The 56,846-nt window shown below is 59.8% G+C and carries 52 protein-coding genes, 1 tRNA gene and 1 pseudogene (1 of these 54 cut by a window edge); 24 read left to right on the forward strand and 30 right to left on the reverse strand.

Features of this window, described 5'->3' with window-relative positions; all coding sequences use genetic code 11:
- Positions 1–36: 36 nt before the first annotated feature.
- Together HDC30_RS00275 and HDC30_RS00280 are read right to left on the reverse strand one after the other, a co-directional pair.
- Positions 37–420 carry a helix-turn-helix domain-containing protein gene (locus HDC30_RS00275; RefSeq protein WP_027611764.1) on the reverse strand — a complete coding sequence of 128 codons (384 nt, stop codon included), beginning with the start codon at positions 418–420 and terminating at the stop codon, positions 37–39.
- A gap of 85 nt (positions 421–505) precedes the next feature.
- Positions 506–982 carry a GNAT family N-acetyltransferase gene (locus HDC30_RS00280; RefSeq protein WP_183779769.1) on the reverse strand — a complete coding sequence of 159 codons (477 nt, stop codon included), beginning with the start codon at positions 980–982 and terminating at the stop codon, positions 506–508.
- A gap of 413 nt (positions 983–1,395) precedes the next feature.
- On the opposite strand from HDC30_RS00280, the gene gabP reads away from it, so the two are divergent.
- Together gabP and HDC30_RS00290 are read left to right on the forward strand one after the other, a co-directional pair.
- The gene (gabP, locus tag HDC30_RS00285) at positions 1,396–2,796 is read left to right on the forward strand and encodes a GABA permease (RefSeq protein ID WP_183779773.1); all 1,401 of its coding nucleotides are present in this window, start codon (positions 1,396–1,398) and stop codon (positions 2,794–2,796) included.
- 87 nt (positions 2,797–2,883) lie between these two features.
- Complete coding sequence (locus HDC30_RS00290) at positions 2,884–3,975, forward strand: GlxA family transcriptional regulator (protein WP_183779776.1); 1,092 nt, start codon at positions 2,884–2,886, stop codon at positions 3,973–3,975.
- A gap of 60 nt (positions 3,976–4,035) precedes the next feature.
- Here HDC30_RS00290 and HDC30_RS00295 read toward each other — a convergent pair whose 3' ends face one another.
- The 8 genes from HDC30_RS00295 to HDC30_RS00330 form a co-directional block, all read right to left on the reverse strand.
- On the reverse strand, positions 4,036–5,895 hold the full coding sequence (locus tag HDC30_RS00295; RefSeq protein ID WP_183779779.1) for an ABC transporter ATP-binding protein: 1,860 nt from the start codon (positions 5,893–5,895) through the stop codon (positions 4,036–4,038).
- Positions 5,896–6,001: 106 nt separating this feature from the next.
- Complete coding sequence (locus HDC30_RS00300; protein ID WP_183779782.1) at positions 6,002–7,612, reverse strand: gamma-glutamyltransferase family protein; 1,611 nt, start codon at positions 7,610–7,612, stop codon at positions 6,002–6,004.
- Positions 7,613–7,782: 170 nt separating this feature from the next.
- Complete coding sequence (locus tag HDC30_RS00305; RefSeq protein ID WP_183779785.1) at positions 7,783–8,562, reverse strand: amino acid ABC transporter ATP-binding protein; 780 nt, start codon at positions 8,560–8,562, stop codon at positions 7,783–7,785.
- A 2-nt stretch (positions 8,563–8,564) separates the two neighbouring features.
- Positions 8,565–9,341, reverse strand: coding sequence for an amino acid ABC transporter permease (locus tag HDC30_RS00310; protein WP_007967116.1), 777 nt, complete (start codon positions 9,339–9,341; stop codon positions 8,565–8,567).
- 11 nt (positions 9,342–9,352) lie between these two features.
- A complete protein-coding gene (locus HDC30_RS00315; RefSeq protein ID WP_183779788.1) occupies positions 9,353–10,159 on the reverse strand; it encodes an ABC transporter substrate-binding protein in 807 nt (268 codons plus the stop codon).
- 79 nt (positions 10,160–10,238) lie between these two features.
- Positions 10,239–10,907 carry a GntR family transcriptional regulator gene (locus HDC30_RS00320; RefSeq protein ID WP_007967111.1) on the reverse strand — a complete coding sequence of 223 codons (669 nt, stop codon included), beginning with the start codon at positions 10,905–10,907 and terminating at the stop codon, positions 10,239–10,241.
- A 239-nt stretch (positions 10,908–11,146) separates the two neighbouring features.
- Complete coding sequence (locus HDC30_RS00325) at positions 11,147–11,455, reverse strand: plastocyanin/azurin family copper-binding protein (protein ID WP_183779791.1); 309 nt, start codon at positions 11,453–11,455, stop codon at positions 11,147–11,149.
- Between the two features lie 14 nt (positions 11,456–11,469).
- The gene (locus HDC30_RS00330; protein ID WP_183779794.1) at positions 11,470–12,438 is read right to left on the reverse strand and encodes a metallophosphoesterase; all 969 of its coding nucleotides are present in this window, start codon (positions 12,436–12,438) and stop codon (positions 11,470–11,472) included.
- Positions 12,439–12,591: 153 nt separating this feature from the next.
- On the opposite strand from HDC30_RS00330, the gene HDC30_RS00335 reads away from it, so the two are divergent.
- From HDC30_RS00335 to HDC30_RS00360, 6 genes are all read left to right on the forward strand, one after another.
- Positions 12,592–13,104, forward strand: coding sequence for a sigma-70 family RNA polymerase sigma factor (locus HDC30_RS00335; protein WP_123586377.1), 513 nt, complete (start codon positions 12,592–12,594; stop codon positions 13,102–13,104).
- The gene (locus tag HDC30_RS00340) at positions 13,097–13,840 is read left to right on the forward strand and encodes an anti-sigma factor (RefSeq protein ID WP_183779797.1); all 744 of its coding nucleotides are present in this window, start codon (positions 13,097–13,099) and stop codon (positions 13,838–13,840) included. The genes HDC30_RS00335 and HDC30_RS00340 overlap by 8 nt, the downstream gene beginning before the upstream one ends.
- A gap of 147 nt (positions 13,841–13,987) precedes the next feature.
- Entirely contained in the window at positions 13,988–14,821 is an 834-nt protein-coding gene (locus HDC30_RS00345; RefSeq protein ID WP_183779800.1) for an oxidoreductase, read from the forward strand.
- 24 nt (positions 14,822–14,845) lie between these two features.
- The gene (locus HDC30_RS00350) at positions 14,846–15,784 is read left to right on the forward strand and encodes an AraC family transcriptional regulator (RefSeq protein WP_150370642.1); all 939 of its coding nucleotides are present in this window, start codon (positions 14,846–14,848) and stop codon (positions 15,782–15,784) included.
- 168 nt (positions 15,785–15,952) lie between these two features.
- Positions 15,953–18,574, forward strand: a complete 2,622-nt coding sequence (locus HDC30_RS00355) for an EAL domain-containing protein (RefSeq protein WP_183779802.1) — start codon at positions 15,953–15,955, stop codon at positions 18,572–18,574.
- A gap of 348 nt (positions 18,575–18,922) precedes the next feature.
- Positions 18,923–20,233 (forward strand): glycosyltransferase family 39 protein, encoded by a 1,311-nt coding sequence (locus HDC30_RS00360; protein ID WP_183781276.1) that lies wholly within the window; start codon positions 18,923–18,925, stop codon positions 20,231–20,233.
- Between the two features lie 188 nt (positions 20,234–20,421).
- Here HDC30_RS00360 and HDC30_RS00365 read toward each other — a convergent pair whose 3' ends face one another.
- Positions 20,422–21,069, reverse strand: a complete 648-nt coding sequence (locus HDC30_RS00365; RefSeq protein WP_115984686.1) for a hydrolase — start codon at positions 21,067–21,069, stop codon at positions 20,422–20,424.
- A 179-nt stretch (positions 21,070–21,248) separates the two neighbouring features.
- On the opposite strand from HDC30_RS00365, the gene HDC30_RS00370 reads away from it, so the two are divergent.
- The 3 genes from HDC30_RS00370 (at position 21,249) to HDC30_RS00380 (ending at position 24,255) form a co-directional block, all read left to right on the forward strand.
- On the forward strand, positions 21,249–22,166 hold the full coding sequence (locus HDC30_RS00370) for a LysR family transcriptional regulator (protein WP_183779805.1): 918 nt from the start codon (positions 21,249–21,251) through the stop codon (positions 22,164–22,166).
- Between the two features lie 189 nt (positions 22,167–22,355).
- Positions 22,356–22,787 (forward strand): VOC family protein, encoded by a 432-nt coding sequence (locus tag HDC30_RS00375; protein WP_183779808.1) that lies wholly within the window; start codon positions 22,356–22,358, stop codon positions 22,785–22,787.
- Between the two features lie 484 nt (positions 22,788–23,271).
- A complete protein-coding gene (locus tag HDC30_RS00380; protein WP_183779812.1) occupies positions 23,272–24,255 on the forward strand; it encodes an LLM class oxidoreductase in 984 nt (327 codons plus the stop codon).
- Between the two features lie 89 nt (positions 24,256–24,344).
- Here the strand turns inward: HDC30_RS00380 and HDC30_RS00385 are convergent, their stop codons facing one another.
- From HDC30_RS00385 to HDC30_RS00400, 4 genes are all read right to left on the reverse strand, one after another.
- Positions 24,345–24,644: a putative quinol monooxygenase gene (locus tag HDC30_RS00385; protein ID WP_183779815.1), complete on the reverse strand. Its 300-nt coding sequence runs from the start codon at positions 24,642–24,644 to the stop codon at positions 24,345–24,347.
- Between the two features lie 226 nt (positions 24,645–24,870).
- The gene (locus tag HDC30_RS00390; protein WP_096795982.1) at positions 24,871–25,971 is read right to left on the reverse strand and encodes a low temperature requirement protein A; all 1,101 of its coding nucleotides are present in this window, start codon (positions 25,969–25,971) and stop codon (positions 24,871–24,873) included.
- Positions 25,972–26,069: 98 nt separating this feature from the next.
- Complete coding sequence (locus HDC30_RS00395) at positions 26,070–26,609, reverse strand: thioredoxin domain-containing protein (protein ID WP_070086726.1); 540 nt, start codon at positions 26,607–26,609, stop codon at positions 26,070–26,072.
- Positions 26,610–26,620: 11 nt separating this feature from the next.
- Entirely contained in the window at positions 26,621–27,163 is a 543-nt protein-coding gene (locus HDC30_RS00400) for a redoxin domain-containing protein (protein WP_097089837.1), read from the reverse strand.
- A gap of 509 nt (positions 27,164–27,672) precedes the next feature.
- Between HDC30_RS00400 and HDC30_RS29010 the strand changes: the two are divergent.
- The 3 genes and pseudogenes from HDC30_RS29010 to HDC30_RS00410 all read left to right on the forward strand — a co-directional run.
- Positions 27,673–27,786, forward strand: a pseudogene (locus tag HDC30_RS29010) (FAD-dependent oxidoreductase); the annotation flags it as partial.
- Positions 27,787–28,028: 242 nt separating this feature from the next.
- A complete protein-coding gene (hchA, locus tag HDC30_RS00405; RefSeq protein WP_097089838.1) occupies positions 28,029–28,907 on the forward strand; it encodes a glyoxalase III HchA in 879 nt (292 codons plus the stop codon).
- A 23-nt stretch (positions 28,908–28,930) separates the two neighbouring features.
- On the forward strand, positions 28,931–29,623 hold the full coding sequence (locus HDC30_RS00410; RefSeq protein WP_221303315.1) for a PA1136 family autoinducer-binding transcriptional regulator: 693 nt from the start codon (positions 28,931–28,933) through the stop codon (positions 29,621–29,623).
- A 351-nt stretch (positions 29,624–29,974) separates the two neighbouring features.
- Here the strand turns inward: HDC30_RS00410 and HDC30_RS00415 are convergent, their stop codons facing one another.
- The 6 genes from HDC30_RS00415 to HDC30_RS00440 all read right to left on the reverse strand — a co-directional run bounded on the left by HDC30_RS00415 (position 29,975) and on the right by HDC30_RS00440 (position 36,578).
- The gene (locus HDC30_RS00415; RefSeq protein ID WP_183779820.1) at positions 29,975–31,321 is read right to left on the reverse strand and encodes a glutamine synthetase family protein; all 1,347 of its coding nucleotides are present in this window, start codon (positions 31,319–31,321) and stop codon (positions 29,975–29,977) included.
- Between the two features lie 21 nt (positions 31,322–31,342).
- Positions 31,343–31,900: a helix-turn-helix domain-containing protein gene (locus HDC30_RS00420; RefSeq protein ID WP_183779823.1), complete on the reverse strand. Its 558-nt coding sequence runs from the start codon at positions 31,898–31,900 to the stop codon at positions 31,343–31,345.
- 13 nt (positions 31,901–31,913) lie between these two features.
- Entirely contained in the window at positions 31,914–33,203 is a 1,290-nt protein-coding gene (locus HDC30_RS00425; protein ID WP_183779826.1) for an FAD-binding oxidoreductase, read from the reverse strand.
- A gap of 92 nt (positions 33,204–33,295) precedes the next feature.
- Positions 33,296–34,480, reverse strand: coding sequence for a DUF2252 family protein (locus HDC30_RS00430; protein WP_183779829.1), 1,185 nt, complete (start codon positions 34,478–34,480; stop codon positions 33,296–33,298).
- A gap of 62 nt (positions 34,481–34,542) precedes the next feature.
- Positions 34,543–35,871: an ATP-binding protein gene (locus HDC30_RS00435; RefSeq protein WP_183779833.1), complete on the reverse strand. Its 1,329-nt coding sequence runs from the start codon at positions 35,869–35,871 to the stop codon at positions 34,543–34,545.
- Positions 35,868–36,578: a response regulator gene (locus tag HDC30_RS00440; protein WP_183779838.1), complete on the reverse strand. Its 711-nt coding sequence runs from the start codon at positions 36,576–36,578 to the stop codon at positions 35,868–35,870. The genes HDC30_RS00435 and HDC30_RS00440 overlap by 4 nt, the downstream gene beginning before the upstream one ends.
- A 164-nt stretch (positions 36,579–36,742) precedes the next feature.
- Here HDC30_RS00440 and HDC30_RS00445 point away from each other — a divergent pair, with 164 nt between their 5' ends.
- The 3 genes from HDC30_RS00445 (at position 36,743) to HDC30_RS00455 (ending at position 38,529) form a co-directional block, all read left to right on the forward strand.
- A complete protein-coding gene (locus HDC30_RS00445; protein ID WP_183779841.1) occupies positions 36,743–37,066 on the forward strand; it encodes a hypothetical protein in 324 nt (107 codons plus the stop codon).
- A 56-nt stretch (positions 37,067–37,122) separates the two neighbouring features.
- Positions 37,123–37,773, forward strand: coding sequence for a DUF3313 domain-containing protein (locus HDC30_RS00450; protein WP_409347866.1), 651 nt, complete (start codon positions 37,123–37,125; stop codon positions 37,771–37,773).
- 162 nt (positions 37,774–37,935) lie between these two features.
- A complete protein-coding gene (locus HDC30_RS00455; protein WP_183779847.1) occupies positions 37,936–38,529 on the forward strand; it encodes a hypothetical protein in 594 nt (197 codons plus the stop codon).
- 6 nt (positions 38,530–38,535) lie between these two features.
- Here HDC30_RS00455 and HDC30_RS00460 read toward each other — a convergent pair whose 3' ends face one another.
- Positions 38,536–39,144: a TetR/AcrR family transcriptional regulator gene (locus HDC30_RS00460; RefSeq protein WP_183779850.1), complete on the reverse strand. Its 609-nt coding sequence runs from the start codon at positions 39,142–39,144 to the stop codon at positions 38,536–38,538.
- A gap of 159 nt (positions 39,145–39,303) precedes the next feature.
- Between HDC30_RS00460 and HDC30_RS00465 the strand changes: the two genes are divergently transcribed.
- On the forward strand, positions 39,304–40,686 hold the full coding sequence (locus tag HDC30_RS00465; RefSeq protein ID WP_183779853.1) for an aspartate aminotransferase family protein: 1,383 nt from the start codon (positions 39,304–39,306) through the stop codon (positions 40,684–40,686).
- 199 nt (positions 40,687–40,885) lie between these two features.
- Positions 40,886–42,178: an OprD family porin gene (locus tag HDC30_RS00470; protein ID WP_183779856.1), complete on the forward strand. Its 1,293-nt coding sequence runs from the start codon at positions 40,886–40,888 to the stop codon at positions 42,176–42,178.
- 194 nt (positions 42,179–42,372) lie between these two features.
- On the opposite strand, the gene HDC30_RS00475 is transcribed toward HDC30_RS00470, so the two are convergent.
- The 7 genes from HDC30_RS00475 to fdnG form a co-directional block, all read right to left on the reverse strand.
- Positions 42,373–42,468: transfer RNA gene (locus tag HDC30_RS00475), tRNA-Sec, on the reverse strand.
- Positions 42,469–42,475: 7 nt separating this feature from the next.
- The gene (selB, locus tag HDC30_RS00480; protein WP_183781279.1) at positions 42,476–44,392 is read right to left on the reverse strand and encodes a selenocysteine-specific translation elongation factor; all 1,917 of its coding nucleotides are present in this window, start codon (positions 44,390–44,392) and stop codon (positions 42,476–42,478) included.
- Complete coding sequence (selA, locus tag HDC30_RS00485) at positions 44,389–45,801, reverse strand: L-seryl-tRNA(Sec) selenium transferase (RefSeq protein ID WP_183779859.1); 1,413 nt, start codon at positions 45,799–45,801, stop codon at positions 44,389–44,391. The genes selB and selA overlap by 4 nt, the downstream gene beginning before the upstream one ends.
- Positions 45,802–45,992: 191 nt before the next feature.
- Complete coding sequence (fdhE, locus tag HDC30_RS00490) at positions 45,993–46,919, reverse strand: formate dehydrogenase accessory protein FdhE (protein ID WP_183779862.1); 927 nt, start codon at positions 46,917–46,919, stop codon at positions 45,993–45,995.
- A gap of 3 nt (positions 46,920–46,922) precedes the next feature.
- Positions 46,923–47,588, reverse strand: coding sequence for a formate dehydrogenase subunit gamma (locus tag HDC30_RS00495; protein ID WP_183779865.1), 666 nt, complete (start codon positions 47,586–47,588; stop codon positions 46,923–46,925).
- Positions 47,585–48,520: a formate dehydrogenase subunit beta gene (gene fdxH, locus HDC30_RS00500; protein ID WP_103367049.1), complete on the reverse strand. Its 936-nt coding sequence runs from the start codon at positions 48,518–48,520 to the stop codon at positions 47,585–47,587. The genes HDC30_RS00495 and fdxH overlap by 4 nt, the downstream gene beginning before the upstream one ends.
- Positions 48,521–51,586, reverse strand: a complete 3,066-nt coding sequence (gene fdnG / locus HDC30_RS00505) for a formate dehydrogenase-N subunit alpha (RefSeq protein ID WP_183779868.1) — start codon at positions 51,584–51,586, stop codon at positions 48,521–48,523.
- Positions 51,587–51,909: 323 nt separating this feature from the next.
- Here fdnG and HDC30_RS00510 point away from each other — a divergent pair, with 323 nt between their 5' ends.
- The 5 genes from HDC30_RS00510 (at position 51,910) to HDC30_RS00530 (ending at position 56,682) form a co-directional block, all read left to right on the forward strand.
- Positions 51,910–53,064 carry a MalY/PatB family protein gene (locus HDC30_RS00510; RefSeq protein ID WP_183779870.1) on the forward strand — a complete coding sequence of 385 codons (1,155 nt, stop codon included), beginning with the start codon at positions 51,910–51,912 and terminating at the stop codon, positions 53,062–53,064.
- A gap of 197 nt (positions 53,065–53,261) precedes the next feature.
- On the forward strand, positions 53,262–54,119 hold the full coding sequence (locus HDC30_RS00515; RefSeq protein WP_183779872.1) for a glucose 1-dehydrogenase: 858 nt from the start codon (positions 53,262–53,264) through the stop codon (positions 54,117–54,119).
- 87 nt (positions 54,120–54,206) lie between these two features.
- The gene (locus tag HDC30_RS00520; RefSeq protein WP_183779874.1) at positions 54,207–54,818 is read left to right on the forward strand and encodes a Yip1 family protein; all 612 of its coding nucleotides are present in this window, start codon (positions 54,207–54,209) and stop codon (positions 54,816–54,818) included.
- Between the two features lie 36 nt (positions 54,819–54,854).
- Positions 54,855–56,198: a sodium:proton antiporter gene (locus tag HDC30_RS00525; protein WP_183779875.1), complete on the forward strand. Its 1,344-nt coding sequence runs from the start codon at positions 54,855–54,857 to the stop codon at positions 56,196–56,198.
- A 187-nt stretch (positions 56,199–56,385) separates the two neighbouring features.
- Positions 56,386–56,682, forward strand: coding sequence for a hypothetical protein (locus HDC30_RS00530; RefSeq protein ID WP_027612795.1), 297 nt, complete (start codon positions 56,386–56,388; stop codon positions 56,680–56,682).
- A 54-nt stretch (positions 56,683–56,736) separates the two neighbouring features.
- Here HDC30_RS00530 and HDC30_RS00535 read toward each other — a convergent pair whose 3' ends face one another.
- Positions 56,737–56,846 carry the end of a hypothetical protein gene (locus tag HDC30_RS00535; RefSeq protein ID WP_007967008.1) on the reverse strand. The gene runs 427 nt beyond the window's last position, so only the last 110 of its 537 coding nucleotides appear in the window; the start codon falls outside the window, past its right edge; the stop codon is at positions 56,737–56,739.

Raw genomic sequence — 56,846 nt, forward strand, 5'->3', positions numbered from 1 at the left:
ACAACGCGTTCACGTAATCCAGTGAAGCAACCTTCCCTACGTACTTGTCGGTCCGATTGCAGCGGCGTCGAACTTCTGCCGGGCAGCATCAACCTCCGGCAACTTGGCGAGCGTCCATTCATGCAGTGCTCGAAAAGGTTGTTGCAGCGTGCGGCCCAGCGGCGTGATTTGGTACTGCACCGCGACTGGCGAAAGCGAAATTACCTCGCGCGATACCAGGCCGTTGCGCTCCAGCCGGCGCAGACATTGCGTGAGCGCTTTTTGGGTGACGCCTTGCAGGCGACGACGGATCGCGTTGAAGCGTTGCGGACCGTCATCAAGCACGGCTAATACCATCATCGACCATTTATCAGCGATCTGCTCGAATAAAGCCCGGCTAGGGCAGTCGGACGAGAAGCACAGCGGTTCGAGTTCAAGCATGGCGGTTTCCTTCTGTATACCCAGGCGCTCTAAGGCGCGAGATTGACGCCAAGTTTACTGGATATACCGAGCCTAAGAACGCTTTCTACCGTTGTTTCGCCGGAACACTCTGACGCACATAATAATTGTCGAATTCACTGCTTTCCGTGAATTGGAAGCCATGGCGGGTATAAAAGCGATTCGAAGCACTTTCTTTGAGAGCGCCAACTTTAACAGGGAGCGCAGCCGCATCCGCCTCTTTGAAAATCTGAGTGAGAACAGCAGCCCCTACACCTGATCCTTGCACGCTCGGTCTCACATACAAGTGGTCGAGCAAGAGTTCATTGTGGTGATGCTTGACCACTACAAAACCAACCCTCTCTCCAGATACCTCGATATAGCGTGTGTTGCGAGCGTCAAAACCGCCAAGAAACCGCTCACGCGCACGCACCGGATCAAATCGCCCGACACGCTCCAGACTTTCGCGCATGGCCTCAATTCGAATGGCTACAAGATTTTCCAGGTCGCTTGGTTGAGCCGGAACCAAAATGACTGGGGAATTTTGATTGGGTGCGACGGGCATAGGTTGTGCTCTATTTACCATCCTGGAAGGCCAGTATAGAGAGCCTGACTTGTGGGGCCCAGTTTGGCTTCACCGTCGAATTCAGGCCTCCCTCTCAAAAACGAACATGACCTGGTCAATCTGGATTTTGATTGCCAGAGCCTTGCGTGACCGACAGGTCTCCAATACGACCTCACGGTATTCACATGTCGATATCAGACACGATCATGGCGCAATCAGGCTATTGAATCGGCAGCAAGGCCGGCTAAGGTGCCGTGGCTTCCTATCAAAACAATCCCGGTCAGATCATGGGGTTGATAAGAACTGCGGCGGTTGGACGGGCTTCTTTCGGGAGTTTCAGCAGGCAACGATGGTGACCGATCGTGTGCCCGTTCAATTGCTTAAATGTCGATCAGCAGAGAATAAAAATACCGATGATCAGCCCGAACTCCATGGATTCGAGTAGCCAATTGGCGCAGGGCTTCAAGCCTCGTCACGTCACAATGTTGTCCATCGCCGGGATTATCGGCGCCGGTTTGTTCGTCGGTTCAGGACACGCCATTGCCGCAGCAGGGCCGGCCGTGCTTCTCGCCTATCTGTTTTCAGGTCTGCTTGTCGTGCTGGTCATGCGCATGCTCGGCGAGATGGCGGTGGCCAATCCGGACACCGGTTCGTTCTCCACCTACGCCGACCAGGCCATCGGCCGCTGGGCCGGTTTTACCATCGGTTGGCTGTACTGGTGGTTCTGGGTGTTGGTGATTCCCATCGAAGCACTGGCGGCCGGGCATGTGCTGCACCAATGGTTTCCGCAGGTCGATGCCTGGCTGTTCGCGTTGGGATCGATCATCGCGCTGGTGGTGACCAACCTGTTCAGCGTGTCCAAGTATGGTGAGTTCGAATTCTGGTTCGCCATGGCCAAGGTCGTGGCGATCATCGGCTTCATCGGGGTCGGTTTTGCCGTGTTGATGGGCTGGGTGCCCGACCGCGAAGTCAGCGGGTTGAGCGGCCTGATGGCCGAGCACGGCGGGTTTGCGCCCAACGGCTTGTCCGCAGTGGTCGGCGCTTTCATCACGATCATGTTCAGCTTCATCGGCACGGAAGCGGTGACCATCGCGGCCGCCGAATCGAATAACCCGGCGCAGAACATTGCCAAGGCCACCCGCTCGGTGATCTGGCGCATCGGCGTGTTCTACCTGCTGTCGATCTTCGTGGTCATCTCCGTAGTGCCCTGGAATGATCCGTTGCTGGCCTCGGTGGGCTCGTATCAGCGCGCCCTGGAAATCATGAACATTCCAAATGCCAAGTTCATGGTCGACGTTGTCGTGCTGATCGCCGTGGCCAGTTGCATGAACTCCTCGATCTACATTGCCTCGCGCATGCTGTACTCGCTGGGCCGTCGCGGCGATGCACCGAAAGCGCTGAAGGCGACTTCCGCGGCCGGTGTGCCACGCGCCGCCGTGATCGCCAGCACCGTGCTGGGTGCGTCGATCACCGTGTGGAGCTACTTCATGCCCGCCGGGCTGTTCGAGTTCCTGCTGGCCAGTTCCGGGGCGATTGCCCTTCTGGTGTACCTCGCCATTGCGGTGTCGCAGCTGCGCATGCGGCGGATATTGCAACAGCGCAAGGTCGAGCTGACCTTCCGCATGTGGCTGTTTCCATGGCTGACGTGGCTGGTGATCGGCTTCATCTGCGCGGCGCTGGCGGTCATGATGATCACCCCGCAGCACCGCACCGAAGTCACCACCACCATTGGCCTGGCGCTGGCAATCTCCTTTATCGGCCTGATGACGTCGCGTCACCCTGCCTCGGCGGCACGCGCAACGTCGGTGGGCTAGGCGTTCACGCCGAAGCCGATATTCCCTTGGCGAAGACCAAGGGAATGACCGACGCCTGCATCTCAGACCGATTCCTGTGAGGACACGATGTCATCGACCCCCTCCGTGGCCGACGGTACGACCCAATCCGTCGGGTTTCTGCTGTTGGATAAATTCACCCTCATGTCGCTGGCATCCGCCGTCGAACCACTGCGCATGGCCAATCAATTGTCGGGGCGAACGCTGTATCGCTGGCATACCTTCAGCCCCGGTGGAGCGCCGGTCTGGGCCAGCGACGGGGTGCCAATCACGCCGGACGCCTCGTGGAGTAACCCCGGCGTGGCGGACACGGTGATTGTTTGCGGCGGGGTCGGCATCCAGAGCGTGATCACCCGCGAGCACACATCCTGGCTGCAAGCCCTGGCGCGCCAATCCAGACGCTTGGGCGGTGTGTGCACCGGTAGCTGGGCACTCGCCAAAGCCGGATTGCTCGATGGTTACGAGTGCAGCGTGCATTGGGAATTTCTGGCGGCCATGCAGGAAGCTTTTCCACGCGTCAACGTCAGCACCAGCCTCTTCACCCTCGACCGCAACCGCTTTACCAGTTCCGGAGGAACAGCGCCGCTGGACATGATGCTGCACCTGATCGCCCGCGATCATGGTCGTGAATTGTCCACCGCCATCTCGGAGATGTTTGTTTACGAGCGCATCCGCAACGAGCAGGACCATCAACGCGTACCGCTCAAGCATGTGGTCGGTACGCATCAGCCCAAGCTGCAAGAAGTCGTTGCGTTGATGGAGGCCAATCTTGAGGAGCCGATCGAGCTGGACAACCTCGCCGAATACGTCGATCTGTCACGCCGACAGCTGGAGCGGTTGTTTCAGAAATACCTGCAATGCACGCCGTCACGCTACTACTTGAGGTTGCGGCTGATTCGCGCGCGACAACTGCTCAAGCAAACCTCGCTGTCGATCGTAGAACTGGCGTATGTCTGCGGATTTGCCTCTACACCGCATTTCTCAAAATGCTATCGCGAGCACTTTGGGGTGCCGCCGAGCGACGAGCGCTCTGGTTCTGCAATGAGTCGTAAACGGATAACGCCGCCGTCATCGATTAACACACTGACAACGTTCGATCAGGCGAGAAACGAATCGACGTTTGCCAGTGTTCGAATGATGGCGCGTGCCGATCTGGCTTGAGCAAACCGAGGCAAATCGGCCGGGAACACCCAAGACGCCCCGGCCATGTGCCCTGCCCGTTTACGCCTGATCCAAGGCCTCCACCACGCCTTTGTCTTCTCCAAGAAACCCGCCGCTCTGATGCGCCCACAGCCGCGCATACACGCCGTTCTTCTCCAGCAACTCCGAATGGGTGCCCTGCTCGATGATGCGCCCGTCATCCATGACAATCAGCCGGTCCATCGCCGCAATCGTCGACAGTCGATGCGCGATCGCGATCACGGTCTTGCCCTGCATCATGTCATCAAGGCTTTCCTGAATCGCCACTTCGACTTCCGAGTCCAGTGCACTGGTGGCTTCGTCGAGCAGCAGGATCGGCGCGTTCTTCAGCATCACTCGGGCAATCGCCACCCGTTGGCGCTGGCCGCCGGACAGCTTGATCCCGCGTTCACCTACCAGAGTGTCGTAGCCGGTATGGCCCTGACGGTCGCTGAGTTGGCTGATGAACTCGTCAGCCTGCGCATTGGCAGCGGCGCAGCGGATCTGTGCGTCTGTAGCATCGGGCCGGCCGTAGGCGATGTTGTCGCGAATCGAACGGTGCAGCAGCGAGGTGTCCTGGGTGACCATGCCGATCGCACTGCGCAGGCTGTCCTGAGTCACGTGCGCAATGTTCTGGCCGTCGATACGAATCTCGCCGCTGTCGACGTCATAGAAACGCAGCAGCAGGTTGATCAGCGTCGATTTGCCGGCACCGGAGCGGCCCACCAGGCCGATCTTTTCCCCGGGGCGGATGCTCAGGCTCAGGCCATCGAGCACCTGACGCTCGCCACCGTAGTTGAACTTGACCTTGTCGAACGTCACCGCGCCGCCAGAAGTGACCAGCACGCCGGCATCTGGCGCGTCCTGAACCTTGGTACCTTGGGTCAGCGTCGCCATGCCGTCCTGGACGGTGCCGATGCTTTCGAACAGCGAGGTCATTTGCCACATGATCCAGTTCGACATGCCATTGATCCGCAACGCCATGGCGGTAATCGCCGCCACCGCACCGGCGCCAACGTCGCCCTGGTGCCACAGCCACAGGGCGTAGCCCCCGGCAGACATGATCAACGCCACCACCAAGGCCTGATTGACGATCTCGAACAGACTGACCAGACGCATCTGGCGAAAACCGGTCTGCTTGAAATCTTCCATCGCCGCCCGCGCAAAGTGCGCTTCGCGGTTGGAGTGGGAGAACAGCTTCACGGTGGTGATGTTGGTGTACGCGTCGGCGATACGCCCGGTCATCATCGACCGCGCGTTGGCCTGTTCCTGGCCGACCTTGCCCAGGCGCGGCACGAAGTACCACATGGCCAGACCGAACAGCACGACCCAAGCAAGAAACGGCAACATCAGCTTCAGCGCAAAACCGCCAGCCAGGGCAATGATCGCGATGAAGTACACGCCAATCCCCGGCAAGATCTCGATCATGGTGAACAGCACGTCGCGTACAGCGAGCGCGGTCTGCATGACCTTGGTCGTGACCCGGCCGGAGAACTCGTCGGAGAAAAACGAAAGGCTCTGCCGCAGCATCAGCCGATGGAAATCCCAGCGCAGGCGCAGCGGCAGGTTAATCGCCAGAATCTGGTGCTGGACCATGGTGCGCAACGCCACCAGCCCGACACTCAAGACCATGACGATACCCATACCCCACAACACGCGGCTCTCCTGCACCGCCGCTTCGCCGCCGGCCTGCCAGGTCGAGAGCAGATCGACGACCTGGCCGAGGAAGGAAAACAGCCACGCTTCATAGATCGACACAGCAGCGCTGAGCAACGCCAATGCCAGAATGTAGCCGCGAGCGCCGCGAGTGCAGGCCCAGAGAAATTTAGCCAGACCGTTGGGTGGCGGTGGCACCTCGTCAGGCGGGAAAGGGTCGAGTCTTCGTTCAAACACACGAAGCATGATGTTCTCCTGAACGTTCAAGTCAGGGAGATTCTGCCACCGATTGGATCCCGGGAGGTCTTTGTGAAAAAGTGTGTGCTCCCGACCTGACGAGTGCCTGCCGTCTCTACCAGACTGCGATATGCGAATCCGCCCGGGGCTCAGTCCCGCCACACAGCACACCCGTCACTGGATCACGCAGAATAATCTGTCCTCTGCCGTAATCCGTCAGGTCACTGGCGATCTGCACCTCATGCCCGCGACGCGCCAACGCATTGGCCAGATCCCTTGAAGCGCCCTGCTCGATGCCCACCTTCATCCCGCCAAGCCACTGCCAGCGCGGCGCGTCCAATGCCGACTGCGGGTTCAAGCCGAAATCCACCAGGTTCATCACCATCTGCACATGGCCCTGCGGCTGCATGTAGCCGCCCATCACACCGAACGGGCCCAACGCCTGACCGTCCTTGGTGAGGAAGCCGGGAATGATCGTGTGAAAGGTCTTTTTCCCCGGCGCCAACGCGTTGGCATGCTCGGGATCCAGGCTGAATTCCTGGCCGCGGTTCTGCAGGGCGATACCGCTGTCCGGCAGCACCACGCCTGAGCCGAAACCGTGGTAATTGCTCTGGATGAACGAAACCATATTGCCCTGCCCATCCGCCGTGGCCAGATACACCGTGCCGCTGGCGTGAGGATCACCCGGCTTCGGCGGCTGCGCCTGTTCGCCGATCTGTGCACGGCGACGGGCGCTGTACTCGTCGCTCAACAAATCGGTCACGGCCACGCGCATGTGCAGCGGATCGGTGATGTAGTGCAGGCCGTCGCTGTAGGCCAGCTTCATCGCCTCCAGTTGCCGGTGCCAGGTCTGCTGGCTGTCACGGTGATCGAAGTCGAAGCCTTCAAGAATCTTCAGCGCCATCAACGCCACCAGCCCCTGCCCGCTCGGCGGGATTTCCCAGACATCCACGCCACGGTAATTGACGTGAATCGGTTCCACCCATTGCGCGCGGTAATGCTCCAGATCCGTGGCGCGCAGATAGCCGCCCGTTGCCCGCGAATGCGCATCCAGGCGTTGCGCCAGTGCGCCGCGATACAAACTCTCGCAACGAGTGCTGGCCAACTCCTCAAGGGTTCGCGCCTGCGCCGGGTTACGGAACAGCTCCCCGGCCTTGGGCGCGCGACCGTCAATCAGGAACGTATCGAACCAGGCCTGCAGCACTTCATCGCGATGCGGACTGAACTCATCCAGTGCGATCTGCCATTGATGGGCAACCACCGGCGACAGCGGAAAACCGTCTCTGGCCAGACCGATCGCCGGTTGCAGTAAATCGGCGAACGGCAACACGCCAAAGCGATGCGACAGCTCGGCCCAGGCCGATGGGCAACCGGGCACCGTCACTGGCGTCCAGCCATATAGCGGCATCTGTTCATGGCCGGTCGCCTTGACCGCTTCGATACTTAGCGACGCCGGGGCATGGCCGTTGGCATTGAGGCCATGCAACTGATCCTTGAACCAGACCAGCGCAAACGCATCACCGCCCAGGCCGCAGCCCGTAGGTTCGACCACAGTCAGCGCCGCCGCCGTGGCGATGGCGGCGTCAATCGCGTTGCCGCCCTTTTGCAGCATCTCGATGCCGGCCTGCGCGGCCAAAGGCTGAGACGCCGCGACCATGCCACGACGGGCGAAGACGCTTTGGCGTTGCGATGGATAAGGATATTCGTGAGCAGAGAATTTCAACATGGCAAAGGCTCTTCAAATCAGCAATTCATTGGCCGGACTTGATCCGGTTCCATTCGCGGGTGATCAGGCGCTGGATGTTTTCCGACGGTCTTCTCGAAGATCTGCAACGTGTCGGGGCTGCGGCGCCGCGAACAAGCTCGATAAACGCATCGTCAATATCCTTGTGAAATTCACAGCACGCGGCTGAGAAAGGCCTGGGTACGGGGATGGGTGGGCCGGCTGAAAATCTGTTCCGGCGGGCCTTGTTCGATCAGTTCGCCCTGATCGAGCACCACCACTCGGTCAGCCACTTCGCGGGCAAAGCCCATTTCATGGGTGACCACGACCATGGTCATGCCCTCCTCGGCCAGCTCCTTCATCACCTGCAGAACCTCGCCGACGGTTTCCGGGTCGAGGGCGCTGGTGGGTTCGTCGAACAGCATCGCCTGCGGTTTCATCGCCAGTGCTCGGGCGATCGCCACCCGTTGCTGCTGACCACCGGAAAGCATCGACGGGTAATGCCCGGCCTTGTCCGCCAGCCCGACTCGTTTGAGCAACGCGTGCGCCTGCTCCAGCGCAGCCTGGCGTGGCACACCCAACACCTGAATCGGTGCTTCGATGATGTTTTCCAGCGCGGTCATGTGCGGGAACAGGTTGAAGCGCTGAAACACCATGCCGATGTCGCGGCGTTGGCGAGCGATGTTGCGTTCCGAGTCGCGCACCAGACTGCCGTCGGCCCGGGTGCGATAGCCCATGGGCCGGCCGCTGACCCGGATCTCTCCGCCCTGAATGTCTTCGAGCAGATTGATGCAGCGGATAAACGTGGTTTTGCCCGAGCCCGAGGCGCCGATCAGCACCACCACTTCGCCGCGTCGCACTTGCAGGGAAATGCCCTTGAGAATCTGCAGGTCACCGAAGGCCTTGTGAATGTTCAGCGCCTCGATGATCAGCTCGTCACTTTGCTGCGCCATGATTAACGCCCCCTCAGCAATTTCAGAGTGCTGCGACCGAACATCCGGCTGGAGGCCGGCGGTGGCGCAGAAGGTCGGTCGGACTGGCCGAAGCGGTTCTCCAGCCAGCGCTGAAAGAAGCCCCACAGCGTGGTAAGCAACAGGAAATAGATCGCCACCACCAGGTACAGCTCGAACACCCGAAAGGTCGCCGAGGTGACCATTTGCGTACTGAGCAACAACTCTTGCACGCCGATCACGCTGACCAGCGTGGTGTTTTTCAGCATCACGTTGAACTCGTTGCCCAGCGGCGGCACGATCACCCGAAACGCCTGCGGCAGGACGATACGGCGCATCAATTTGGCGAAAGTCATGCCCAGCGAGCGTCCTGCCTCGTACTGGCCCTTGTCCACGGCGCCGATCCCGGCACGGATGATCTCGGCCATGTACGCGCCTTCGTTGAGGCCCAAAGCAATGATCGCCGCCTGAATGTTGCCGGGCACCACCAGCCCGAACAGCTCAATGTCTTCGAAGCGAAAAATCCCGCCCGCCGCCAGCGCGGTGTAAAGGAAAACGATCTGCACCAGCAACGGTGTGCCGCGCATCAGCCACACATAAAAACGCACCGGCAGATGCAGCAGAGGGTTCTTCGACAAGCGCAACAATGCGGCGGCCAGCCCCAGCACACAGCCCAGCAGCATCGCCAGCACACTGATCAGGCACGTCAGCCACAGGCCGGTGAGGTATACGCCGCTTGGCTGCAACAGGTACTGCCAGAACACATCCCAATTGAAGTTCATCAACGCTTACCTCAATCGAGTGTGTCGCTGGAGACGTGCCACTTGTTCAAGAGCTGGTTGTAGCTGCCGTCGCTGCGCATGTCGGTGATGATCTGCTGCACCGCAGCGCTCAGTTGTGGATCGTCCTTGCGAATGCCCAGCCCGGTCAGGATCCGGCTGAAGGCCGGCACGCCTTCCTCGAACAGGTCCGGCGCCATCGCCGCGTAATAGCCGGCGGTTTCTACGGTGGTGCCGTAAGCGTCGACCTGATTGATGCGCATGGCCTGGAAGGCATCGGTATCGGTGTTGTAGACCACCAGTTTCATCGGCGGCTTGCCGGCCTTGCTCAGGCTTTCATTTTCGGTATCGAGCAAGGTCTTGATAGTCGAACCGTTGAGCACCGCGATTTTGTGCCCGCTCAGATCCGCCAAGGTCTTGAGCGCCTTCGGATTGCCCTTGGGCACGACGACCGCCTGGCTGGAATACATGTAGTTGACGATGTCGATCACCTCGCGGCGCTCGGGCTTGTCGAACAACTGGTCGACGATCATGTCGCACTGTTTGGCGAGCAAGGCCGGGAGCAATCCGGAGAATGGAATCACCCGCCAATCGACCTTCTTGTCGCCTAGACGTTTGGCGATTTCCAGGCCGAGGTCGACGGTCAGCCCTTTGGGTTTTTGCGCTTCATCAAAAGACACCAGCGGCGGTGAATCCATTCCCGAGCAATAGGTCAGTTTGTCGACCTTGACCAGACGCTCCGGCACCGTGGGTGCGGCAAGCGCCCACTGCGTACAGAGTCCGAGGGATATTGCAGCCAGTAACAGGCGAGACGTATGCATGACCAGACACTCCAGTTCGGTTAGTAACGGGGCAGTACTCAAAGTCAAAACATCGGCGGACTCGTGTTCCGCTCTGTGGTTATTTTTCCGATTGCAAAAATTTGATCAGTTCGGGGACCGTGCCTTCGATGTGCTCGCGCACCACGGCTTCGGCCTTGCTGGCATCGCCGGCGCGAATCGCATCGAGGATCATCTGGTGTTCCTGGCGCGCACTCAGGGGCTTTTCGATGTGCTGCAGCCAAAGGCGCATGGGGGCTTCGATCAATGAGTAGAGGGCGCCGATCTGCTTGAGCAGCCGTGGGCGGTCGCTGAGGCTGCACAGGTACTCATGGAACTTGCGATGGCGGCTGACCCACGCCGCACTCTCCTCGCGGTAGTCGTCCATTTCATCGAGCAGCCGCTCCAGCGCGGTCAACTGACGCTCGCTGATCTTGGGCACGGCGATGCGAATCGCCAACCCCTCCAGCGCACTGCGCATCTCGAACACTTCGTGCATTTGCTCGACATCCAGACCGCTGACCACCGCGCCACGATTAGGCCGCAGCGTCACCAGACCCTGCGCATCGAGGCGGCGAAAGGCTTCGCGCACCGGCATGCGGCTCATGCCGATTTCACTGGCGATGTCCTCGGCGATCAACCGGTCGCCCTTGCGATAACGACCACCGCAAATGCCTTCCAACAGAAAGTTGTAGGCCTCTTCCTCGGCGGTCATCGGTTGACGCTGGTCGTAGGCGGGAGCGAATTGCATGGCAGCACCTTTTGTCTTTTTGTATCCAATTATCCACGGATACAAAAAAAGCACGATGCATGCCAGATTTCTCCGCACCGTGCCAAGCGCTTGATTTGAATGATTTAAGAAAACAACAGCGATCAGATCCTGCAGCTCGAAACTTGAGTAGTGCTACCCGATGGCCCATGGCGAGCCCCGCAAAGGTGCAGATTGGTAGCTGAGTAACACTCGCCTCAACCGCACCCTTGCGGTATGCATCACTGCGTCACCACCACCTTGCCGATCATCTGCGGATGCAACACACAAAAATATTCAAACGCCCCCGGCGTATCGAACACCCAGGAAAAGCTGTCATTGGTGTCCAGCGCCCCCGAGCGAAACACCTTGTGGGTTTCTGCCACCGTGTGCGGAATCTGATCGTCATTGACCCACGTCACCTTGGTGCCGACGGCCACGGTCAGGTCTTTGGGGGCGAACATGAATTCCTTGATATCGATCTTCACCTCGGCGGCCCACAGCGGCATCGCCAGCAACAGGCCCATCAGCGCCAACAGTCGCGTTTTCATCGGTTCGCCCTCCGTCACACCAGTGTCGAATCAATCAGTGCCAGCGGATGATCGCCCTGAGTCGCGCGCACGTCGGTGATCCCCAGGTAATTGCGCAATTGATCGGCCGCCACCGTCATCGGCCCCGGCGACGGTGCCGCGCCCGGTGCCGGCTGCGGATAGGCCGTGCCACGGGCGGTGTGAAAGGTGATATTGCCTTCGACTTTCTGGATCACCTGATGAATGTGCCCGTTCAGTACAGTCACCGAACCGTACTTGCGCAGCATCGCAATGGCCTGATCACCGTCCTCGGTACCCCAGCCCCACGGCTGATAAATCGTCCACAGCGGAATATGCGTGAACACCACGATCGGCGTACTGGTGGAAACCGCACGCAAGTCATCCGCCAGCCAGGCCAGTTGCTCGGCGCCGAGGGTGGCTTCGTGGCCGGCCTGGAAATTGAACACATTGATCAGCGCAATGAAGTGCACGCCATGGTCATCGAAGCTGTACCAGCCGTTGCCTTTGGTGCCCTTGCCGTAGCGCTCCAGATAAAGCTTGCCGCCGCCCTCGTCGAGGGTGTCGTGCTCACCGGGTATGTAATGCACGGCGGATGGCAGGCCCTTGAGCAACTGCGCGGCGGTGTCGAACTCCTCGGGCTTGGACAGGTGAGTGATGTCGCCGGTGTGCAGGATCAGCGACGGCCGTTTGGGCAGCGCGATGACCTTGTCGATCGCCACCTGCAGGGTCTTGACCGGCTCCGGGTTGGCCTCCTTGTTGAAGCCGATGTGCGAGTCGCTGATCTGCACGAAGTGAAAGGTGCTGGCCAGCGCCTTAGGGTCGCTGACGTTGCCCGCTTCGTCCAGCGCAAAGGCTTTGGGAATGCCGCCGCTCAAGGCCCAGAGGACCCCGGCCCCGGCCCACGCCGAGCATTTGAGCAGGGTTCGCCGGTCCGGGTTGAGCGGGCCATCGGTGCGCTGTGGATGTTTTGCTTGAATGTCCATCGGTGTGTCCTCGCGGGCGAACTACAGTGAGGTAGCTGACACGAGGTAAACCTGACGGCGCGAGGCTTTATTCCACGGCAAAAAATAAATCTTTTTGCGCGAATAAAACCTGCCGCAGCACGGTTATAGGGGGGTGACGGTGCGGAACCGACCATGAAGCGATTTGAGGAACTGATTGCGCCCCATCTGGACGCGGCCTACAACCTTGCGCGCTGGCTCACCGGCAACGACAGCGCTGCGCGCGATGTGGTGCAGGAAAGCGCCCTGCGCGCCTTCCGGTTTTTGCAGCGTTTCGCCGATGGCAATGCCAAGGCGTGGTTTCTGACCATCGTACGCAACGAAAGCTACACCTGGCTCAAAGCCTCGGCCGGACGCCATTGGGTCGCCATCGATGACGATATGGCTGCTGACGACGGCCCCCTGAGCCATGGCCAGACCCCGGAATTGCTGGCCATTCACACGGAAAATGCCGCGCTGTTGCAACAAGCGCTGTGCGCCCTGCCGCCGGTGTTTCGCGAGGTGATCGTGCTCAAGGAACTCGAAGACCTGCCCTACAAGGACATCGCCCTGGTGGTCGATATTCCCATCGGCACCGTGATGTCCAGGCTGGCCCGGGCACGGGCCCTGCTCAAGCTCGAACTGCTGAAGTTGCACGATCATGAATGAACTCGACTGCAAGGTTTGCCAGACCCGACTGCACGGCTATCTGGATCAGGAGCTGGATCCGGCGACGACTGCGCAGGTGGCCGCGCACCTGATCGCCTGCACCGAGTGCGCGCGGCTGCACGAGCAAGCGAAGTTGCTCAAGGTCAGCGTGCAGCGCCATGCCCCCTATTACCGCGCCCCCGCCTCACTGGCGGCCAGCATGCTCGCCGCCGAAAAACCTGCGCCGGGGTTGATCCAGCGCTGGCAAAAATGGCTGGCCCCGGGGTTTTCCGCCGCAGCGCTGGCTCTGGCGATGGTGCTGTATGTCGCCACTCCGGTCAGCGAGCAACCCTTGATCGACGAGGCCGTGTCCAGCCACGTGCGCTCGTTGATGGGCGAACACCTGAACGACGTGGTGTCCTCCGACCGCCACACCGTCAAGCCCTGGTTCACCGGCAAACTCGACTTCTCCCCCCCGGTGTTCGACTACTCGGCGCAGGGCTTTCCGCTGCTCGGCGGGCGCCTGGATTATCTGCAGCACCAGACCACCGCGGCCCTGAGCTATGGGCATGCCAAGCACATCATCAACGTGTTCATCCTGCCCACGAGCGAGGCTGATAAAGCCGTGCAAAGCCAAAGCTTGCGCGGCTTCAATGTGGTGTCGTGGCAGGCCGGCCATATGCGTTTCGTGCTGGTGTCGGACGTAGAGAAAGCTGAGCTGGAAGCGCTGGGGCAGTTGCTCCGGAATGGCTCCTGATCCGGAAGGCGTGCCGCATCAGCCTCACGTTTCAGAGCGCTTCACAGGCCTGCCAATAGGAACAGGCAATCCTCGCAGACAAACCGGCATACCCCTCTCGCCCCGAGCTGCCTACCATGGCCTCTCACTTATCCGTCGGAGATTGCCATGCACAGCAGCAAAACCCTGTTTATCACCGGTGTCAGCAGCGGCTTTGGCAGCGCGCTCGCGCAGGAAGCGCTCAACGCCGGTCACCGGGTGATCGGTACCGTGCGCAATGGCGCCGACCTGAAGTCATTCGAAGCCCTGTCAGAAGATCGGGCACACGGGGTGTTGCTCGACGTCACCGATTTCGAACGCATCGACGAGGTGATCGCCGACGTCGACGCCACACTGGGTCCGGTCGATGTGCTGGTGAACAACGCCGGTTACGGACATGAGGGCATTTTCGAGGAGTCACCGCTGGCGCAGATGCGGCGTCAGTTCGACGTCAACGTGTTTGGCGCGGCAGCGATGATCAAGGCGTTCGTGCCGTACTTCCGGCAACGGCGCGCCGGACACATTCTGAATATCACCTCGATGGGCGGCACCATCACCATGCCCGGCATTGCCTATTACTGCTCGAGCAAGTTTGCCCTCGAAGGGCTCTCCGATACGCTGAGCAAGGAACTACGGCCGTTCAACATTTTTGTCACGGCGGTGGCACCAGGCTCGTTTCGTACCGATTGGGCCGGGCGTTCGATGCAGCGCACGGCGCGCAGCATTGCCGACTATGACGCCAGCTTCGACCCCGTGCGCAAGGCCCGTGAAGAGAAAAGCGGCAAGCAGTTGGGCGATCCGCGCAAGGCGGCGCAGGCCATGCTGCAACTGATCGCCAGCGCCGCACCACCCGCACACTTGCTATTGGGCAGCGATGCGCTGAATCTGGTGCGCGATAAACTGCAACGCAGCCTCAGCGACATCGAGCAATGGGAAACCCTGACCCGCTCCACCGATGGCTGAGTCCCGGCACAGAGATCAATGCCCATGAGTCCATCCGATCCGTATACCGCGCGCATGGTGCAGTTGCTTGAACAGCTCGCGCCGCTGGAGGGTTACAACCTCAGTGCGCTGGAGGACGTGCGTTTTCTGCGCTCGAATCGGCCGCTGAGCAACACCCCGGTGCTGTATGAGCCGGGCATCGTGATTCTCTGTCAGGGGCGCAAGCGCGGCTATCTGGGCGATGACGTCTACGTCTATGACGCACAGCATTATCTGGTGGTGTCGGTGCCGGTGCCGTTCACCATGGAAACCGAGGCCAGTGCGGCTGAGCCGATGCTGGCGGTGTATATGCGCCTCGACCTGCAATTGGCCAGCGAGTTGATGCTGCAGGTCGACGAGGTGTTCGGCCCCAGCGACGCTTCGCCAAAGGGCATGTACGCCTCGCCGATGGATGATCCATTGCGCGCCTCGACCCTGCGTTTGCTCGAAGCGATGAGCGATCCGGGCGACGCGCAGATCCTCGGACCGGCACTGGTTCGGGAGATCTACTACCGGATCCTGACCGGTGCCCAGGGCGGTTCGATGCGTGCGGCGCTCCAGCAGCAAGGGCATTTCGGCAAGGTCAGCCGGGCGATCCGGCGGATTCACAGCAGCTATGAGCAACGCCTGGATGTCGAGTCCCTCGCCGAGGAAGCCGGGATGAGCGTACCGAGCTTCCATGTGCATTTTCGCAACGTCACCGACTCATCGCCGATGCAATACCTCAAAGCCACGCGCCTGCATCAGGCGCGTTTGCTGATGCTGCGTGGCGCCATACCGGCCGCGACGGCGGCGTTCAACGTCGGTTATGAAAGCGCCTCGCAGTTCAGCCGCGAGTTCAAGCGTTTCTTCGGGCGCACGCCGCTGGCCGAAATTGCGTGGATGAAAGCCACGTATGCCCTGCCCCAGTCCGCCACGCCCTCCCCGTATGTTTCTTCGCACTGAGCACTGATCGTTCCCGGCCATCGCATGCCCGTCGCAGTCTCAAGGCAAAATCCCCGCGCATTCACTACGCTTGAGAAATCCGCCTCGGTGCAAGCCCGGCAAACACATTGAACATTGCACGCGGGCCGCTGTTCCAGATGATTCAGACAGAGAATCAAGGACGAACATATGGATGTCTTCGCTCCCGCTGCGCCTGTTCCGCCTCAGCAAAGCGCAATCACCCGCCGCCTGGCGTTCGCGGTAGGCACGCTGTTTATCGTCGGGGTGATTGCCGCTATCGGCACCCTGCTCGGCATTGCCGCTCGCCTGGATCGCGAGGATGTCGAGCAGAACCGTTTCTACATGGCCCGCGCCCTGGAAAACCGCATCAGCACCTCAAAGAGCTACATCACCAGTTACGCTGACTGGACCACCGCCTATGAGCACCTGCACACCCAGGTCGATACCGACTGGGCGTATACCCAACAGAACATCGGCAAGACCCTGTTCACCACTGACGGTTATGACGGCGTGTTCGTGCTGGATCGGCAGCGCACCAAATACGCCGTGGTGCAGGGACAGCAGGAAGACGCGGACATCGCGCACTGGCTCGCGGCGCCTGCCGCGTCGTTGATTGATCAGGTGCAAAACCAGTCCGAGCTGACTGTGCCTGTCAGCACCTACTCGCTGTTCGACGGCTGGCCGGCGCTGGTCACGGCGGCGGCCATTCTGCCCAACGATGAGCGCTCGGTGGGCGATCCGCAACAGACGTCGGTGCTGGTATTCGTCGACAAGCTGACACCGGCCAAACTGCAAGCGCTTGGCGTGGCCTATGGCCTGAACAACCTGACTCTGATGCCGGATGAACAGCTCAGCGGGGAGCAACCACGCGTGCCGCTGGACAGTACCGGTTTCAGCTTGACGGCAGATCTGAAGCGCCCCGGGCAGCAATTGTTGTGGTCATTGCTGCCAACGCTTGGCGGCGTGCTGGCCGTGCTGATGCTGTTGACCGCCTATTTCCTGCGTCACGCCGTGCGATCGTCGACCTACGTCGATCAGAGTTTCAGCACGTTGAAGACCTCGAATCAGGCGCTGGAGGCGGCCAACCACGCGCTGGAAGCCAGTGAAGAACGCTTTCGCGCCGTGGCCGAAGCCGCATCGGACTGGATCTGGGAGGTCGACAATCAACTGCGCCTGACCTATCTCTCGGCGCGCTTCAGCGAGGTGACCGGTTACCCGCAAACCGAGTGGCTGGGGCAAGGCATCGGGCAACTGGTGTCCTGCGATACCACGCCGCTGGAGCTGTGGCTGAAAAAACTCACCGAAGACAGCAATGCCAGCGACCTGCGCTGCACCTACCGCGATCACGCCGGGCAGCAACGCCACTGTCGGCTCTCAGCGCGGCCGATCATCGAGAAACAAAGCGTGGTCGGCTATCGCGGCACCGCCAGTGACATCACCGACGAAGTCGCCGCCCATGCGCAGATCCAGCACCTGTCCATGCACGACGCCCTCACCGGCCTGCCCAATCGCAATCAGTTGTCGCGTTATCTGGATGACGCGCTGCTGCTCAAAGAACATGCCCCGCCACTGTCGTTGCTGGTGATCGATCTGGACAACTTCAAGCCGATCAACGACTCGCTCGGCCATCCGGCCGGTGATGCGGTGTTGCAGGAAGTCGCCAGTCGTCTGCGCGAATGCACCCGTGAGCACGACATCGTCGCGCGCCTGGGCGGTGACGAATTTGTCGTGGTGCTCAATGGTATGGACACTCGGCAGGAGGTTGACCGCTTTTGTACCCGGCTGGTCGAGAGCCTGCATCAGCCGATGGTCTTCGAGCATCACCCGCTGCACGTCGGCGCCAGCATCGGCATCGCCCTGAGCCGCCGTCAGGGCTTCGTGCCCAGCGAGTTGATCCGTTGCGCCGACATCGCGCTGTATCAGGCCAAGTCCGAGGGCAAGAACACCTGGTGTTATTTCGAAGCGCACATGAACGACCAGATCCAGACCCGCCGGCAAATGGAAAGCGATCTGCGCGGTGCGCTGAAAAACGATGAATTCATCCTGCATTACCAGCCGCGCTACACCGTCGACGGCAAGCACATCGTCTCGGTCGAGGCGCTGGTGCGCTGGCAACACCCGACCAAGGGCCTACTGGGGCCGGACGTGTTCATCGGCCTGGCGGAACAGACCGACCTGATCGTGGCGCTGGGGCGCTGGGTATTGCGTGAAGCCTGTGAAACCGCACTGAGCTGGCCGTCGGACATTCTGCTTTCGGTCAATCTGTCCCCGGCGCAATTTGCCCTCAGCGATGTCGTCGAAGACGTGCGCGAAGCGCTGATCCAGACCCGTTTCCCGGCCAGTCGCCTGGAACTGGAAATCACCGAAAACGTGATGCTCGTCGACACCGACGGTGCGCTGGCCACGATGAATGCGCTGAAGCAACTCGGGGTGCGGCTGAACATGGACGACTTCGGCACCGGCTATTCGTCCCTCGGCTACCTGCGCGCCTACCCGTTCGACGGGATCAAGATCGACAAACGCTTCATCGCCTCGATCAGCAACGGCGCCAACGATCGCGCCGTGGTTCAGGCGATCATCGGTCTGGGCAAAGCCATGGGCCTGACCGTCACCGCCGAAGGCGTGGAAACCGAGGAGCAACTGGAGATTCTCGGCAAGGATCAATGCAATGAGGTGCAGGGTTATTTCATGAGTCGACCAATAGACAAAGCGGCGTTCGCCCGGTTGCTGCAAACCGCCAGAACCGGGCCGGCCGATCATTCGCCGTCGAAGAAAGGTCGCGTCATTTAGCTGGCCTTGCATCGCTGGCAATAATCCATCGTAGAAATGCACAAAGCCCGGCTCGACACTCTTCGTTAATACGGTGTTCCTGTTGACTTCAATTGGTTTGTTCAGGGTGTGTTTAGGGCCGTCATGGTTGAATAGTCCTCGCCGCGGGCCAGGCTCAACGTCAATCTCGCGCTACACACAAGTTCAATGCAGGCATCACCGGACTGTCAGGACTGCGGTCAAAAGAACAACGTCACCAAAGGGTTAACGATGGATCGATATGATGCCCCGCTTGTTGTAGGGCGCACTTCGCGGGCTGGAATGTTGACGGGACTGATTACAAGAAATCCATGCCTGAGCATTTTTTTCATGACACTGGCCGTGTTCATGGCATTGCAGTACAAACCCGCTGTCCTCAACTACACAACACGTTTTGTCGACTTTGCCGAGTACATGTTGCTGCACGGCATCACACTGTTCCCGATTGCCGACGACCTCAAGCCTTATCCCGACTATACGGTTCTCAATACCCTGTTGGTCTACCTGGTTTCCATGCCGTTCGGCCGGGTGTCCATTCTTTCCATGGGTTTTCCGTCCTGCGTGGTCGCTTCGCTGATGCTGGTATTCATTTATCGGCTGGGCGCGTTGCACAGCAAAAAATGGGGCGCGTATGGCGTTCTTTTCAGCCTGCTCACCTGGGCTTTTCTTGACGGCGTCAACTCGCTGGCACTGGATATCTATCCGGCGCTGTTAACGGTGATGTGCTTCTACTTTGCCTATGCGGCCGATATAAAAAAGGACCCGCGTCGCCTTGCATTGCTGTACCTCGGGTTGGCACTGGGTTTCGCCTTTCGGGGGCCAATTGGCTTGATCGGGCCTGCGACTGTCATTGGCGCTTATTACTTGCTAAGCCGGCAGTGGCGCATGTTGCTGCTGTTTTCATTGCTCTCGGGCGTGATTCTGGCTGTTGGGGTTGCGCTGCTGGCATGGGCCGCCTACTTGCAAGGTGGGCAAGCGTTCCTCGAGGAAGTGCTGAACATGCAAGGCATCGCACGCTTCGGTTCCGACCACGCGCCACGCTATTACTTCTACTTCTCCGCAGGCCTGTTTACCTACGGCATCACGGTGTTTTACGCCATTAATGTAATTCTCAAGAAGTACAAACTGTTCTTCCGCTCGACCCGCGATAAAGACATCGACCTGCTGCTGTATCTGAGCGGGTGGCTGTTGGTGCTGCTGGTGCTGTTCACTATTCCCAGTTCGAAGAAAGCGCGCTACATCCTCGCAATCACCCCGGCCATTTCGCTGCTGGCCGCTTACCTCTTCGTCAGCAAGGAAGCCGCCTTGATCCGCGCCAAAAACGGCCTGCTGAACTTCTGCCTGAAGTTGCCCATGCTGGGGTTGGGAATGCTGGTGGCGGTGCTGGTCTACAACAACTTCGCCGATGTTTCGTTACAGCCCAACTACCTGGGCGTAGCCTTGGGATTGTCTGCGCTGCTGAGCTTCTACCATGGCAAACACCAGTACTTCTCCGAGCATCCCTATCGGGAGTTCATGACGCTGTCGATTGGCGTATCGGCATTTCTGATACTGGATATGTTTTTCTTCAACCCGATCACCTACCACCTGGAACTCATGATCGAACCCACGCCGAAGTTTTTGCCGTATTGGTTTTGGTGAAGCCTCTTCCTGATTCATGAGTAAGCGACACGACTGTCCAGTATTCACATGTTGATATCTGACAGGGTCATGACGCATCCAAGGTACTGAATCGGCGGCAGGGTCTGCACAAAAGCAGTCGTTTGCAGCAGGAAAAAATAAGGTGGCGCCCGCTTTCGCGAGCGACACCTTCATCCCCTGCCCGCTAATCAGGCCTTCTTGTCCGCCTCTTCCAGCGCTTTTTCAGCGTTGAACCCGTCGAAGTTCTCGAATACGCCCAGAAAGCCCGGTACGGTCACTTCTCGCGCCCAGTCGCGCTGTAGTTCGCAGTACATTTGCACCCGGCTGATGAGCTTCGCGCCCGCCTGTTCCATTCTGCGCAACGCCGCCTCGTGCGCGGCGAGCGATGTGCCGCCGACCGCATCGACTGGCACATAAACGTCATAACCTTCCTGGATCGCGTCGAGCACCGGGAATGTCAGGCACGCTTCGGTCCAGAGTGCAGTCATGATCAGCTTCTTGCGCCCGAGCGCCTTGACTGCCTGCTTGAATTGCGTGTCCTCCCAACTGTTGATCGATGTGCGGTCGTAGGTCGGAAGATGGCCGAGCACCTTTTGCAACTCCTGGATCGGCGGCTTGTTGCGGCCGGTCGCGACATTGACTGTCGAGTGAATGATCGGAAGGTTGTAGTTGACCGCCGCCTTCGCAACGCTGGTTATGTTGAAGACGAGTTCATCACGCGGCATCGAGCGGATCGAAGAAACCTGAACAGGCTGATAATCGATGATGATCAACGCCGAGTTTTCCGGGGTCAGTAGCTGATCGGTATGGGGGTTGCGGAGAGTCTCGCTTGCCATTGGCAAATCCTTTTCATGGGTGACGCACGTTTGTGAATCAGGCCGGAGCCTGTGCGGGTGATGGGTTCCGGGACACGTGCGAATGACGCCATGCTCGGAAAATCCATTGTGCTGTTCCCATGTTTGCCGCAGTAGTAGCATTGCGCGACGTGCTGTGTCGCGAAAAGAGGAACGCAAGCGTGGATATCGAAGAACTGCAGACCTTCGTGGAAGTGGCTGATGCCGGGGGCATTTCGCAGGCGGCTCTGCGTCTTGGCGTGTCAAAATCGATCGTCAGCCGCCGCCTGGCTCGGCTTGAAACCGAATTGGGTGTGCAATTGCTGGCACGCTCCACTCGCGGGGCGGCGCTTACCGAGGCCGGTGCGACGTTCCGGGACTACGCCGCCAGGGTTTGCACCGAGATCGACATCGCCAAGGAAACGATCCTGCCCGCCGGCGCCCTCCGCGGCCGCTTGCGCGTGGCCGTGCCGCTGTCGTTCGGCCAGAGTCACTTCGCCCCGATGCTGGCAGAAATGGCGCGTCGGCATCCGCAGCTGCACATCCAGACCTGTTACAGCGATCGCTTCGTTGACCTCATTGCCGAGGGCTACGATTGCGCCATCCGGGTGGGCTATATGCAGGACTCCAATCTAATCGCCAGACGGATTGGCCCGGTCTACGCCAAGCTCGTCGCGAGTCCCGCATACATCAACGCGCACGGCGAACCCCACACGCCGGATGAACTGATTGCCCATCAGGCCCTCATGCAGGGCACCGAAGCTTGGCAATTCATGGATGGCGACAAAGTCATCACGGTTCGTCCGCAAGGCCGCTTCAAAGCCGACAACGGCATCGCCCTGGTCGCCGCCGCGACCGCAGGCCTGGGTGTCGCCTACCTGCCCGATTGCCTCACCCATGAATACGTGGCATCCGGCGCATTGGTGCCGATCATGACAAACCATCCTCCCCCTCCGGCCGGTGCCTACATCATCCGTCCGCCGGGTCCGCACCCTGCGCGCAAAATTCGTGTGCTCACTGAACTGCTGATCGAGTTCTTCGGCGAAACGCCACACCTGGCGGTGCAGCCGCTGTCACATCAGGATGATGCGCTGGTGTGAGGTTGGGCTAAACGAAAGAGACAGACATTCATCTTTATCCGCCGTTCGCGTCGGGCAGCGTCCGGTCAACGCGACTCGATAATTCCCAACCGAGCGTGCATCATCGCCACGATCCCGTCGTGGTATCGAAGCCATCAGTGCAGAACCTGCCCGTCCGCAAAACGAGCCATTTGAAACGGAAGTCATCTCATGTTCGAACGTAACAAACTGGTTCCGGAGTTAATGGTCACCAACCTGGATAGCAGCCTGGCATTCTGGGTTTTTCGTCTGGGGTTCAAAGTCGCTTATCAACGCCCGGAAGATGGATTTGCATATCTTGATTTGAATGGTGCTCAGGTAATGCTTGAGCAGATTGATTCCGACGCGGGTCAATGGCTGACTGCGCCGTTGGCCAAGCCGTTTGGAAGAGGCATCAACTTACAGATTGACGTTGAGGCTGTCGCACCCATCATCCAGAAACTTGATGAGTCTGGATGTCCACTCTATCGAGAATGCAAAGACACTTGGTATCGGGCTGACAATGTAGAAATAGGCCAGCGCGAATTCATCGTCCAGGATCCCGACGGTTATCTCGTAAGGTTGGTAGAGCGGTTGGGTGAGAAACCGGCTTGCCCGTTCTGAACCCGAGCCAAGCCGTCCGTCAGCTTCGGGCCGGTGCAGCCCTTCACGGCAGGCAGCAATCGGCCAGAAGCGGGCATCGGCAAGCGACCGCTGTTGCCTAATAGCGGCCGTTCTGGAATGGCAGGAAACGACCGATAACTGCCTTCGATACGCGACTTTCGCCCGGCAGCGGCTTGATTGTAAGAATATGGCGGAGAGCTGCAAAACCGCCTACGCTTATAGAATGATTCCTCGAACACCTTGCCTATCTGGTGGTATAGAGCCGAGAGATCTGACTTCCTTTGAACGTCCACTTAACACCCACCCGGACCGACCCGCGCCTATCGCCAGCAACTGCCCCCTGAATCCGGTCCACACGACCAGCAGTACGGCGCAACGGGTAAAAGCCAGACCCAGTCCCCCCACCTGTCGTTCAAAAGCGACCGATGCCGCAGCACCTCTGGAAACGGGGGCGCTGTCACGTTCTGCCGTGAGGTCAATCCGTATGTATCGGCCGAGCACGATTCCTTACCAGCAGCATCGAGGGTTCAGCCGAACCTTCACTCAGGGGCATTTGAGCCTAGGATTATTCTTTCCCATGGAGGCGTTCGACGGGGACACTCCGAGCATGCTCAACCAGGTCATACTGGCTAAACAAGCCGAGATGCTGGGCTTCTGCGCGCTCTGGTTTCGCGACGTGCCGCTTCGCGACCCTGGCTTCGGCGATGTCGGCCAAGTCTTCGACCCCTGGGTTTACTTGGGTTATATGGCCGCCCATACCTCGGAGATTGCACTTGGCACCGCCTCCATCGCCATCCCGCTGCACCATCCCCTGCACACGGCCAAGGCGTCAGCCAGCGTCGATCAGTTGAGCACTGGTCGCTTGATTCTGGGGGTTGCTTCGGGAGATCGGCCAGTGGAGTTTTCGGCGTTTGGCGTCGATCCCGAAAGGCGTGGAGAGATCTTTCGAGAACACTACGAAGTGATTCGCCGCGCCCACAGCACCAGCTTCGAGCCCATCCACTGGAGCACTGGTGAAATGCAAGGCGCAGACCTGATTCCGAAACCTACCACCCAATTCATTCCAATGCTCGTGACCGGCAACAGTCGCCAGTCACTGGATTGGATCGCGCGTGAGAGCAACGGATGGATCAACTATCCACGCATACCGAATATGCAGCGGCTGGTCGTGGAAGATTGGCGGCTGGAGGTCACCAGGCAATGTGGCTCTGTGTACAAGCCCTTTACTCAGTCGCTGTACATCGATCTCGATGAGAATCCGTCCACGCCACCCACACGTATCCATTTGGGGTTCAAACTTGGACGTTACCATCTACGGTTTTTGCTGGAGTCGCTTGAGGAAATCGGCGTGGACCACGTCATTCTCAATCTCAAATATGGCAAGCGCCCTGCGGCGGAGGTTATTGAGGAATTGGGTACGCACATCGTTGCGCAGTTCGGAGTGCAGCCGCGTCCGGCAGCGCATTGAGGATCGGTCACTGCTACGCCGACGGATGCTCACTTGACGAAGCCATCGTGAGCCTCCCCGAACTGAATGGAACTTCCTGTTGGATTTGCTTAACCGGGCAGCTTGGCCGCAAGGACGTCAACCTTCTCGATTGATGGCGGTTCGGCAAACAGCTCGGCAGCGTTTGCCATAAGCGCCGCCGCGACCTTGCCCGAAAGATGAGCCTGCCGGCCCGCTTCATCCGGGAATGCGTCAAAGATGCCAAAGGTAGACGGCCCCAAGCGGATTCCAAACCAGGCTGTAGTGGCTGGCTCCTCCACTAAAGGAAGGCCGCTCAAGAGAAAGCGCTCCACCTCTTTCTCTTTCCCAGGTTTTGCTTCCAGACGAACGAACAACGCTACTTTGACCATGACGTGGCTCCTGTTGTTACGATGCGGCTGGTGCTATCTGGTCGCAATAGCTAAAAGGGGCATCCGGCAATTAACTATGGTCGACGACACCAGGATTACAAACCCAAAGAGACCAAGGGTAGCGTCGCATGTCGCTTGGACACTGAGAATGACGTAGTAGGCAGCGCGCAAACCGCATACCAGCCGCGTGATCACTTTTCCCGAGCTGTGGCCTGATAATCAAGACTCAACGATATCTGAAATTCAGGAGAACATAACAGATCATGGTGACTGTCAAGCCGACCAATATGTACTCGACACGCGGTAGAAATATAACTAACCCACCTAAAGAAAACACGATCAAGGTGTTTTGCAGTATGTATTTCCTTATTCGACTCACAGCTATGAAATAGCCATATTGCTTCCCCAGGAAAAACAAGACCATGCCGGTGATCGACATAATCTGGAAATCGCGCATCGCAATGTCATTCAGGATCGCATGCCTGATCAAATTTGCCAGGAGTGCCAGCCCCATAAAAAGAAAAAGGTGCGAGTAGATCAAGGCGTGCCCACTCATACTGCTTTGATGTTTGTTCAATAAGTAAAAACTATCAAAATAGATCCACCAGATACTGCAAATCATGATGAATCCGGTGATGGCCGCCATCACATTGTAATAACCCCATTGAATGTTAGATAAGCCTCCGGAAAGGCTAATAATTGACTCCCCCAATAAGATTAGGGTGAGTAGGCCTATGCGCTCAACCAAGTGCTCTGTGTGTGCTGGCAACGGTTTTAATTTAGTCCAGAAAAATACAGGAAACAGAATATCAAGAACAATCCCAATATAAGCAACAAGGTAACGCAAGGGCGGGTCAAAAATAACGGATGAAAGGCTAATAACTGCGCTAACTAATAGGGCGAAGCCGAGCCTTGAGGAAAGTTCGCCGCGAGAATCGAGTTTACTAATGGACGAAATATACATAACACTGATGATCGCACGTATACCAAAATAGCAAGCAATAATAAGCGGGTAGTTCACTTCCAGGTCTTCCCCGATCCGTGCCGACAGCACAATGAGCAGGAGCATTATGAATAATGTTGCCAAACGGTGAAGATTGCTGTCTGTATCAAACCTGTTGGAGTAAATCGTGTGACTGGACCAGATCCACCACAACGGTACAAAAAGCAGTAAGAATGTCCATAGTTGCTTATGTTCAAAGTGGCCTTCATGAACATGTCCGAGAGTGTGCGTAACCTGGCCTATCGTAACAACGAAAGTCAGGTCAAAAAACAACTCCAACCATGTGGCGTGTCGATTTTCTTCATAATACTTCAAAGATTTCATTAGTTGCCGGCTCCGTGTCCACCTCTTTAATGTAAAAGGAAGCTAACGTTGGTTTTTCCTCGGCTCCGATGTGGGTGATGCCAAGCCGATTTGGTTCTCTAGCGATTTCGTCCACGCACTAACAAAAGCTCAATCATCTGACTCATCCCGATGAACTCTGGAACTCCGTCATAGCGAAGCCCGTCAATGTAAAACGCTGGGGTGCCATTCACGCCGCTGCGTACACCGCCATTGAAATCGGCTTGTATTTTGGGAATGTAAGTATCCTCTTGCATTGCAAGATCGAATTCCTCCCTGGAAAGGCCGTGTTTGAGAACAATGGCGCGATACAGCGGCAGACCCAATCGATCCTGATTTTCATACAATTCGTCGTGAGCCTCCCAGAAGAACCCTCGACTCCCGGCATACTCCGCGGTGACCGCTGCACCCAGCGCATGCGGGTGAGCGGTGGTCAGAGGAAAGTTACGGAACACGAACAGCAAATCATCGCGAAAATGCTGCTGCAGATTCTTGACCATCCAATACGCTTCACCGCAATAGGGACATTCATAGTCGCCAAATTCCACCAAGGTGACCTTGGCATGCGCACTTCCCTGACGATGGTCGTTGGCACTTACCGGGACTTTGAGAGTGGCCATGTAATCACCTGTTAATTTTTGATTGGCGTGCCTTGTGGCGAATTCACCAGAGCATCCAGCGCATCCAGAATGCCGTCCGCCCCAGGGTTGATTGCCATTGGTGAGACATAGCTCCAGGCGACCACCCCCTCCTTGTCAATCACGAACAGTGCCCTCTTACAAACTCCGAGCTGGGATTCGTACGCTCCATACTGTCGTGCCACCGCCCCTTTGGGCTCGAAATCGGCCAGCAGGCTGAAGTGAAAATTCCGATCTTTGGCAAAGGCCTGATGACACCAGGCGCTGTCAACCGAGATACCCAGTAGCGCCGCACCGTATTCTCTGAATGTGGGTAGCAACTGGTTGTACAAGGTCAGTTGGTCACCACACACCGAAGTCCAGTCAGCGGGATAAAACGCCAATATCACGGGATTTCCCTTTAGCTCACGCAGCGACAACTGTTGATCAGGGGTTGCGTGAAGAGTGAAGTCGGGCGCGACAGTGCCGGCCGGCAGCGGACCCTGAACCAGGTCGCCATTGGTTTTTTGTGCATCATCGAACTCTAAAGTATTCATTGCTTGAACCTTGATAGATGGGTTGTTGGGACGTGCTCAGTGGGATGCGACGTGCCCGGCGGGATAACTCCATCCACCATCAAGGGGTTCAAAAAAAGACAACGCTGCCTCGATCTCAGCCTGAGCCTGAGTGATTTCGGCAGCGAAACGTTCACGTTCCGCATCAAGGAACACAAGAAGATCCGCCGTGTACTCGCGGAATTGGATTAGGCCAAGTTGGCAGGGGAATGGTCAGATTCGCTCTGGCTCACCAATGACTATAGTCGTTGATGACGCTTGCCGTAGTAGCTGAACGAATTTTCGGAACCCTCCAGTGCCAACAACACTCACGCGCTTATCTTGCTGCCATTTCAGGCGGCGTTTTAACACGATGATTTTGTCAGCTATTTCGCAACTTCAGACAAATCTACATCTGCTTTCTGGACGACAACTGCTGCCCGTTACGACAAGCAGAAATCGACCAGTGGCAGACAATGAACCGCCTTCAGGTCGACAGAATAAAGGTTGATATGAGAAATGCTCTGGGCAAACGAGTCGTTGTCATCAGTGCCGGCATCGTGGGCACTTCGCTGGCGTATCACCTAGCTGATAAAGGCGCGAATATCACCTTGGTTGAGGCTGAAGGTAATCAAAGATGCGGCTCGTGCAGCGATGGTGCTGTACCTAACGAATAGTCGAGATCGGTCTTCGGGAAGCTGAGCGGTAGCCTTTGCGAATATTGTCACTGACCGCTTTTTGCCGAAAGTAGCCGATCGGCGCGCTGTATGTGTGAGGAATATTTCTTTAAGGGAAAACCCTCATTGCTGGGCCTACCTCACGCTACTAGCATGAACCTCGGCAATCGGCCCATTCGTAGGAGAAACCCATGACTACCTTGCAGAGTGACGACAAGCGCCCCACTCCGGATCAGGCGGAGGACGATGCCTTTTTTCCCTCCCCATACTCGCTTAGCCAATTTACCTCGCCAAAATCTGATCTGAGTGATGCGGATTACGCTAATCCCTACCGAGGTGGCCGCTGGAAGATTTTGCTGATTGGCGCCGATGAGCGCTATTTACTGACCGACAACGGAACAATGTTTTCCACCGGTAATCACCCAGTTGAGACGTTGTTGCCCATGTATCACCTCGACAAAGCCGGTTTCGCGTTCGACGTTGCGACCCTGTCAGGCAATCCAGTGAAATTCGAGTTCTGGGCCATGCCTAGCGAAGATACCGAGGTAAAGGATTTCTACGCCAAATACCGTGAGCAGTTCAAAAAACCTTTGAAGCTGTGCGAAGTGGTTGAGAAGGCGCTGGGGCAGGATTCGGATTACATCGGCGTTTTCATACCTGGCGGGCACGGCGCGCTGATTGGATTGCCGGAGAGTGCCGACGTGAAAGCGGCTTTGCATTGGGCAATCACCAACGACAAATTTGTGATTTCCTTATGTCACGGCCCAGCAGCAATGCTCGCGGCGGGCATTGGTGAGTCTAGGAATTCCTACATATTCAACGGCTACAAGATCTGCGCATTTCCAGACAGTCTCGACGCAAAGACGCCCGACATAGGGTATATGCCTGGGCATCTGACGTGGAAATTTGGTGAGCAGTTGAAATCCTTGGGAGTTGAGATCATCAATCAGGATATTTCAGGTGCGACGCTCCAAGACCGCAAGTTGCTGACCGGCGACAGCCCATTGGCAGGCAACAATCTGGGCAAGTTGGCAGCTGAAGCATTGTTGAAAGAGGTTGCATCGGAGTGAGCGACGGGCCGGCCGAAACAGCGATGCGCGCTGCTCTGGAGATAGAGACGGCGCGCACGCTTGAATCAATTAAGAAATCCGTCAGGGGTTTCGCCACACCCTACGGTTATGATCGATTCGTGCTGTTTTCTGCATCGACGGCAAGTGAGGAAGTGGTTGAGCATATCTACTGGGTCGAAGGCGATTGGTTCGATAACGGTCAAGCGGTGGATGCCGAGACTTACGTTCGACATTGTCCGGTGACTCGTCACCTTTTGAATGCTCGGCAATCATTCTTCTGGCAGAAAGAGCAGGTCAAGGGAGAAGAGCGTTACCGGATGATTCGCTCTCCAGGTGGACCAGGAATTCAGGGGTTGCAGGTGCCAGTTTTTGGTCCACAGGGGCTTGAGGGCGCAATGAGCTTGGGGGGGGAGCCGGTGGATGGGAGCGCGCGGATGCGCTTGGGACTCAGCCTGGTTGCGACGGCCGCTTTTTTCGCGGCTCGGCGGTTGCTTGAGGCGCCATTGGACGAAGCGTTAAGAACCCTTTCCCCGCGAGAGCGCGAAGTCATGGAATGGACGGCTGCCGGAAGACGGCAAGCGGATATTGCAGCGACTCTCGGTTTGTCGGAGCGTACAGTTGAAAATCACCTGCGCTCAGCACGCCGACGTCTGGGCGTGACAACGACAGCACAAGCCATCAGGATGGCCATTCGTAACGGCGAGATCGATGGGTAAGGACGCGGCAAGACGAGTGCTAGACGGTTTGGACTTCCGAGTAATTTCCTCATCAACTGATCTGAGTGTCCACTGTTGGCCGCAAGACGCCACTCCCGACCGCCTGCTTTTGGCCGATAGCTGCCAGCCAACGTCAACTATTTCCAACTCAGCGCAGACATTACACGGGATGGCGTTGGATTATCTCCAAACGTCATTCGAAGCCGTTCTTCCGCCATCCTCACGCCCCGTGTTCAAAATATCTCTTGGCACGCTCTTCAATTTTGATGAGCGATGGAATTCACCGGTACTGAACTCCATCCGGTCATCGCGGCCCCTGCACCCGATTCATGTGGTGTGCTGAACCAGTGATCACAAATACCAGCGATACTCCCGCGCACTGATCTCCTGCATGAATGCCAGGTGATCCTGACGTTTGTTCTCGCAATACACGTCGACAAACTCGGCGCCCAGTCCCGCACGCAGTTGTGGCTGATGCTGCAAGGCGCGCACCGCGTCGAGGATTTCCGTCGGGAAATCGATGCCGCTGTTGCGATCGTCGTTGAGTGGCGGGATCGGTTCCTTGCCTGATGCCAGACCATGTTCCAGGCCCACCAGAATTGCCGCCAGCACCAGATACGGATTGGCGTCGGCGCCGGCCAGACGGTATTCGATGCGCAGGTTTTTCGTGTCCGATTCAGGAATGCGCAGGCAAGCGTCACGATCCTCGTAACCCCAGCTCGCCTTGGTCGCGGTGTTTACCGTGCCGCTCAGGCGGCGCATGGCGTTCTGGTTCGGGGCGAAGATCGGCATGCTGTGCGGCAGCAGATCCAGGCAGCCGGCCACCGCGTGGCGCAGTGCTTGCTGGTGATTGGCGGCCAGCAGGTTGTTGCCAGCCGCGTCATACAGGCTGACATGCACGTGCATGCCGCTGCCTGGATGTTCCACGTAGGGTTTGGCCATGAAACTGGCGCGATAGCCGTGCTTGAGCGCGACTCCACGGGTGCTGCGACAGAACAGCGCCGCCCAGTCCGCAGCACGCAAGCCGTCGTCCAGATGGCCGAAATTGATTTCGAACTGCCCCGGTCCCAGTTCGGCGGTGATCACCGTGGCGTCGATGCCCTGAGCTCGCGTTGCTTCCACCATTTCGTCGAGCACTGGGGCGAAGCGCGACAGACGCTCGATGTGCATGTTCGGCTGATCATCGGCGTCGTCGGTCAGCTCGTCGCGAGGGAATTGTGGCAGGCCGTCGCGCAGTTTTTTGTCGAACAGATAGAACTCCAGTTCGAAGGCCACCACCGGGTGAATGCCTTTGCCCGCCAATCGATCCAGTACCTTCGCCAGCACTTCGCGGGGTTCGAACTCGATCGGTTTGGCGGTGCCGTCGGAGGTAATCAGCATCTGCCCCAGCGGTTGTGCTTCCCAAGTCACGGGCTTGAGTGTGCCGGGCACCAAGCGGCGCACGGCGTCCGGGTCGCCGTCGTTGAAGCAGTAATCGCCAATCTTGAACAGTCCGCCCTGCACGCCGAGCAGCACGCAGTTCTGCGGCAGTTTCAGTGCGCTGCCCGCCGCGACTTTTTCGAGCATGTCCACCGGATAACGCTTGCCGTAAAAATGCCCCGGAATGTCCAGGGAAATCAGGTCGACATAACGCACCTCGGGGTAACGTTGGCGAAACGCGCGCACTTCGGCGAGCAGGTCAGAGCAGACAGCGTCCATCGTGTTCATCCTTTGTTGTTATCAGGTGTAGACCCAGAGCACACGGGTGAGCTGCCCGGTGAGGTTGCCGTAGCGACAATGGGTGTGACTGTCGAATTGAAAACTGTCGCCGGCCCTCAAGGTGACCGGCTCGTCGTCGTTGCCCAGCCACAAGGTCAGTTCGCCTTCGAGCACATAACCGCCCTGCTCCGAGCTGTCGCTCATGTGGCGGTCGCCGCTGCTCGCGCCCGGCTCCAGATGACTTTCGAGCATCGAGAACGAGGCGCGCATTTGTGGCGACACCAGAATGTCGGTGATGCCGTTGGCGTAATACAGCGTGCGTCGTTCGTCCGGACGGGTGACCCACGGCACTTGTTTGGCTTTGGGCAGGCTGTAGAAATAGGTGGTCGGCACGCCGAGGGTTTCGCTGATCGCGGTGAGGTCGGCCACGGTCGGGCGCGACAAGCCGCGTTCGACTTGCGAGAGAAAACCCACCGAACGGCCGATCTTGTCGGCCAGATCCTTGAGGGTGTATTTCTTGTGCTTGCGCAGGTCGTGGATCAGGATCGCCAGCGCAGCGATTTCTTCTTGCTTGTTCATGGTCAAAATCTCATCAAATGCTGTCGCGCAGGCGATACCAGGCCTTGCCGATGGCTTCCAGCGGTGCGGCGAAGTGCTTGCCGCCGGGGAAACGGCCATTGCTCAGGCCCTGATACAACGCCAATTCATCCGCCTCGCCGAGAATCGCGTCGGACACCGCGCGGGCGGCGGCCAGTGTCGGCAGCACGCCGTGGCCCGAGTAGCCTTGCAGCCAATAGCGATCGCCCTCGCGGCCAATGTCAGGCGTGCGTTTGATCGTCAGGTCGATATGCCCGCCCCAAGCGAATTGCAGCTCGACGCCCTTGAGCTGCGGAAACACGCGTTCGAGAAACGGCCGAGTCGCCGCCGCAATGTCCTTGGGCATGCCACCCAGATAGGTGCAGCCGCCGCCGAACAGCAAGCGGTTGTCCGGCGTGCGACGGAAGTAATCGAGGACGAACTGGTTGTCGGTCACGCAAACGTTGCTCGGCAGCAGCGCGGTGGCTTGCTCCGGCATCAGCGGTGCGGTGGCGACTTGATAAGTGCCGACCGGCAGGATGCAACTGGAGAGTTGCGGGTCGAGCTCATCGAGATAGGCGTTGCAGGCCAGTACCAGCACGTCGGCCTTCACCGAACCGCGCTCGGTATTGACGCGGAAACCGTTGCCCTCCTGCTGATAACTCAACGCTTTGCTTTGCTCATGAATATGCCCGCCGGCACGCTCGATGGCGGCGGCCAGCCCGAGGGCGAGTTTCAGCGGATTGAGGTGTGCGCCTTCGGCGTCAAAGAGGCCGGCCTGATAACGATCGCTGGCGACCCATTGCGGCAAATCTTCGCGAGGGATGAACTGCAGACCGTCATGGCCCCACTTGTGACTGGCTTCGTGTTGCCACTCAGTCAGCAGGCTGACTCGACGCGGCATCACCGACGTCCACAAATGGCCCGGGCGATAGTCGCAATCGAAGCCATGCCGCGCGGGCAATTCACGCAGCTCCTGCGCGGCCCAGCGCATGCCGTCCCACAGGCGCCGGGCGCGCTCATATCCAAGCGCAGCCTCCAGTGGCGGCATGTCGCACGACCAGCCCAGAATCGCCTGCCCGCCATTGCGTCCCGACGCGGCCCACGCCACGCGACTGGCTTCCAGCACGGTGACGCGCTTGCCGGCCAAAGCCAGACGCAATGAGGTGTGCAGCCCACTGAAACCGGCACCGATGATCACCACGTCGGTGTCGTGCGCACCTTCCAGTGCCGGTCGTGTGCTGAGAATATCGGCGCAACTGTGGGCGTAATAACTGGCGACATGCTGTTGGGATTGCTGAAACATTCGGCGCCTCATGAAATTTATTTCTTATAATTTCATGAAAATCTACAGAACAAATTTCATATCGGCAACCGACAACTGACTACCCGGCCCGGTCAGTGCTCCAGCGCATAACGCCGGCAATGCTCCAGATAACCTTTCTCATGTTTGCCAACCAACTGCACAACACTGGTCCACAGCCACGACGGCGCATCCAGCGTCTTCGAGCGACACGCTTGCAGTTCACGCATCCATGACGCCCGGGTGCTCATGTCCATCTGCCGGGCATGGGCCAGCCCCACGACCCGGGCCAGGTAGCCGGCGGCGAGCATCGCGTCGGTCTGGCTCAACTGATCCAGTTCCAGTTTCATGTCTTGAGGCAGCAGTTCGCGGATGAAGAAGCCATGGTCGAGCACCCGAGTGGCAATCATCCGATTGCCCAGGCCCGGGGAGAGAAAACGCGCACCTTCGACCACACGTTTGCCGTTGTCGCGAGGCATCGCGGCTCGCGCCACTCGTGGTGCGGCGGCAGCAACTGCCTCTTTGATATCCAGCAGGCAATATTCCTGATCATCGCCCTCGCCCACCCCCAGCAACACCGCATAACGCTTGAGCCCCAGCGAACTGCAGCCTTTGACCCAATAGGCCGAGTCGAGCAATTTCACCCGATCGTCCTTTGAGCGGCCCTTCAGGGACGTCACCAGCGTATGGACGTCAGGCGCTGCGCAAAGCGATTTCAGCGCGTTGCGCTCTTCCCGTGACAGCGACCAGAAATGCTTGCCCAGCGGAATGGTCGGTTTAGTGCTTTCAATACGCTCCTGGGCCAGATGCTTCCAGGTGCGCTGCACCGCGCTGCGCATGCCGGCCTTGACTTGCGCGGGTCTTGGCGGCTCTTTGTCGACGTCGTCTTCGAATGCTTGTTCATAGCCGCGCATCATCTCTTCAAGCATGCGCGCGGTGGCGACGCCGGGCAGGTCCGAACCTCGGGCGGCGGTGGCCAAGGACAGCGCCAGGCGTACCAGATCATGCGCGGGGTTGCCGATAACGGTTTGATCAAGGTCGCGGATGTGGATGTCGATGCGCCCCTTGAGATCGCCGGTCGGCCCCAGATTGCCGGCGTGACAATCGCCGCAGATCCACACCGCCGGCCCTTTCGGCAGGCTGCGCCCGGGCTGGCTGTGCAGCCACTCATAAAACTGCACCGTACTGCCACGGACATAGGCATGGGCGGAGCGGGCCATTTTCAGATTGCGCAGTTGCGACAAGGGTTCAAGACGTGCGGAGGGCCGTGGGGTTTTCATGGACGCTTCTTGCAGTGAATGTGTCCTGTTGACCGCCCGCCACGAGCAAATGTTTCAAAGTATTACAAAGGCAACTCAACCCGCGCCAGCAAGCCACCGCTGCTGCGATTGCTCAAACTCAGTTCGCCGCCCTGCTCGCGCACAATCGCCCGCGCCGCCGACAGCCCGAGCCCGACGCCACCGGTTTCCCGGTTGCGCGAGGTTTCCAGGCGGAAAAACGGGTCGAACACACGCTGCAACGACGCTTCGGGAATCCCCGGCCCGTTGTCACTGACGTCGATGCACACGCTGTAGCCGTCGCTGCTCAGAGCGATGGCTGACTGCTGCGCGTACTTTTCGGCGTTTTCCAGCAGATTGACGATCACCCGTTTGATCCCCAGCGGGCGGCCCTCGTAGACCAGATGCGCCGGGCCGTTGAAATCGATGGCAATGTTCTGGTCGCGGTAGTCGTCGATAATCGTCTGCAACAGTTCCGACAGGTCGAACGCAGTGCTTTGCTCCGGCTGAGTGTCTTCCCGAAAGAACGCCAGTGCCGCGTTGATCATCGACTGCATTTCTTCGATGTCGCGAATCAGTTTGCCCTGATGATCAAAGTCTTCCATGAACTCGCTGCGCAGGCGCATCCGGGTCAACGGTGCGCGCAAGTCGTGGGAAATCGACGCGAGCATGTGCGTGCGCTCGCTGATGTAGTGCTGAATCTGCGCCTGCATGGTGTTGAAGGCGATGATCGCCTGACGGATCTCGTCCGGGCCTTCGATCTTGATTGGCGGCGCGCGCAGGTCGCCGCCAAAACGCCGGGCGGCGCTGGTAAAGCGTTGCAGCGGTTTGGCCAGTTGCCTTGTGGCCAGCCAGGCCACCAGCACGGTGGCAATCAGACCCAGCGCGATGATGATTGCGATGCGTGTGCCGATGTCCAGGCCCCAGGAGCGCTCGGGCGAAGAGAACAGCAACCAGCTGGCATCCGGCAGTTGAATCAGCGCCGCATAGCGTCCGAGCGGGCTGCCACTCGGCCAGTCAGCGGGGTTGAACACCCGAATGTCTCGCTCATAGCCAAACAACTGATGCAAGCCCGACGTCTTGTCGGCCACAAGCTGCGTACCCGCCGTTGGCAATCCGAACTCGGCCCGTTGTGCATGCCACGTCACCTCCAGCGCCGGGCCGGTTGCCGCCTGCGCCAGTTTCGGGCGTATAGGCGCGGGGGCGGCCTCGATCACCTTAACGGTCGCGGCAATCTGCTCCAGCAAACCGGTACGTTCAATCGGTGGTCGCGCCCAGGTCCCTGCCACCTCGACGAACAGGAAGTTGAGTGCCAGCGACGCGAGCATGGCCGCGACGATGGTCAGCGCGATCCGCCGACTCAGCGGATCACGGCGCAGGAATCGATGGATCATGAACGAGTGACCTTGGCGGTGAACATGTAACCGCCGTTGCGCACAGTGCGGATCAGGTCCGGGCGTTTGCTGTCCGGCTCGATCTTGCGCCGCAGGCGGCTGACCTGCACGTCGATGCTGCGATCAAAGGCGTCGTGGCCCTGACCGCGAGACAGGTCGATCAATTGTTCGCGGGTAAGAATGCGCTGCGGGTGTTCGAGAAGCACCACCAGCAGATCGAACTCGCCGCCGGACAGCGGAATCATCACGTTTTCCGGGGAGCGCAACTCGCGACAGGTGATATCCAGATGCCAACCGGCGAAGGCGATCACCGGCCGCGCCGGTTCACTCGCCGGGCTGACCTGCTCACCGGCGCGACGCTGCACGGCGCGCAGACGGGCCAACAGTTCACGCGGGGCGAACGGTTTGGTGACGTAGTCATCGGCGCCCAGTTCGAGGCCGACAATCCGGTCGCTCAATTCGCCCATGGCGGTCAGCATGATGATCGGAATGCCCATCTGCGCCCGCACTTTCTGGCACAGGCTCAATCCACCTTCACCGGGCAGCATCAGGTCGAGAATGATCGTGTCCGGGCGCTGCTGGGCAATTGCCGCCCACATCGCTGCGCCGTCGGCAGCGACATCGACCTCGTAGGCGTGCTGGACGAAGAACTTCTTCAGCAGGGCAAGAATTTCCACGTCATCGTCGACGATCAGCAGTCTGCTCACGGGCACAGGATCCTCAGGCCAAAAAAGAACGCATCTAAAACTATTCTGGCGGGCGGGTCATATATTTCAATCGAGCAACATTCCGTCGTCCCGGACATCAAGCGGACATTCTGCGGCAAAACCCCTCAGGCACCCTGCACGCCATCGACAACCGGGGGCTTTCAATGAGCGCATTGCACAACCGTTATACCGCCGAGGGCCACGACGCCCGCTATCCGTTGATTCTCAGCCAGCGCACCAGCGCGCCCGAGCAGGATACGCCGCTGTTGTTTCAGGAGTTCTGCCTGGGCCTGTCTGATGACCAAAGCCGTATCGTCCTGCGCCGCTATTTCGAGCAATACGGCCCCAGCGATTCGCAATGGGTCGAGTACGTGCATTCGATTCCGACCGCCGACCTCATCCAATGGATCATGAGCCACGGCCGTCTGCACATCGAATGCTCGGACAACACCCCACCACTCTCCTCCCCCATCACAGCCCGCGTTTGAACCACGCGGGGCAACAGCGCAAAACAAGGATTCGCATGATAAGAAGCCATTGCTTGATGTCGGTGCTGTGTACGGCGTCCCTGAGCCTGTCGGCCTGCAGCAGCAAAACCGTCGAACCGCAGAAGTACACGGGATTCCTGCACGATTACAGCGTGCTCAGCGAGCACCAGTCGCCATCGGGGCAGACGGTGTTGAGTTGGGTCAGCCCGGCATTGGCCCGGGGGCGCTACACCCAGGTCTATCTGGCGCCCAGCCAGTTCTATCCCAGCGCCGCGCCGAGCGAGCGGATCCCGCTGAGCACGCTGTCCGGCGTCACCGAGTACTACGACGCCGCGCTCAGGCTGGAACTGGGCAAGGTCATGCGCCTGGTGCCGCAACCCGGCCCGAACACCCTGACGGTCAGACCGGCGATCGCCCGCGTCGCCGCCAGCACCCAGGGCCTGCGCTTTTATGAATGGCTACCGGTGACGCTGGTCGCTGCAGGTGTGAGCACCGCCACCGGCATCCGCGATCAGGACAGCGAAATCACCACCGAAGTCTCATTCGAGGACGGCTCCACCGGCGAAGTGGTCGCCGAAGTCGTGCGCAAGGGCACCGGGCTGCCGCTGGAAAACGACAAACAGGTACTGACCGCCGATGACGTCAAAGCGGTGCTGGACGGTTGGGCCAGTGATCTTGGGAAGTCCTACCTGGCGACCCGTCGTTAGCCGAGCGACTTTTTCAGCTAGCCTTGCTCACTGAATGTGCTGACCTATTCGCGAGCAGGCTCGCTCTCACAGGGGAACTGCATTCCAATGTGGGAGCGAGCCTGCTCGCGAAAGCGGTGTGTCAGGCAACTAGTCACTAGAGACTTTCAGCAAGGAGCTGCCATGTTCAAGTTCATCAAAACCACCGTGATTGGCGGGCTGCTGTTCATTCTGCCCCTAGCGCTGGTTTTCGTCCTGCTGGAAAAAGCCATCCACCTGTTGCGTGGCCCCGTGGAAAGGCTGCTGCCGATGTTTGCCGGGCACGATGTTGCCGGCGTGACCCTGATCACGCTGGCGACATTGTTCGGTTTGATTGTGCTGTGTTTTCTCGCCGGTCTGCTGGCCCGCAGTTCCACCGCTGCCCGAGCGATCGAAAACACCGTAGACAAGGTCTTGAGCAATCTGCCGGGTTACCAGTTGCTCAAGGACACCACCACACGCTTTGCCGGGATGGAAAACCCCGACGGCTCGAAGGTTGGCCTGATTGCCGAGGAACAAGGCTGGCGCTTGTGTCTGGTGGTGGAAAGTCTCGGTGACTGGATGACAGTGTACATGCCGGATGGTGGAACGGCCGGTGGCACGGCGGGCGAAGTGCGCTTGCTGCAGGCCCGCGAGGTGATCATTACCGAGCTGTCGTGGCTGACCATGGCCGCCGGGTTGCGCCGTGGCGGACGCGGGATGCTGGAGTTGATGCAGCCGTGGTTGCCGAAAACCTGAAAACCACTACTCGCTGCTCAAAATGCCATGGCAGATCAAACCCAGCACACCGCGCATGTGTTCGGCATGTGCCGCCCGGTCCGGCTCAGGCTCGGTCGCCAGACGGATAAACGCCATATTCGCGTACTGATTGAACAACGTCGCCGCCACGTCCAGATCGACTGACGCCCGCACCTTGCCCTGCGCCTGAAAATGCCCGAGCAGCGTCTTGGTCTCTTCGATCACCGCCGCATTCCACGGACTCAACGCCTGAGCCAGTTCACCCGTGAGCAGAAACGGCGCCAGTTCACGCCACAACGAGGCCGGCATCGCTTGCAGTTGGTAGTCGGTCATCAAACCTTCGAACTCGCACAACGCCTCCAGCGGATCACTGTCGTCGTCCAGATTGGCCCGCGCCTCGCGCATCGCCTGCTCGTCCGGCTGTTTGAGCAAGGCCAGCAGAATCTCCTGTTTGCCACCGAAATAATTGACCACCGTCGGCGCGGAAACCCCGGCCTGGACCGCGATCTGGTCCAGTGTGGTGGCCGCAAAACCGTTGGTCTTGAACAACTCCAGCGCTGCCTGCGCGATGACTTCCCTGCGCTGTTCCTTTTGCCGTTCTCTGAGCCCGCTCATGGTGCTGATGTCCTGTCTTGCTGATCGGCGTCAGCCTACGGATTTCTTTTTTCACCGACAAATATTTTCTTTACAAAAATATTTTTAAGTGACAAATATTGGCCGTGCACCGCTGGAATGAACGCGCACCCACTTGCCCCGTTTCTCTGGAGAACCGCCATGTCCGCCGAATTCGATCCGACCCGTAGCACCCGCGATTATCAGGCCGCCGACGCCGCCCACCACATTCACGCGTTCGTCGATCAGAAAGCCCTCAACGAGGAAGGCCCGCGGGTGATGGTCAGCGGTGATCGCTTGGCGCTGTGGGACAACGACGGCAATCGCTACCTGGACGGCATGTCCGGCCTGTGGTGCACCAACCTCGGTTACGGGCGCAAGGACCTGGCCGCTGCCGCCAGCGCACAGCTGGAACAACTGCCCTACTACAACATGTTCTTCCACACCACTCACCCGCAGGTGATCGAGCTCTCCGAGCTGTTGTTCAGCCTGCTGCCCCAGCACTACAGCCACGCGATCTACACCAACTCCGGCTCGGAAGCCAACGAAGTGCTGATCCGCACCGTGCGCAAGTTCTGGCAGGTGATGGGCCAGCCCGAGAAGAAAATCATGATCGGCCGATGGAACGGTTACCACGGCTCGACCCTGGCTGCGACGGCGCTGGGCGGCATGAAATTCATGCACGAAATGGGCGGCACCATCCCTGACGTCGCGCACATCGACGAGCCGTACTGGTTCGCCCACGAAGGTGATCTCAGTCCGGAAGAATTCGGCCTGCAGGCGGCGCGGCAACTGGAAGACAAGATCCTCGAACTGGGCGCCGACAAGGTCGCCGCTTTCGTCGCCGAACCGTTCCAGGGCGCTGGCGGCATGATCATTCCGCCCGCCACCTATTGGCCGGAAATCCAGCGTATCTGCCGCCAATATGATGTGTTGCTGTGCGCCGACGAAGTGATTGGCGGTTTCGGTCGCACCGGCGAATGGTTCGCGCACCAGGCCTTCGGTTTTGAACCGGACACCCTGTCGATCGCCAAAGGCCTGACCTCCGGCTACATCCCCATGGGCGGGCTGATCCTGTCGCGACGTATGGCCGAAGCGCTGGTGGAAAAAGGCGGCGTGTTCGCTCACGGCCTGACCTATTCCGGTCACCCGGTGGCGGCTGCGGTGGCCATCGCCAACCTCAAGGCCTTGCGCGATGAAGGCGTCGTCACTCAGGTGAAAAACGACACCGGCCCGTACCTGCAGAACTGCCTGCGCGAAGTGTTCGGCAACCACCCGCTGGTGGGTGAGGTTCAGGGCGTCGGGCTGGTGGCGGCATTGCAGTTCGCCGAAGACAAAGCCACCCGCAAGCGTTTCGCCAACGAGAACGACATCGCCTGGCGCTGCCGCACCATTGGTTTTGAGGAAGGCCTGATCATTCGATCGACGCTGGGCCGGATGATCATGGCCCCCGCATTGATCGCCACGCGCGCGGAGCTGGATGAATTGGTCGACAAAACACGAATCGCCGTGGATCGCACGGCTCGCGAATACGGCGTGCTGTAACGCATACCCCTTGTAGGAGTGAGCCTGCTCGCGATAGCGGTGTGTCATTAACATCGATCTAAACTGATCGACCGCTATCGCGAGCAGGCTCACTCCTACAAGGGAATCAGGTATGCCTTGAACTCAGCACATCGGCTCAATCCGGCACGGATGATCGTGCCCATCATCAGAGACCTTCCCTGATTGTCGGTCCCTCACGATGGCTCCCTCAACACCACGCTTTGCGTTGTTGGCACTGCTTTGCGCAGCGAGCGACAGTGCTTTGGCCAATGACTTCTTCGACGACGCCAAAACCGAAGTGCTCAGCCGCAACTTCTTCCTGAGCAACGACTACCGCTCGCCCTCTCCCTCCGGCAAAAACTATAAACAGGAATGGGCCCAGGGCTTTATCGGCACGTTCACCTCTGGCTACACGCCAGGCACTGTCGGATTCGGCATCGATGCCCATGCCTTTCTCGGCCTGAAACTCGATGGCGGCAAAGGACATTCCGGCACGGGTCTGTTGCCGGTCGACAGCAATGGTCGTAGTGAACCGAACTACTCCAGCGCTGGCGGCGCGTTCAAACTGAAAGTTTCGCGCACCACCCTCGCGTTCGGCGAGATGACCGTGGAAACGCCGGTGTTCGACACCTCGGACAAACGCCTGCAACCGGAATACGTCACAGGTTTGCTAGTGAACAGTCGTGAAATCGACAACGTTAACTTCACGGCCGGACACTTCACCGCATTCAAGAATCAGGACAGTTCCTCAGGGCGCGGCGACTTTTCCGGATACGGCGCCACTACCGAGGCTGGCGGAATCAGTTTTCTCGGCGCCGATCTGTTCGGTGACAGTCCGGTCGGCGGATCGCTTTACGCCTCGGATCTGACTGACACCTGGCATCAGTACTACGCCAATCTGCACTTCAAACAGTCCGGCCTGTTGCTCGATGCCAACCTCTACCACACCCGCGATACCGGTCGGGCGCTGGCCGGCGCGATCGACAACACCGCGTTCAGCCTGTCCGGCAAGTACAGTTTCGGCCCGCACGCGGTCATGCTCGGCTGGCAACGCATCAATGGCGACACGCCGTTCGATTTCGTGGGCGGCGACTCGATCTACCTCGCCAACTCGATCAAATACGCCGACTTCAACGGCGCTGGCGAACGTTCCTGGCAAGCACGCTACGACCTCGACCTTGGCGCCTTCGGCATCCCTGGCCTGACCTTCATGACCCGCTACGTCTCCGGCGACCACATCGACGGCACTCACGCGCCCAAGGGCGGCGCGTACAACCCGTTCGATGCCGAGACTGGCGACTATCAGCCGCAGCAAGGCGCTGGCGGCAAACATTGGGAACGGGATATCGATCTGAAATACATCGTGCAATCGGGCACGGCGAAGGACCTGTCGGTGCAGCTGTCGCATGTCTCGCACCGGGCCAACGAGGCACAGGCCGGCGATGATATCGACCGGATTTACGTGGTGATTCAGTACCCGCTGGGGTTCTGATGGCTGGTGGTTAAACCCAGCCTCTGGCCCGATGTCGCCCTACGAATCCATCGACTGGAAAACCAATCCCCTGTGGGAGCGAGCCTGCTCGCGAAAGCGGCGGATCAGTCGACATAGACGTTGAATGACTTACCGCATTCGCGAGCAGGCTCGCTCCCACAGGGGATTCAGTGCGTCATGGATGCTGCGGTAATTGGCGGAAGGCAGCCGGAGTCGAACCTGCCCGGGAACGGATGCCGTCCCCAACCGGGTTTGAAGCCCGGCCGCGCCACCGGGCGCGATTGCCTTCCTTTGAACTCAGGGTGCGTCGGCACTGGCCAGCGCGTTGTCGTGGCGGATCACCCGGGATTCGCCGATGCGCCGGGTCAGGCCGAGGCGATCGAAGTATTCCAGGTAGTGAATACAGCGTTTGCGTCCCAAGCCTAGCGCATCACGGAAGGTTGTCACCTGGATCGACGGATTTTCCTGCTCCAGTTGCAACAGAATGTTGGCCATGCGCCGCAGTTGCCCGTCAGACAGAAACAGGTCGCGCACCATTTGGTGCATCAATCCCAAGCGCGCCAGTTTGCGCAGCAACAGGCGCACCACGGCATCTTCCGTACCGAGCACTGTGGCGACATCACGTACCCACGGCGGATCAAACCCGGCCTGCTCGAACAGCGGCTGCATGCGCTGCCACAGGGTTTCTTCTTCAGCACTCAAACGCACCTGATGATCCGGCAGATGCAACCACGGCCCGCTGGCGTTGATCGATCCGGCGGCGCGCAGTTCTTCCAGCAGGCTGACAAAGGTCGAGCGCTCCAGCGCCAGACCACTGAAGCGTCGCAGGCGGTCGCGATCCGGTCCCATCTGGTCCGGTTCCAGCTCGTGCAATTTCGCCAGTTGCTCCAGCAGGGTGAACTTCAACTGCCCCCAGCGCTGCACGTTGAACAGCACCGGCCCTTGGCGGGTGTCGATCAGGCGCACGTTGGCTGGTAGCGCCCAGTCTTCACGCTGACGATTGAATTGACGCTCCAGCCGTTGCGGATCGAGGCCGCCAGCGCTGTGGTCGAGCAACAGCGGCAGCGCTTGTTCCAGACTATCGCTGCCCACCAGCGCTTGCAGTTGTGCCAGCCGCTCCGGGCTGCGACGTTGACGGGCCGGGGCGAACGGGTCAAGCACCTGGCCACCGCCGAGGGTGCGTTGCGCGCTGTGGTCACGCAGGATCAGGCGATCGCCCTTCACCGCGTGCACCGGGGCGTTGATCAGCAATTGCGCGAACATGCGCTGACCGGGACTCAAGCGCGGGCCTTCGAGCAACGCCACCCGGGCGATGACGTCTTGCGTACCGAGGTGCACATGCACCGGGTGAAAGTGCTCGAAGGTGCGCTCACCGGGCAGCAGTTGAAATTCGATATCGACCCGTTGCGTCGGTGCGTGCAGCCATTCGGCCAACAGCCATTGGCCGCGATGGATCTGCTCCAGGGTCAATCGATCGCCACTGATGTTCAGCGCCACCCGTTGCCCGGCGAAGGCCTGCTCGGCGGCCTGATTTTGCGCGTGCAGTCCTCGCACCCGCACCGATTTCCCGGACGGCCCGAGGGCCAGTTTGTCCCCGACTGACACCGTCCCCGACAACGCCGTGCCAGTGACCACAATCCCGGCGCCCGCCACGCTGAAGGCGCGGTCGATGGCCAGGCGAAAACCACCTTCGCGGCTGCGCTCATGCACTTCGCCTTGGATCTGCAGCAAGCTCTGGCGCAGTTCATCGACGCCCTGCCCGGTCACGCTCGACACCGCCAGCGTCGGTGCATCGGCGAATGGCCCGGCTTCGAGCAGATCGAGAACCTGGCGCTGCACCTCCTCCACCCTGCCCGCTTCAACCCGATCGCATTTGGTGATCGCCACCAGCGCCCGGGGAATGCCCAGCAACTGCACAATCGCCAGATGCTCACGGGTCTGCGGCATCACCCCGTCGTCCGCCGCCACCACCAGCAACACCAGATCAATGCCCTGCGCCCCGGCAAGCATGTTGTGGGTGAATTTCTCGTGGCCCGGCACGTCGATGAACCCGGTCAGCCCGGCACCGGCTTCCAGTTCCGCGTAGAGATAACCGAGGTCGATGGTCATCCCACGCTCGCGTTCCTGCGGGCGGCGGTCGCCGGTTTGCCCGGTCAGCGCTTGCAGCAGCGAGGTCTTGCCGTGGTCGATGTGCCCGGCGGTGCCGACGATCACGACTCGACCTGCAACTGTGGCAACTGCGCCAGCCACGCCGGCTCGTCGTCGAGCTGCCGTAGATCGAGCCACAGCGCGTCGTCGTCAATTCGACCCAGCACCGGAATCGGCAAATTGCGCAACGCAGCTTCCAGATTCAGCAGACAACGCCCGCGCAAACGCTTGGACACTTGCGGGCGTAAGCACAGCGCCGCACTCGGCAACCGCGCCACCGGTTGGCTGCCGCTGCCGATCATGCCCAACGCCTGCACGGCGCTGACCTGCCACGGTACGCCCAAGACTTCAGCCATCGCCGGTTGCAAACGAGAGGCCTGGGCGAGAATGTCGGCTTGCGGGCGAGTCAACAGCCGCAGGCTCAGCAGACGTTCAGCGAGGCGATCCGGATCGCGATACAGGCCAAGCACCGCTTCCAGCGCCGCCAGGGTCAGCTTGTCGACCCGCAAGGCGCGCTTCAGCGGATTCTTTTTGATCTTCGCGATCAATTCTTTGCGCCCGACAATCAACCCGGCCTGCGGCCCGCCGAGCAATTTGTCGCCGCTGAAGGTGACGATGTCCGCACCGTCGAGCAGCGCCTGCCGTACCGTCGGTTCCGCCGGCAGACCCCAACGGGTCAAGTCCAGCAGACTGCCGCTGCCCAGATCCTCCAGCAGCGGCAAGCCGTGCCGATGCGCCAGTTCGGCCAGTTCGGCGGTGGGCACCCGGGCGGTAAAGCCCTCGATGCTGTAGTTACTCGCATGCACGCGCATGATCAAGCCGCTGCGCGGGCTGATCGCCGCCTCGTAGTCGCGGGCGTGGGTGCGGTTGGTGGTGCCGACTTCATGCAGGCGCACACCGGCGCGGGCCATGATGTCGGGGATGCGGAACGCGCCGCCGATCTCGATCAGCTCGCCGCGCGAGATGATGCCTTCCTTGCGCGCGCCGAGGCTGTTCAGCGTCAGCAACACCGCAGCGGCATTGTTGTTGACCACGGTGACGGCTTCGGCGCCGGTCAGTTCGCGGATCAGGCCTTCGATCAGGTCATCACGATCACCGCGTTTGCCACTGGCCAGATCGAATTCCAGATTGAGCGGGTAACGTGCGGCCATCTGCACCGCGTCGATGGCTTCATCCGGCAACAGCGCCCGGCCAAGATTGGTGTGCAGCACCGTACCGGTCAGGTTGAACACCCGCCGCACGTTGCTGCGCTGCTGCTGGGCCAGACGCTCACCGACGCGGCCGGCGAGCACTTCTGGGCTGATTTCAATGGACGACAATTGCCCGTTCAACACGTCTGCACGCAACTCGTCCAGCAACTGGCGCAAACGGCTCAGCAACGCCTCACGACCGTAACGCTCAAGCAGTGGCACACAGGCCGGGTGACGCAACAAACCATCAATGGAAGGCAACCGCAGGGTAACACTCGAAGACATCAGCCACTCCCGAAAACAAGACTCTCCGGCATGACCTGACGCAACGCGTCTAAATACAGCACACCGGCCCCCAATTGTGGGAGCGGGCTTGCTCGCGAATGCGGTGAGTCAGCCACAAATAATCTGACTGACACGGCTCCTTCGGGAGCAAGCCCCCTCCCACAGGTTTTTCAGGAGTGTAGACGCTCTGGTCATTCGTCTCCCGGCGCCAGCAACAGATTCGGTGCCAGACGCTGATAGCCGTCCTGCGCCAGACGCATGTCGAGCAGCAGGCTGGTGAGGTCAGCCGACAACGCTTCGCCTTCGGCATCGTTCTCCAGATAAACCAGTTTCAGGTAGCTGTTGCAGCTGGGGCACACCTCCGCACGAATCGGCGCCTGATTAGCGGCGTGGCGATCGTCCTCCAGGCTCAAGTAATCCAGGCCTTTACTCGACTCGCAATACACGCACTTGACCCGCACCACGTGCCATTCGCAGGCGCACAACGAACACACCAGATAACGCAGACCGTTGTGTTTGCCGCGATGGCGGATCACCCCGGCCATCGCTGGTGAACCACAGCCCGGGCACTGGCTGAGGCTGTCGCCGGGTTTCAGTTGCAGGTTCGGTGCGCTGAGCAGCCAATGGCTCCACGCCGCTTGCAGGCCGGCGCCGAGGAACGGCACCAGCGCCGCCGGCACCATTGAATATTGACCGCTGACCAACGCCACCGCCCACGCACGCAACTGGCCGGCACTGGCGCCGCGCAGTGTCGCGAGCGCGTCGACTACGGCGGGTTGATCGGGCGCCACGTAACGTTGCAATAAAGCATCCAGATAAGCCCGCCAGGCGTCTTCGCGAACCAGTGTGTCGGCAGCAAACGGCGGTAAACCATGTTGCTGACAGGCTTCAATTCTTTGTTGATCAAACGGTACCGTCAGCGGTGGATCGTCGAAAACCTCCTGCTGAGCCCGGCACAATCCGGCGATCAGTCGCAGGTAATCGGCCAGCGGATGCCCGTGAGCCAATTGCTCCAGGCGCTGGGCGCGCAAAGTGAACAGATTGTGCGGCGGCAGGTGCAGAAACGGCGGCGAACTGGCCGCCGCTTCGATTTCCCCGGGTTCAAGAATGGTTGCCAAAAGTCAGCCCTTTTTGGTGATCGGTCGCTCCGGCACGTCCGGATTGCGTTCATCGCGGGTGATGTCGCGATACCACAGTTCATGGTGCTTCTTCGCCCAGGCGCGGCTGACCCAACCATGCAGCATCGCGTCCACCGAACCCTTGATCCACAGCCCGGCGTAGATGTGCACGATAATGCTGAGGATCAGCACAAACCCGGCCAGCGCATGCAGGAGCATGGCCCAGCGGATCACGGTGATGCCGAAGTACGCACTGAAATACGCGCGCCAGATCACCAGCCCGGTGAACAGCAACCCGAGCATGCACAGCAGTAAAGTCCAGAACAGCATCTTCTGCCCGGCGTTGTACTTGCCCACCGGCGGCGCGCTTTCTTCATCGTTGACCAGCACCCGATCAATGCGGCGCATCCACTTCCAGTCGTTGTCGATAAAGAAGTTCGCGCGCCAGAAGCGGAACACCAGGCCGAGGAACAACACGAACATCAGCACGCCCATGAACGGGTGCAGAATTCGCGTCCACGGCCCGCCGCCGAACAGGTTCGTCAGCCAGAACATCGACGGATGAAACAACGCCAGCCCGGACAGCCCGGCCATGAAGAACAGAATCGCCACCAGCCAGTGATTGGTGCGCTGGTTGGCGGTGTAGCGCAGGATCGTCTTGTTGCTCATGGCCGGTCCTCCCCGCGTGGATCGAAGGTGTGCACCGCCGGATCGACGACATGCACCGAGGTATCGGGCGGCGTCGGATGATCATCCTCCTCGGTGCGGTTCGGCCCGATACGCACATAGTGGAAGAACCCGGCCAGCACCGCCGCACCCATCGCCAGCAGGCCCAACGGTTTGCTGATGCCTTTCCACAAGCCCACCAGCGGGCTGATGGCCGGCGCCTCTGGCAACCCGGCGTAGATCTTCGGCGTGTCGGCGTGGTGCAACACATACATCACGTGAGTGCCGCCGACGCCTTCCGGGTCATACAGCCCGGCGTTGTCGAAGCCACGGCTTTTTAAATCGACGATGCGTTCGGCGGCGTGTTCCTTCATGTCTTCCTTGGTGCCGAAGACGATGGCGCCGGTAGGACAGGTTTTCACGCAGGCCGGCTCCAGCCCTACCGCGACGCGGTCGGAACACAAGGTGCATTTGTAGGCCTTGTGATCCTTCTGCGAGATGCGCGGAATGTTGAACGGGCAACCGGTGATGCAGTAACCGCAGCCGATGCAGTGATCCTGATCGAAATCGACGATGCCGTTGGCATGCTTGATGATCGCCCCGGGACTCGGACATGCCGCCAGGCAACCCGGCTCGGCGCAATGCATGCAGCCGTCCTTGCGGATCAGCCACTCCAGGTTGCCGGCGTCGGTTTCGTGTTCGGTGAAGCGCATCAAGGTCCAGGTTTCTGCGCTCAGGTCCTGCGGGTTGTCGTAGGTGCCGTGGTTGTGGCCGACCTCGTCGCGCAGCTCGTTCCATTCCGAGCAGGCGACCTGGCAGGCCTTGCAGCCAATGCATTTGGTGGTGTCGATCAGCTTGGCCACCGCCTCCTGATTCCTCACCGAGGGCGGCACCGTGGTGGTGGCCGAGCGGGCAATGATGTCTTGGCTGGCCATTTACAGTTTCTCCACGTTGACCAGGAATGACTTGGATTCCGGGGTCTGTGTGTTGCCATCGCCGAGGAACGGCACCAGGGTGTTGGTCAGATAACCGTGGCGCGTCTGGCCGGTGAATCCCCAGTGCAGCGGGATACCGATCTGATGCACCACCTGGCCGTTGACCTGCAGCGGCCGGATGCGTTTGGTCACCACCGCCACCGCCTCGATGAACCCGCGCTTGCAGCTGACCCGCACCCGATCTCCGGCGGCGATGCCCTTCTCCTTCGCCAGCACTTCGCCGATTTCGACGAACTGCTCAGGCTGGGCAATCGCATTCAACTTGCAATGCTTGCTCCAGAAGTGGAAGTGCTCGGTCAGCCGGTAACTGGTGCCGGCGTACGGGAAGTCCTTGGCCTCGCCGAGGCTTTCCCAGACCGAGTCGAAGATCCGTGCCGCCGGGTTGCTGGTGGCTTTCTTGTTTTGCGGGTGCAGCGGGTTGATGCCGATCGGCGTTTCGAACGGCTCGTAGTGCTCGGGGAATGGCCCTTCGTTCATCTTGTCGACGGCGAAGAACCGCGCCACGCCTTCGGGGTTCATGATGAAGGGGTTCATCCCGGCTTCCGGCGGCACATCGGCCTTGTAGTCCGGCACATCGGTGCCGCCCCAGGCCTTGCCGTTCCACCATACGAGGCGCTTTTTCGGATCCCACGGTTTGCCGGCGACGTCCGCTGAAGCGCGGTTGTAGAGGATCCGCCGGTTGGCTGGCCACGCCCAGGCCCAGCCCTGATGCTGATGCATGCCATACGGATCGGCATTGTCACGCCGGGCCATCTGGTTACCGGCCTCGGTCCAGCTGCCGGCGAAGATCCAGCAACCGGACGCGGTGCTGCCGTCGTCCTTGAGCAACCCGAACCCGGCCAGTTGCGAGCCGGCCTTGACCGCCACGCCGCTGGCATCGGTGAAGTCGACCATGGCGCTGCCATTGATCTCTTTGGCCAGCTCCTCCGGCGATGGCTCGTCGGGGATCTTGTACGGCCACGACAGGTTCAGCAGCGGATCGGGGAACTTGCCGCCCTCGGCCTGATAACGTTTGCGCAGACGCAGGAACAGTTCGCTCATGATGCGGATGTCGGTCTGCGCTTCACCGGGGCCGTCGGCGCCTTTCCAGTGCCATTGCAGCCAGCGACTGCTGTTGACCAGCGAGCCGTCCTCCTCGGCAAAGCAGGTGGTCGGCAGGCGAATCACTTCGGTCTGGATCTCGGAGCTTTTCACGTCGTTGTACGGCCCGACGTTTTGCCAGAACTCCGAGGTTTCGGTGGCCAGCGGGTCCATCACCACCAGCCACTTGAGCTTGGCCAGCGCGCCCATCACCCGGTTCTTGTCCGGCAACGCAGCGATCGGGTTGAAGCCCTGGCACATGTAGCCGTTGACCTTGCCCTGGCTCATCAGGTCGAACATCTTCAGGACGTCGTAGTTCGGAATGTCGAGTTTCGGCAGGTAGTCGTAATTCCAGTTGTTCTCCAGCGTCGCGTTGGCGCCGTACCAGGACTTCATCAGGCTGACGTGGAATTTGCTGTAGTTCTGCCAGTAGGACAACTGCCCCGGACGCAACGGCATTTGCGTACGCTTTTTGATAAAGGCGTTGTAGTCCTGCTCGGCATCGCCACCTAGGGTCAGATAACCCGGCAGCGAGTTGGACAACAACCCGAGGTCGGTCAGGCCCTGAATGTTCGAGTGCCCACGCAAGGCATTGACCCCGCCGCCGGGCATGCCAACGTTGCCCAGCAGCAGTTGCACCATCGCCGCGCTGCGGATGATCTGCGCGCCGATCGAGTGTTGCGTCCAGCCGAGGGCATAGAGAATGGTCATGGTCTTGCCCGGCGTGGAGCACGTGGCAATCTCATCCCAGATTTTCTGCATGGCATCGACCGGCATCCCACAGATCTGGCTCGCCAGCTCAATGTTGTAGCGGCTGTAATGCTGCTTCATCAATTGATAGACGCAGCGTGGATCCTGCAGGGTCGGGTCGACCTTGACGAAGCCGTCCTCGCCCAACTCGTAACCCCAGCCGGATTTGTCGGTGTAGCTGCGTTTGGCCGCGTCGTAGCCGCTGAAGATGCCGTCTTCAAAGCCATAGCCGGCTTTGACGATGAACGAGACGTCGGTGTAGTTGCGCACGTATTCGTGCTGGATCTTGTCCTGAGTCAGCAGGTAATTGATCAATCCGCCCATGAAGGCGATGTCGGTACCGGTGCGGATCGGCGCGTAATAGTCGGCCACGGAAGCGGTCCGGGTAAAACGCGGGTCGACCACGATCAGCCGGGCAGCGTTGTGCGCCTTGGCCTCGGTCACCCATTTGAAGCCGCACGGATGCGCTTCTGCTGCGTTGCCACCCATCACCAGGATCAGATTCGCGTTGGCGATATCGGTCCAGGTGTTGGTCATGGCTCCACGGCCGTACGTCGGGGCAAGACTTGCCACCGTCGGGCCGTGTCAGACACGCGCCTGGTTATCGAACCCCAGCATGCCAAGACTGCGAATCACCTTCTGGGTGATGTAACCGGCTTCGTTGGACGCGGCCGACGCGGCGAGGAACCCGGTGGTCAGCCAGCGATTCACCGTTTGCCCGGTGGAATTTTTCTCGATGAAGTTGGCGTCGCGGTCGGCCTTCATCAGGTCGGCGATGCGATCCAGTGCTTCATCCCAGCTGATCCGGGTCCATTCACTGCTGCCGGGCTTGCGCGTTTGCGGGTATTGCAGGCGGCCCGGGCTGTGAATGAAGTCCAGCAGGCCCGCGCCTTTTGGACACAGGGTGCCGCGGTTGACCGGATGGTCGGCGTCGCCCTCGATGTGAATGATATTTTGCGCGACGTTCTTCGCGGCATCGCCCTGGCTGTACATGATCAACCCGCAACCGACCGAGCAATACGGGCAGGTGTTGCGGGTTTCATGGGTATGGGCAAGCTTGAAGTGACGCACCTGCTCGGCGAAGGCCAGCGTCGGGGCCATGCCCAACGCGCCCAGGCTAGAGCCTGCAAGGCCGATACCGGCGACCTTGAAGAATTGACGACGGCTGAGATCCATCGTGCACTCCTGATCAGGTGGAACCCGGTACTTGAGCCGGGCTTTTTCTGGACAAACACGGTTACGGCAGAATGCCTGCCGGCTTTTTCACTGTAGACAATGACCACACACTCTGTGTGAAAACCGACCGTCGGCGACAATCGGTCATGCCCTGGAAAACCTGTGGGAGCGAGCCTGCTCGCGAAGAGGCCCTGTCAGTTGAGACAAATATTGACTGACACACCGCCTTCGCGAGCAGGCTCGCTCCCACAGGTTTTGTGTATCCCCAAGTGTCATGGGTTTATCATGGCGCCCATGAACAACCCGCCTTCACGAGACCGCGCATGACTTTCGATTTTGATCAGCTATTCGACCGCCACAACACCGGCAGCACCAAGTGGAGCCGCTACCCGGCCGATGTGTTGCCGATGTGGGTCGCTGATATGGATTTCGCCGCGCCACCGGTGATCATCGAAGCGTTGCAGCAGCGTCTGCTGCACCCGCTGGTGGGTTACAGCGTGGCGCAGGACAACTTGCGTGAAGCCATCGTCGCCGACCTGTGGGACAAGTTCGCCTGGAAGGTCAAACCGCAGGAGCTGATCTTCCTGCCGGGTGTTGAATCCGGTTTCAACATGGCTTTGAAAGCGCTGGTGCAGCCGCAGCAAAACGTCGTGGTGCAGGTGCCGAACTACCCGCCGCTGCGGCATGCGCCGGGGCATTGGGGGCTGAACAAGGTCGAGCTGGAATTCGTCGCCCAGGCCGATGGCACCTACGCCACCCCGCTGGAGACCCTGCGCGAATCGCTGAACGGCGGCGGCGCCCTGCTCCTGAGCAACCCGCACAACCCGATCGGCAAGGTGTTTGGCCGTGAGGAGCTGCAAGCCGTAGCGGATATCTGTGCGGCACAGGACGCCTGGATCATCTCCGACGAGATCCACGCCGAACTGTGCTTCGACGGCCGCGTGCACATTCCGACCGCCTCGCTGAGCCCGGAAATCGCCAGGCGCACCATCACCCTGATGTCGGCGAGCAAGGCCTACAACATCGCCGGCCTCAAGACCTCGTTCATGATCATCCAGGACGCCGCCCTGCGCGAGCGCGTGAACCACGCCCGTTGCGGCATGGTCGACAGCGTCAACCCGCTGGGCATGGAAGCCACCCGCGTCGCCTACAGCGAAGGCGCGCCGTGGCTGGCCGAACTGAAAACCTATCTGCAGGCCAACCGCGACTGGTTGGTGGACGCCGTGCGCAACCGCTTGCCGGGGGTGACGATCAATGTGCCGCAAGGGACGTATCTGGCGTGGCTCGATTGCTCGGCGCTGGACCTGGACAATCCGCAGCAGTTCTTCCTTGAACAGGCCAGGGTCGGTCTGAGCGCCGGGCTGGATTTCGGCGATCAGCACCAACAGTTCGTGCGCCTGAACTTCGGCTGCCCGCGGTCGTTGCTCGAAGAGGGCATTAGCCGCATGGAGCGTGCCCTGACAAACCGCAATATCTGAAAACACCACCCATCTGTAGGAGTGAGCCTGCTCGCGATAGCTGACTGACATTCCACATTAATGTCGGCTGATACACCGCCATCGCGAGCAGGCTCACTCCTACAATGGTTTTGTGGTCATCCAAAATCCGATCGAACTCACGGCAAACCGTCCGGGTCAACCACCCATACCTGCCCTGAGAACCTCGGAGATCTGTGATGACCGACTATCCAAAACCACCCTTCCCCGCACAAGCCCAAGCCGTCCCCGGTGCGCAAAGCAAAATGCAGCCGTATCCCGACTGCGGCGAGCAAAGCTACGTTGGTTCCGGGCGGCTGGCCGGCAAGATTGCGCTGATCACCGGCGCCGACAACGGTATCGGCCGCGCGGTGGCGATTGCCTTTGCCCGTGAAGGTGCAGACGTTGTCGTGGCTTATCTGAATGAACATGAAGACGCCAAAGAGACCGCACGCTGGGTTGAACAGGCAGGCCGCCAGTGCCTGTTGCTGTCCGGCGACCTCGCGCACAAGGCCCATTGTCAGGAACTGGTGGACAAGACCGTCGAACGCTTCGGGCGCATCGACATTCTGGTCAACAACGCCGCGTTCCAGATGACCCACGAAACCTTCGAAGAAATCCCCGACGACGAATGGGTGATGACCTTCGACGTCAACATCACGGCGATTTTCCGGCTGTGCCAGGCGGCGATCAAACACATGCGTCCCGGTGCCTCGATCATCAACACCAGCTCGGTCAACTCGGACATGCCCAAACCGACCCTGCTCGCCTACGCCACCACCAAGGGCGCGATTGCCAACTTCACCGGCGGTCTGGCGCAGATCCTCGGGCCGAAAGAGATCCGCGTGAACTGCGTGGCCCCCGGGCCGATCTGGACGCCACTGATCGTCTCGACCATGCCCGATGAAGAAGTGCAGAACTTCGGCAGCGAAACCCCGCTCGGTCGCCCCGGGCAACCGGTGGAAGTGGCGCCAATTTACGTGCTGCTGGCTTCCGATGAAGCCAGTTACATCACCGGTCAGCGCTATGGCGTCACCGGCGGCAAGCCGATGCTCTAAGCGGCGCGAGAAAAACTGAACCTGGCGGCATGACGTCCCTCCATACCTTTAAGAGCCCCAACCGGTCTGCAGGATCAGGAGGTCGTCATGTCCGCCCCTCTCATCAAACTCTTCACCCAGCCCAACTTCGCCTGGACCGATATCCGCCGCGAGGAAGAGGCCCATCCCCGTCACTACCTGGCGCATCTGTTGCTATTGGCGCTGATTCCCGCCGTGTGTCTGTTCCTCGGTACCACGTATGTCGGCTGGAGTCTGGCAGCCGGCGAGACCGTACGCTTGAGCACGGCCAGTGCACTGCAACTGAGCATTCTGCTGTATGTGGCGATTGTCGCCGGGGTCGCGATCATCGGCGGGTTCATCCGCTGGATGTCACGTACGTTCGACGCACGCCCCACGCTTAACCAGTGCATCGGTTTCGCTGCCTATACCGTGACGCCGTTCTTCGTCGCCGGGATCGCTGGCCTCTATCCGAGCCGCTGGCTGGCGATTCTGGTGCTGGGTGCCGCTTCGGTGTATTCGACGTTCCTGTTGTTCGTTGGTCTGCCGACGTTCATGCATGAACGCAAGGAACAGGGCCTGCTGTACTCGGCCTGCGTCTGGGGCGTCGGCCTGCTGGTGATGGTGACCATTCTGGTGTCGATGATTCTGCTGTGGTTCAACGTGCTCTCGCCCGAGTACTTGCGAACTACCGTTGGTTAACCCGGTGCCAACGCTGTCGTCGATGGACGGCCGAACATGAGCTTTGTCATCTGGGTCGCGGTGCTTGGCGCGGTGTTGCTGACCCTCGCGCTGACCTCGTCGTACCTGCGCTGGATGCCGGTCACCACTTCGGCCGTGAGCCTGCTGCTGGGGATCGGCATCGGCCCCAGCGGTCTGGATTTGCTGAAACTGTCACTGGAAAACGCTTCCGTATGGATGGAGCACCTCACGGAAGTGGCGGTACTGTTTTCGCTGTTTGTCTGCGGGCTGAAGTTGCGTCTGCCGCTGCGCGACAAGCGTTGGCGGATTGCGTTCGGGCTGGCGGGCCCGGTGATGGTGTTGACCATCGCCGGGGTCAGCGTATTGCTGCACTGGGGCCTGCAACTGTCGTGGGGACCGTCGCTGCTGATCGGGGCGATGCTCGCGCCGACCGACCCGGTGCTGGCCGCGCTGGTGCAGGTCAACGATGCGCGGGATGTCGACAGCGTGCGCTTCGGTCTGTCCGGTGAAGCCGGGCTCAACGACGGCATCGCTTTTCCGTTCGTGATTCTCGGCTTGCTGCTGTTGCAGGCCGACGCGCAACCCGGCGCCTTGACCGATTGGGTGCTGCACGGTCTGCTCTGGGCGGTGCCGGTCGGTTTGCTCACCGGTTACTGGATGGGGCGCGGCATCGGTCGGTTGACCCTGTCGTTGCGCATCCGCAACGACGACAGCACCCTGAGCCCGAATGATTATCTGGCGCTGTCGCTGATTGCCCTGGCTTACGTCGGCGCAGATGCGATTGGCGGTTATGGTTTTCTGTCGGTATTCGCCGCGGGCCTCGGCTTGCGTCAGGAAGAAGTCAAATCCACCGGCGCCAGCCAGCCGCCCGCCGAACATCTGGTGCAACCGGTGGTCGGCCACCAGAACATCGAACCGCAGCACGCGGTGCACGGCGATACCGAACGACTGGAGAGCAGTCAGGTCGCGGCCGGGATCATGATGGGCGACATGCTCTCATTCGGCAGTCTGGTGGAACGAGCCATGGAAGTGTTTCTGGTGACCCTGCTCGGTGTGGTGCTGGTGCCGCATTGGGACTGGCGGGCACTGGTCATTGGCGCGGTGCTGTTCTGCGTGGTGCGTCCGGCCTGCGTCGCGTTGATGCCTTGGGGCACTTTGCTCGACGGTGGTCAGCGGCTGTTGATCGGCTGGTTTGGCATTCGCGGGATCGGCAGCCTGTTCTATCTGTTTTATGCCTTGAACCACGGGCTGAGTCCTTCAGTCGCGACGTTGTGCACCAACATCACCCTGTCCGTAGTGGCATTGAGCATTTTGCTGCATGGCATCAGCACCCAGCCGCTGCTGGCCCGCTACGAACAACGGCAAAAACGAAAAAACTGATTTTTCAGACGGGAATCACTTGGGTAATCCATCGAAGTTTTTTCTGAAAATAAATGGATCCCTCGACCAAAGCGGACAGTCACAAGCATAACCCCTCGCTGGATGCACTCGGCGGGGTCCGGCAGGTTCGGTTCCCCTGCGGCTTGCAGCCCATGAAAAGGAATCTTTGGATAACAAGGTCACGGTCATGAAAGAATGCTCGACTCCGGCACAAATCAAGGCTTGCAGGGCTTTGGCCCTGGAACGCAATCGTCAACTGTTCGAAGATGCCCACGCCCTCAACCGAGCGGCTTACGAGCTGCTGGAAGCGGACAATCTGGACCTCGAACAGTTTGAGCACTATCGAGCAATGCGCCGCAAAGCCGATGGGAAGTTCGAGGAAGCCATCGATCACTTGTGCGTCCTCAACGAAGACTTCCCGCCGATTCCGATGTCGCCGCATCACTCGCAGGAATTGCGTCGGCAACTTGAAACCGTCGAATAAAGCACACAAGAAAAAGCCCGGCAGTGATGTCCGGGCTTTTTCTTTGGGCGGCGTTTAGCCCCCGGGGTTGGTCACCTGAATGAACACCGCATAAGCCCCGAGCAGGATCCAGAACGTGGCGAAGATCCAGGGCGTGCGCACCGAAAACAACAGCGACTTGCGAT

Origin of the sequence: Pseudomonas sp. JAI115 (assembly GCF_014200835.1) — a bacterium.
Lineage (GTDB): Bacteria > Pseudomonadota > Gammaproteobacteria > Pseudomonadales > Pseudomonadaceae > Aquipseudomonas > Aquipseudomonas putida_A.

What these genes read in the sequence shown, in the direction of transcription:
- HDC30_RS00290 (WP_183779776.1), top strand. Translation starts at nt 2,884, where the DNA reads ATGTCATCGACCCCCTCCGTGGCCGACGGTACGACCCAATCCGTCGGG.
- gabP (WP_183779773.1), top strand. Translation starts at nt 1,396, where the DNA reads ATGATCAGCCCGAACTCCATGGATTCGAGTAGCCAATTGGCGCAGGGC.
- HDC30_RS00365 (WP_115984686.1), bottom strand. Translation starts at nt 21,069, where the DNA reads ATGGCAAGCGAGACTCTCCGCAACCCCCATACCGATCAGCTACTGACC.
- HDC30_RS00450 (WP_409347866.1), top strand. Translation starts at nt 37,123, where the DNA reads ATGTCGGTGCTGTGTACGGCGTCCCTGAGCCTGTCGGCCTGCAGCAGC.
- HDC30_RS00415 (WP_183779820.1), bottom strand. Translation starts at nt 31,321, where the DNA reads ATGGACGCTGTCTGCTCTGACCTGCTCGCCGAAGTGCGCGCGTTTCGC.
- HDC30_RS00445 (WP_183779841.1), top strand. Translation starts at nt 36,743, where the DNA reads ATGAGCGCATTGCACAACCGTTATACCGCCGAGGGCCACGACGCCCGC.
- HDC30_RS00470 (WP_183779856.1), top strand. Translation starts at nt 40,886, where the DNA reads ATGGCTCCCTCAACACCACGCTTTGCGTTGTTGGCACTGCTTTGCGCA.
- HDC30_RS00295 (WP_183779779.1), bottom strand. Translation starts at nt 5,895, where the DNA reads ATGCTTCGTGTGTTTGAACGAAGACTCGACCCTTTCCCGCCTGACGAG.
- HDC30_RS00380 (WP_183779812.1), top strand. Translation starts at nt 23,272, where the DNA reads ATGTATCGGCCGAGCACGATTCCTTACCAGCAGCATCGAGGGTTCAGC.
- HDC30_RS00530 (WP_027612795.1), top strand. Translation starts at nt 56,386, where the DNA reads ATGAAAGAATGCTCGACTCCGGCACAAATCAAGGCTTGCAGGGCTTTG.
- selA (WP_183779859.1), bottom strand. Translation starts at nt 45,801, where the DNA reads ATGTCTTCGAGTGTTACCCTGCGGTTGCCTTCCATTGATGGTTTGTTG.
- HDC30_RS00515 (WP_183779872.1), top strand. Translation starts at nt 53,262, where the DNA reads ATGACCGACTATCCAAAACCACCCTTCCCCGCACAAGCCCAAGCCGTC.
- HDC30_RS00425 (WP_183779826.1), bottom strand. Translation starts at nt 33,203, where the DNA reads ATGTTTCAGCAATCCCAACAGCATGTCGCCAGTTATTACGCCCACAGT.
- HDC30_RS00510 (WP_183779870.1), top strand. Translation starts at nt 51,910, where the DNA reads ATGACTTTCGATTTTGATCAGCTATTCGACCGCCACAACACCGGCAGC.
- HDC30_RS00350 (WP_150370642.1), top strand. Translation starts at nt 14,846, where the DNA reads ATGAGTCCATCCGATCCGTATACCGCGCGCATGGTGCAGTTGCTTGAA.
- fdxH (WP_103367049.1), bottom strand. Translation starts at nt 48,520, where the DNA reads ATGGCCAGCCAAGACATCATTGCCCGCTCGGCCACCACCACGGTGCCG.
- HDC30_RS00340 (WP_183779797.1), top strand. Translation starts at nt 13,097, where the DNA reads ATGAATGAACTCGACTGCAAGGTTTGCCAGACCCGACTGCACGGCTAT.
- HDC30_RS00345 (WP_183779800.1), top strand. Translation starts at nt 13,988, where the DNA reads ATGCACAGCAGCAAAACCCTGTTTATCACCGGTGTCAGCAGCGGCTTT.
- HDC30_RS00355 (WP_183779802.1), top strand. Translation starts at nt 15,953, where the DNA reads ATGGATGTCTTCGCTCCCGCTGCGCCTGTTCCGCCTCAGCAAAGCGCA.
- HDC30_RS00330 (WP_183779794.1), bottom strand. Translation starts at nt 12,438, where the DNA reads ATGGACATTCAAGCAAAACATCCACAGCGCACCGATGGCCCGCTCAAC.
- HDC30_RS00495 (WP_183779865.1), bottom strand. Translation starts at nt 47,588, where the DNA reads ATGAGCAACAAGACGATCCTGCGCTACACCGCCAACCAGCGCACCAAT.
- HDC30_RS00520 (WP_183779874.1), top strand. Translation starts at nt 54,207, where the DNA reads ATGTCCGCCCCTCTCATCAAACTCTTCACCCAGCCCAACTTCGCCTGG.
- HDC30_RS00335 (WP_123586377.1), top strand. Translation starts at nt 12,592, where the DNA reads ATGAAGCGATTTGAGGAACTGATTGCGCCCCATCTGGACGCGGCCTAC.
- HDC30_RS00360 (WP_183781276.1), top strand. Translation starts at nt 18,923, where the DNA reads ATGACACTGGCCGTGTTCATGGCATTGCAGTACAAACCCGCTGTCCTC.
- HDC30_RS00430 (WP_183779829.1), bottom strand. Translation starts at nt 34,480, where the DNA reads ATGAAAACCCCACGGCCCTCCGCACGTCTTGAACCCTTGTCGCAACTG.
- HDC30_RS00420 (WP_183779823.1), bottom strand. Translation starts at nt 31,900, where the DNA reads ATGAACAAGCAAGAAGAAATCGCTGCGCTGGCGATCCTGATCCACGAC.
- HDC30_RS00305 (WP_183779785.1), bottom strand. Translation starts at nt 8,562, where the DNA reads ATGGCGCAGCAAAGTGACGAGCTGATCATCGAGGCGCTGAACATTCAC.
- HDC30_RS00310 (WP_007967116.1), bottom strand. Translation starts at nt 9,341, where the DNA reads ATGAACTTCAATTGGGATGTGTTCTGGCAGTACCTGTTGCAGCCAAGC.
- HDC30_RS00320 (WP_007967111.1), bottom strand. Translation starts at nt 10,907, where the DNA reads ATGCAATTCGCTCCCGCCTACGACCAGCGTCAACCGATGACCGCCGAG.
- HDC30_RS00325 (WP_183779791.1), bottom strand. Translation starts at nt 11,455, where the DNA reads ATGAAAACGCGACTGTTGGCGCTGATGGGCCTGTTGCTGGCGATGCCG.
- HDC30_RS00315 (WP_183779788.1), bottom strand. Translation starts at nt 10,159, where the DNA reads ATGCATACGTCTCGCCTGTTACTGGCTGCAATATCCCTCGGACTCTGT.
- HDC30_RS00390 (WP_096795982.1), bottom strand. Translation starts at nt 25,971, where the DNA reads ATGAAATCTTTGAAGTATTATGAAGAAAATCGACACGCCACATGGTTG.
- HDC30_RS00375 (WP_183779808.1), top strand. Translation starts at nt 22,356, where the DNA reads ATGTTCGAACGTAACAAACTGGTTCCGGAGTTAATGGTCACCAACCTG.
- HDC30_RS00455 (WP_183779847.1), top strand. Translation starts at nt 37,936, where the DNA reads ATGTTCAAGTTCATCAAAACCACCGTGATTGGCGGGCTGCTGTTCATT.
- HDC30_RS00465 (WP_183779853.1), top strand. Translation starts at nt 39,304, where the DNA reads ATGTCCGCCGAATTCGATCCGACCCGTAGCACCCGCGATTATCAGGCC.
- HDC30_RS00280 (WP_183779769.1), bottom strand. Translation starts at nt 982, where the DNA reads ATGCCCGTCGCACCCAATCAAAATTCCCCAGTCATTTTGGTTCCGGCT.
- HDC30_RS00400 (WP_097089837.1), bottom strand. Translation starts at nt 27,163, where the DNA reads ATGAATACTTTAGAGTTCGATGATGCACAAAAAACCAATGGCGACCTG.
- HDC30_RS00275 (WP_027611764.1), bottom strand. Translation starts at nt 420, where the DNA reads ATGCTTGAACTCGAACCGCTGTGCTTCTCGTCCGACTGCCCTAGCCGG.
- HDC30_RS00300 (WP_183779782.1), bottom strand. Translation starts at nt 7,612, where the DNA reads ATGTTGAAATTCTCTGCTCACGAATATCCTTATCCATCGCAACGCCAA.
- HDC30_RS00525 (WP_183779875.1), top strand. Translation starts at nt 54,855, where the DNA reads ATGAGCTTTGTCATCTGGGTCGCGGTGCTTGGCGCGGTGTTGCTGACC.
- HDC30_RS00395 (WP_070086726.1), bottom strand. Translation starts at nt 26,609, where the DNA reads ATGGCCACTCTCAAAGTCCCGGTAAGTGCCAACGACCATCGTCAGGGA.
- HDC30_RS00385 (WP_183779815.1), bottom strand. Translation starts at nt 24,644, where the DNA reads ATGGTCAAAGTAGCGTTGTTCGTTCGTCTGGAAGCAAAACCTGGGAAA.
- HDC30_RS00435 (WP_183779833.1), bottom strand. Translation starts at nt 35,871, where the DNA reads ATGATCCATCGATTCCTGCGCCGTGATCCGCTGAGTCGGCGGATCGCG.
- HDC30_RS00460 (WP_183779850.1), bottom strand. Translation starts at nt 39,144, where the DNA reads ATGAGCGGGCTCAGAGAACGGCAAAAGGAACAGCGCAGGGAAGTCATC.
- HDC30_RS00410 (WP_221303315.1), top strand. Translation starts at nt 28,931, where the DNA reads ATGCGCGCTGCTCTGGAGATAGAGACGGCGCGCACGCTTGAATCAATT.
- hchA (WP_097089838.1), top strand. Translation starts at nt 28,029, where the DNA reads ATGACTACCTTGCAGAGTGACGACAAGCGCCCCACTCCGGATCAGGCG.